Here is a 57671-nt window from a genome sequence, read left to right as displayed (position 1 = left end):
TTCCAAGCTTGGCGTCAAACGCGGCGAGACGGGTTTCCTGAAGCCGGTGATGAGCCGGGCGTTTCTCGATGCCCACGGCCTTCGTTATGACGAGAGCATGCGCTTCGGCGAGGACTACGACTTCTACGTCCGGGCGCTCGCCAGGGGCGCGCGCTACAAGGTGATCGAACACTGCGGTTACGGCGCCATCGTGCGCCAGGATTCGCTGAGCGGCCGGCATCTTACCGAGGACCTGCGCAAGTTCTACGAGGCGGACAATACGGTCCTGACCGACCCGGCACTCAGCGAAGAGGCAAGGGCGATCATCGTCCGGCATCGCGACTTTATCCGCGACCGCTACGAGCTGCGCGCCTTTCTGGACGTCAAATCGCAGGCGGGGAAGGGGGCTGCCATCCGCCACGTGCTCTCCCGCCCGCAGGTTCTGCCGGCCGTCGCCAAGGGTATCTTCCTCGACAAGCTCGATCTCCTGCGCGCCCGCTCCTCCAAGCCGCAGGCCCAGCCACCCGGTATGCGCTACCTTCTGCCCGGCATTCCCGCCGCTCAAAAATAGTCGCGGCGGATCCCTTCCAGCATCGTCCGGAACTTCTCCTTGCGCTCGTTCAGCGTCTCGTCGGGGCTGAGCCGTGGTTCTGTGCGGCTTGCCTGCCACAGCGCCAGCACGGAGGGAGCGGCGAGAAACTGCTTGGCCATGCCGCGAAGACCGGTCTGCGAGGGTTGCGTGCGGGTCAGGACTTCGTCGCCGTGGGAATCCGGTGCCACGTGATGCGCGGGCTGCGGGTCGCCGAAGCTGATGCCCCAGAAGCGCGAGCGCTTGGCCACCGCTTCGGCTCGCGTCGAGACCGGCACGTAGCGGGGCTCGTAGGTCGTCCCCACCGATGCCGCCCAGTCGTTCCACTTGAAATTGTTGATGGAACGGGAGCTGCTGACTGCGACCCACGGCACCCGGAAGGCGTCCGCAAGGATAGCGCCGTGCATGGATTCGGCGATGATCACTTCCGACTGGGCGATGTGGCGGATGACCGATTTCGCTTCGCCGCGCGGATCGAGATAGGTGAGGCCGACGGGTTCGCAGACGGCCTTCCACATGCCGAACTCGGCCGATTCCCAATGGGGAATGAAGGTCTTCCGGTGGATTTTCGGCAGGTGCTGGAATTCCGGCATGTCGGCGATCATCGCCGCCGGATCGGTGATCGCCTTGTCGGGAGACAGGCCGAGTTTTGCGGCCGTCAGCGGCCCGCGGACCGCCCGTACGTCCCATTCCGAGGGATCGCTGACATCAGGCGGCGTTCCGTAGCCGTAACCGCTGCCGACGACGAGTTTCTTCTGCCCGGCAGGCAGGAGGGTGGGATTGAGGACGGTGCCGACACCGACCAGCATGGTGTCGGGATGGACGTCCCGGAAGCCGGGAAGCAGCGCATCCCAGAGCCAGAGATTGAGATCGTCGCCAAAATTGCCGTGATGAGATTCCCAGTAGTACGCTTTCATGCGGGCCTCCGTGGGATGATGGATTGAAAAGGAAACGCAAGCACTTAGCGTGCGCCGCGGCCGAGTTTTCCGGCCCCGAGTTCGAATGCCGCCCGGAGTAGCGCGGGATCGCGCACCATCCAGCGGGCGAGCAGGCCGAGGTCCGGAGCCTGGCGGCGTTTCACCCGTCCGGCCTGGCTCCAGAGTGCCTGCCTGCGGGCGGTGTTCTTGTAGGACGCGATCGAAGCGACGTCGTTCGGACGGGAACGAAAGCGTTCCTCCAGCGTGTCGAGCGCCACCCAGGTGTTGAACTGCTGGCGCAGGAACTGGGGCGATTGGTTGTCGATGCTGTGGAAGATATTGAGGCCCATGCCGCGGGCGGCGCCTTCCTCGTCGCAGAGCAGGGTTCGCTTCGACTTGAGAATGCAGTCCACAAAAAACAGCACGTCTTCGGCTGCCAGCCGCAGCGAGGGGTCGAAACGGACCGTTTCGAAGACCGGCCGGGCGATGACCATGCAGGAGAGATGCAGGAAACTCCAGTTCTTCAGCATCACGCTCGCCAGATCCGGCATCTCGATCAGAAGTGGTTTTTCGGAAAGCCGCGTACCGCCCTCAGCCTGTTCGAGTTCGGCCATGCCGAAGTGATAATAGAACTCGTCGCTCGCCTGCATCGAGGCCCAGTAGCACTCCGCATCGAAGCGCGTCATGCTCTCATAGGCGTTTTTCAGATGGTCTGGCAGCCAGAGGTCATCGGAATCGAGCAGAGCCGCGAAACGGGTCGCGGCGGGAATGTTTTCCAGGCCGGTATTGCGTGCCGCCCCCGGTCCGCCATTCGGCTGACGGATCACGCGGATGCGGGATTTCCAAGTATCTTCAATGCCTTGAAGCTCAATCTCGGCGGGTAGGGGTGACTCGTCATCGACAATGACTATATCGAAGTCCTGATAGCTTTGATCGAAGATCGATTTCAGCGCGCGGCGAAGAATGCCGGCTTCTTTTTGGTAAAATGGGATAACAACCGTGAACGTCGCCATGTTTTCGCCCCTGCTTTTTCAAAGAATTGCAAGCCGCTGACTTTTGTCGGGCTCCGGGTTGACGGCAGTTCGCTGCCGTATCGAATGACCTCCAGTAACAGGATTTGATCATATGGCTCCAAGCCAAGGCGTGAAGACGATCACGACCAACGTCGGTTGGAGCGTGCTCTCAAAGACCGCTACATTCGGGCTGAAATTTGTCACGGTCCCCATTCTGGCAAGACTGCTGACCCCGGAAGACTTCGGATCTGTGGCCGTGGCACTCACCGTCGTGCAGTTTCTGGCGATGATCGGCGGGGCCGGCCTGACCTCCGCTTTGGTCGTCGATCGGGACGGCGACATGGACACCGTCCACACGGTTTTCTGGGCCAATCTGGCCATGGCGGGCCTGATGGCGGTGGTGCTTTTCTTCGGTGCCGACGATCTGGCGGGCCTGATGGGAGCCCCTCAAAGCGCCGGTCTTTTGAGGATCATGGCGCTGCTCATTCCGCTGCAGCTTGCCGGTGACGTCGCCTATTCGCTGCTCGCCCGGCAGATGAATTTCAGCAAGGACGCGGTGCTCAGCACGATTTCCGAATCGGCCGCGGCGCTTGCGGCGGTCGCGCTCGCCTTCTTCGGTTTTGGTGTCTGGGCCTTGGTCATGCAGCTGTTTTCCGCCGCTTTGATCCGGCTTGTCGGGCTGTATGCGGTCGTCGGCTACATGCCGCGGTTCTCGATGAAACCCCGCAAGATCGTGCCGCTTTTGGCCTTCAGTTCGGGGCTGATGGGGTCGGAGATTGCCAATTTCGTAACCTTCCAGTCGCCGATGGTGGTGATCGCGCGGATGCTCGGATTGGCCGATGCCGGCGCCTATTCGGCCGCCAACCGCTTTGCCAGCATCCCGAACCAGGTCGTCCTTTCCGCCGTCATGGGCGTTCTTTTCCCCGCCTTCAGCCTGATGGGCGACGACCGCAAGCGCCGCTCGGACGCGTTGATGCTGAGTACGCAGGTGACGACGGTTATCCTCGCTCCGGCCATGTTCGGGCTCTGGGCGATCGCGGAGCCGGCGATGCTGGTGCTGTTCGGGCCGCAATGGGCCTATGCCTGGCCGGTGCTCGGGCTGCTTGCCCTGTCGAAGGCGATCGTCACCCCCTGCAGCACCTTCATCCCCTATCTCAAGGGAACCGGGCATGGCCGGGTGCTGTTCTGGTCGGCGGTGCTGCGGGCGATCGCCACGACGGCTGCCATCGCCATCGCCGCTTCTTACGGCGACCTCGTCGATGCGATGGTTGCGCTCTGCGTCGTCAACGCCGTTACCCTCATCGGTTATTCCTGGGCGGTATTCCGCGTCGACGACATTCCGTTCCTGCGTGGCCTGCTGACCAGCAGTCGGTCGATGATCACCGCCTTCGTGATGGCGATCGCCGTCCGGGGCTTCCTGCATATCTTCGCGGAGCGGCTGACGAACCCCTATCTGGAGGTGCTGGCAGGCGGCGCGGTCGGCGCGATCCTCTATTCCGTGCTGTTCCTGCTGACCGAACGCGCGCTTTTAAGGAAAATTCTCGAGCTCGTGCGCCGCCGCAAGATGGGCAATGCACCGACGGTCCCCACTGCCTGAATGTGTCGCAGATTTGCCCATATTCCGCCACATTTGAATCCCGCCCCAGGAGGGGGAGGTATGGAGATACGAAAGCGATAGCCATTTCGGTCTATTGCAAAAAGATTTTTTTGTGCTGCTGCGGCGCAGCAGTCCGCCGGGTCAAAATATGCCTTGAGCCCCTGCAAACCATAAGCAGGAGCCGCCGGGCCCGGCGATCGGATGACGGCAGCTCCGAACCGCGAAGAACGTGTCACGGGCTCGTTTTTGCTGCGCCGCCACATTTTGCGCCAATCTCGGCATGATCCTTTTTGCCTGACTGCGGGCTCAAGTCTGCTCTGATTGAAACGGCGGTGACGGGAGGCACTGCCCAAAAAGGGTGACTCGTTTGACTGTCGATCAAAACGTATCCTCCCGTATCAATTTGATGCGTATCCTGCTGATCTCCGGCATCGTCTTCGTTCACGTGCCGCATGATCCGGCGACCAGTCCGTTCCTAGGGCTGAACGGTTTCTTCGATTGGCTCAGGGTTTTCCTCGGGGACAGCCTGTTCCGTATCGGCGTGCCGTGCCTCAGCGCCATTTCCGGTTACCTGCTGTTCCAGCGGGGTTGGGAGGCGTTCGACTACGCCAAGACGCTTCGCTCCAAGGCGAGGACCGTCCTCGTGCCGTTCCTGATCTGGAACCTCGGCCTGTTCGCGACCGTGCTGGTCATCCAGCGCGCCGAGATCGGCATCGGGTATTTTCCGGATCTCTGGAACGCCTCGCCGCGCGAAGCCGTCAGCCAGGCCTTCGCCACGGAAGGGCTGCCGATCGACATTCCGCTCTATTTCCTGCGTGATCTGATCGTTTGCATCATCCTGTCGCCGGTTCTCGCCCTTCTCGTGCGCCGTTTTCCAGGTCCGACGCTCGCGGTGCTGTTCGTGGTTGCGATCATTCCAGACCTGACGATCGGCATCGTGCTGAAGAAATCGATCCTGTTCAGCTTCACCCTCGGCATCTTCCTGGCGCTCAACGGCGTCAACCTCAAGGGCGTCGACCGTTTCGCGGCATTGGGGACCGTGGTGCTGCTCGCTGCCGCCGTGCTGCTCTCCGTCGGCCTCTACCAAACCGGCCCGGATTTCCCCTGGGCGCTCGATCTGGCGCGCAATGCCCTGTCGATCCTCGGCGCCGGCGGCTTCTGGCTGATGTCGGCAATCGCCATCCGTTCCCGGATCGGCCAGCGGCTGGCGGCCACCGGAAGCCTGAGCTTCTGGATGTTCTGCAGCCATTTTCCGCTGCTCGTCCTGATGTGGATGGTGTGGAACCGCGTGGCGGGCGATGATCTTTATCCGCTCTTCTACGGATCGGCGGTCGTCGCAAGCTTCATCATCCTTTTCGTCAGCAACCAGCTCGTCTCGCGCACAATGCCGGGTCTCTACGAGGTGCTGACGGGCAGCCGCGGCCGCAAGGCGAAGCTTTCGGCCGCCCTCAAATCCCATCCACCCGCCGGGGCTACCCGTTCCGGCGAACCCGCAATAACGCAACAGCACAGGTGAAACATGACGGCTAAAGCCAGACAGATTCAACGAACCTGCCAGGTTATCATCGCTGCGGCGGTGTCGGGGCTTCTCTCGCCCGCAGCATATGCCCAGCAGGGCGCCACGGGTCAGTCCTTCGTGGAGAATTTCGACAGTCTCGACCGCTCCGTCTGGTACGTGTCGGACGGCTGGAACAACGGCAAGCATCAGAACTGCACCTGGTCCAAGAACCAGGTGAAGACCGACGGCGGCCAGTTGCAGCTGACCTTCAGCCAAGGCAAGACCGGCGACCGGGACTTTGCCTGCGGCGAGATCCAGACCAAGGCGCGTTTCGGTTACGGCACCTATGAGGTCCGGATGAAATCCGCGACGGGCGCCGGTCTCAATTCGGCGTTTTTCACCTTTATCGGCCCGACCGACAAGAAGCCTCACGACGAGATCGATTTCGAAGTGCTCGGCAAGAATACCGGCCAGGTTCAGCTCAATCAGTATGTTTCGGCCAAGGGAAACAACGAGAAGCTGGTGCCGGTCGCCGGCGGCGCGGATCAGGGTTTCAACGACTATGCCTTCATCTGGGAGGAGAACCGCCTCCGTTACTTCGTGAACGGCAAGCTCGTTCACGAAGTAACGGACAAGGCCAAGATACCGCAGAACCCCCAGAAGATTTTCCTCAGCCTATGGGGCACCGATACGCTCAAACAATGGATGGGCGCGTTCTCCTACAGCCAGCCGACCTCGATGACCGTCGATCGGGTGGCGTTTACCGCCCTCGGCGAGGAGTGCCGTTTCCCGCAATCCGTGCTCTGCACGCTCGACTGAACCGCTATCGGCGGTTTGCTGGCCTGCGATTTTCGAGGGCTGCATCGCTCGACACAAGGAGTTGGACCATTTGACTTTGAACGTTCTCTATCTGGCGCATGACATGGCCGATGCGGCTATCCGGCGCCGTGTGCTGACCCTCAAGGCCGGCGGCGCGACCGTGACCGTCGCCGGCTTCGAGCGCGGCTCGAACGTTCTCGCCGACGAGCCGGATGTGACGACCATCTCGCTCGGCAAGACTGCCGACGGCCGTTTTGCGCAGCGCATAGGTGCTGTCGCCGCCGCCCGCACCGCGCTGAAGCGCACGCTTTCGGGCGTTGCGCCGCCCGACGTCATCATCGCCCGCAATCTGGAAACTTTAGCGCTGGCGGGACGCGCCGCATCGCTGTTCGATAGCAGGATCCCGATCGTCTACGAATGCCTCGATATCCACCGGCTGCTGCTCGACGCGGGGATGAAAGGCCGGGCGATGCGGGCGGCGCAGCGGGCGTTCGGCCGCCGCGCCAGCCTTCTGATCACCAGTTCGCCGGCTTTCGTGGACAATTTCTTCAGGCCGCTTTCGGGTCTCGACCTGCCGGTCCTGCTTCTGGAAAACAAGGTGCTTGCCATCGCGCCGGAACCGGTCTCGGAACCGCCCGTGCCGCGTCCACCGGAGCCGGGAAGACCCTGGCGGATCGGCTGGTTCGGTGCGATCCGGTGCCGCAGGTCGCTCGACATGCTGATCGATTTTTCCAACCGCATGGACGGCAAGGTGGAGATCGTGTTGCGCGGCCGCCCCGCCTATGGCGAATTCGACGATTTCGATGCGAAGGTCGCGGCCGCCCCGCATGTGGAATTCCACGGTGCCTACCGCAATCCGGAGGATCTCGCCGCGATCTACGGCGACGTACAGTTCACCTGGGCGATCGATTTTTTCGAGGAAGGGCTGAATTCCAGCTGGCTCCTGCCGAACCGCCTCTATGAAGGCGGGCTTTACGGCGCGGTGCCGATCGCGCTCGCGGGTACCGAGACCGGCCGGTTCATCGGCAAGCGGGGCATCGGCCTGGTGCGCAATGAGGTGACGCCGGACAGCCTCCAGGCGCTCTTCGATGAGATGACCGAAGCGCGTTATGCCGAACTCTTTTCCCGGCTTGCCGCCGTCGAGCGCAGCCAGTGGGTCACGGGGCCGGCGGAATGCCGTGCCCTTGTCTCCCGGCTTGCCGCCCTACATCCCAACGTCCCGTCGCCGGCAGACCTGCCGGCCGTTTCAACCGTGCGATCGTGAGGTGGAGTATGGTTTCGCGTTCTCACTCCAATACCGGGATTTCCGACACCCGGACGCTCCTGGTGATCCCCTGCCTGAACGAGGCAGCAACGATCGCGCCGCTCTTGCGCAAGCTGAATGAGCAGCGCGGCGACATGGACATGCTGATCGTGGTCGCCGACGGCGGCAGCCAGGACGATACGCCGGAGATCGTTCAGAAGCTGATCCCCGAGATCCGGGACCTGCTGTTGCTCGGCAATCGCAAGCGCATCCAGAGCGCCGCCATCAACCTCGCGGTCGATCGTTTCGGCGACGACCGGGACTTTCTCATCCGCATCGACGCGCATGGAGACTATCCCGACGACTACTGCCGCACGCTGCTGCAGGAGGCGATCGACATGGACGCCGATTCCGTCGTGGTCGGCATGGAGACGGTCGGCTTCGGCACTTTCCAGAAGGCGACCGCGGTGGCGCAGAATTCCAAGCTCGGCAATGGCGGTTCGAAACATCGCGCCGGCGGCGGCGGCGAATGGGTCGATCACGGCCACCATGCGCTGATGCGGATTTCGGCTTTCCGGGCCGTCGGGGGGTATGACGAAAGCTTCAGCCATAACGAGGATGCCGAGCTGGATTTCCGGCTTCGCGCCGGCGCTTTCCGCATCTGGATGACTGCTAAGACCTACATGACCTATTATCCGCGTTCGAGCGCCCCGGCACTCTTCCGGCAATATCTTGCCTATGGCCGCGGCCGGGCGAAGAACCTGATCAAGCACCGCTCGATCCCGAAGCTCCGGCAGGCGGTCCCGCTTGCGGTGGCTCCTGTCGTCGTCGGGGCGCTGCTTGCGCTTCTCTATTGGTGGGCGGCCTTGCCGATGGCGATCTGGGCTGTCGCCTGCATCGGCTACGGGTTCTGGCTCGCGGTCGGGCAGAAGAACCCCTATGGCCCGCTTGCCTCGCTTTCGGCGATGATCATGCATTTCGCCTGGTCGGCAGGCTTCTGGCTGGAACTGATCGGCATCCGCCCACGGAGGGCCGCTTGATGACGGCAGAGGAAAAGCCGATCCGCATCGATATCGGCATCTGCACCTATCGGCGGCCGGAACTGGCCGAGACGCTGGCCTCGCTCTTCGAAATCGCCGTTCCGGCGGGCGCGCAACTGCGCCTGATCGTCGCCGACAACGACGCGGGTCCGAGCGCAAGCGGGCTGGTGGACGACTTGCGGGAACGCTCGCCGTTCCCGATCCGCTACGTGCATTGCCCGAAATCGAACATCTCGATCGCCCGCAATGCCTGCCTCGCCGAAAGCGATGCGGATTACCTCGCCTTCATCGACGACGACGAGACGGCGGAGCCACAATGGCTGGTCGGGCTGGTATCCGTGGCGAAACGGACCGGAGCGGATGCGGTTCTGGGCCCGGTGAGAGCGGTCTACGGAACGCAGAGCGCCGATTGGATGCGCAAGGGCGATTTCCACTCGACCATGCCGGTCTGGGTCGGCGGGCAGATCAGGACCGGTTATACCTGCAATACCCTCCTTGACCTGCGCTCACCGGCCGTTGCGGGCCGCAGGTTCGCGCTGTCGCTCGGCCAGAGCGGCGGCGAGGACACGCATTTCTTCACCGCGCTGACCGATGCCGGCGGGCGGATCGAATTCGCGTCGGATGCGATGGTAGAGGAACTGGTTCCCGAAAAGCGCGCGAGTTTTTCCTGGCTCGCCAAGCGCAGGTTCCGGTCCGGCCAGACGCACGGGCGCATTCTCGCGGCCAAGAATTCCGGTCTCGGCCGCCTCAAGCAGACGGGCCTTGCCTGCCTGAAGCTCGTTTATTGCCTGGCGCTGACGGCGGTTACCATGCCCTCTCCGGTGACCCGCATCCGCTATGCCCTTCGCGCCGCACTCCATGCCGGTGCGGTCTCGGGCACGCTCGGCATTCGCGAGATCCGCCAATACGGAGCCGCCGAAGCCCTATGACCCTGAATGATCTGCAGTCCCCGGATTTTCAGCCGGACGTGAGCTTCGTGATCGCCGCCTATAACGCGGAGGAAACGCTTGCGCGCGCCATCGACAGCGCGCTTGCGCAGATCGGCGTGACGCTCGAAGTCATCGTCGTCGACGATTGTTCGACGGACGGAACCCGGGCCATCGCCGAAGGCTATTCGGATCAGCGGGTCAGGCTCATCGCCCAGGCGGTCAATGGCGGGCCGGCCGCCGCCCGCAATGCCGGGCTTGCCGCAGCTCGTGGCCGTTGGATCGCCATTCTCGATTCCGACGACACGATCTATCCCGCCAGGCTTCTGGCCATGCTGGAACGGGCGGAAGCGGCCGCGGCGCAGATCGTGGTCGACAATCTCGACGTCATCCCGTTCGATCGCGGCGAACCGCACGCCATGTTCTCCAGGCAGGAGCTCAAGCGGCGCGGGGTGATGACGCTCGCCGATTTCATCGGCTCGAACGTGATTTTCCAGTCGACCTTCAACTTCGGCTACATGAAGCCGATCTTCGAGCGCGCGTTTCTGGAGAGCCACGGCTTGCGCTTCGACGAGACGCTGCGGGTCGGCGAAGACTATCTGCTGCTCGCGTCGGCGCTGGCGAGTGGCGCCCGCTGCGCGATCGTGCCTGACATCGGCTATGTCTATCATCTGCGCCAGGGCTCGATCTCGCGGGTGCTCGAACAGAGCCATCTCGATGCGATGCTGGCCACCGACAGTGCCTTCCTTGCCCGCTACAAACTGGATGCGAAGGCCATGGCCGCCCAGCGAAAACGCACCCGCAGCATTCTCGAAGCGGGATCATTTCTCACGCTTGTCGACGAAATCAAGAAAGGTTCCGTCGGCGGCTTCCTGAAAACGGCGATCGAAAACCCGCGTGCGCTCCGACTTCTGCGCATGCCGATCGCCGTCCGCATGCGTCGGCTGGTGAGAACGGCCGACGTCAACTGAAAATCCGATCAACAGGGCGGGGCGCCCTCAGAAAGGACGAAGGAATGGACATGAAAAGACCAGTTCGAAAGGCGGTGATTCCCGTCGCAGGCAACGGCACTCGGTTCCTGCCGGCCACCAAGGCCATGCCGAAGGAGATGTTGACGATCGTCGATCGGCCTGTCGTGCAGTATGCGGTCGACGAAGCCATGCAGGCGGGAATCGAGAATATCATCTTCGTGACCAGCCGCAACAAGACCGCAATCGAGGACTATTTCGACAGCGCGCCGGAACTCGTGGCGACGCTGACCCGTTCCGGCAAGACCGTGCAGGTCACCCAGCTCGAAAAGATGCTGCCGGTCGCCGGCACCGTCAGTTATACGCGCCAGCAGGTACCGCTCGGGCTTGGCCACGCGGTCTGGTGCGCCCGCGAACTGGTGGGCAACGAACCCTTCGCCCTGCTTCTGCCCGACATGGTCTCCTACGGATCGCAGGGTTGCATGGCGGGCCTGATGGATCTCTACGAAGAGGTCGGCGGCAATGTGTTTGCGGTCGAGGAATGCGCGCCCGAAGAGACGTCGAGCTACGGCATCGTCGGTGTCGGCCGAAACGTGCCGCATGGTTTCGAGGTGACGGGAATGGTGGAAAAGCCGAAACCTGCGGAGGCGCCGTCCAACTATTACCTGAATGGGCGCTATATCCTGCAGCCGGAAATCTTCGAATTGCTGGCCCGCCAGGAACGCGGCGCCGGCAACGAAATCCAGCTGACGGACAGCATGCACAAGCTGGCGCAGGTCCAGCCGTTCCATGCGCATCCCTATCAGGGACGCACGTTCGATTGCGGCAGCAAGCGCGGCTTCATCGAAGCCAATGTCGCCTTCGCCATGCTTCGCCAGGACATGGGGGCCGAGATCTACGCCTCCATCAAGCAATTGATGATGTCGCACGAGACCCGGGTCAAAGCTGCGTAACGAGCGTTAAAATCATCCAAGGCGGATGGCGGCCAATTCTGCCATCCGCCGCCTCAAGCTCCAGAAAGTGAGCCCTATGGATCAGGTAAACTTCAGGCCGAGAACGATATTTCCGAGCGAAACGCGGGATAACGACACGTTCATCGATCTCGACAAGCTCTGGGCGGCTGCGATCCGTCGTTCGGGCGTCATCGTCGTCTGCCTCATCGCGACCATTGCCCTCGCCGGGCTTTATCTCGTGATGGCCCAGCCGATCTACACCGCCATGACGCAGATCCTGGTCGACGAAAACCTTTCGCGTTATGCCGACGACCCGCCGGACAGCCAGACGGCGCAGCAGATCGACAACCGCATGTCGAGCGCGGTCGAAATCTTGAAATCCAAGGCGCTGGCCCTGAGGGTGGTGGACAAGGCGCAGCTCGATCAGAACGAGGCCGTGGTCAATCCCCCGCAATCGCCGATCGATCTTGCCAAGAGCGCCATCAGCAGCGTCGTCGCGCTCTTGACGCCCGGTAGTCCGCCGCCTTCGGAAGAGAGCGTGCGGATGGGTCGGCGTGAAAAGGCCGCGGCCGTCCTGCAGCAATCGCTGACCGTGGAGCGCACCGGCCGCAGTTCGGTGATCGCATTGTCTTTCCGTTCGCCGGACCGGCAGCTTGCCGCGACGATCGCCAAGACCTATGCCGATTCCTATCTGACGGAACAGCTCAACGCCAATTTCGATGCGACGGAGCGGGCTTCGCTCTGGCTGCAGGAGCGACTGAACGACCTCAACAGCCGTTCGCAGCAGGCGGCACTTGCCGTCGAGCAGTACAAGACCGAGCACAACCTCGTATCCCCCCGCGGCGAACTCCTGTCGACCCAGCAGCTTTCGGATCTCAACAGCCAGCTGATCGTTGCGCAGGCTGATGCGGCGACGGCCTCGGCACGCTACAACCAATATCAGGCGATCATCGACAAGGGGCCGGACGCGGCGGTTCAGAACGCCGTCATTTCGGCCCGCGATACCGACAACACGGTCATTCAGGACCTGCGCAAGCGGTATATCAACATCTCCGACCGCGAGCAGGGGATTATCCAGCAGTTCGGTGCGAACCATCCGCAGGCGGTCGCGCTCAAGGCGGAAAAGAGCGATCTCTCGCAGCAGATCTTCCGGGAACTGCAGCAGTTGACCGGCAGTTTCCGCAACGAATTCGAAGTGGCGAGTTCGCGCGAAAAGTCGCTGCGCGACAGTATCGAGCGGGTTGCAGGCCGCAATTCGCTGGCGAATGTCTCGATGGTCCAGCTGCGCGAGCTGGAGCAGAAGGCGGCGGCGCTGAAGACGCTCTATGAAAGCTATCTCGGCCGTTTCGAAGAAGCGACCCAGCGGCAATCCTTCCCGATCGCCAAGGCGCGCGTGATCTCCGACGCCGGCCTGCCGACCGCTCCATCCAGCCCGCGCAAGACGCTGACCATGGCGCTCTCCATCGTGCTCGGTCTGCTGATCGGCGGGGCGGCGGCGACGCTGCTCGAATTCCGCGAGCGGTTCTTCCGCACCGGCGATGACGTGCAGGAGAAGCTGGGCCTGCGCTTCCTCGGCTACCTGCCGAAGGTGAGCGGCGCCAGTGCCGAGGAAACGCCGCCGCCGGCACCGACCGAGGCCGAGGCGGCCGCCGCTCCTCCCGGCAATCCGATCTCGTTCCGGCGGTTGATGCGGGTTGCGGTGGAAGCGCCGCGGTCCCAGTTCGCCGAGACGCTGCGCAACGCCAAGCTCGCCTGCGATATCATGCTGCAGGAGCGGAAATGCCGGGTCATCGGCGTGGTCTCCTGCCTGCCGGGCGAGGGTAAATCCATGGTCGCGGCCAATTTCGCCGGACTGATCGCCTCGACGGGCGTGCGGACGCTGGTGATCGACGCCGACCTGCGCAATCCCGGCCTCAGCCGCATGCTGGCCTCCGAACCGGAGGTCGGGCTGATCGAGGTGGTGCTGCAGAAGACGCCATGGACCAGTGCCGCGCGCGTCGATCGCCGCTCGCGCCTGACGATCCTGCCGATGACGACGCGCAGCAAGCAGCTCGCCCATACGAGCGAACTTCTCGCTTCCTCCGGCATGAGCCATTTCCTGGAGAGCATCAAGGACACGTTCGACGTCATCGTCGTCGATCTGGCGCCGCTCATCCCGGTGATCGACGCCAAGGCCTTCGAACCCTATGTCGACGGCTTCGTCTTCGTCACCGAATGGGGCGTGACGCCCGCCAAGGCGGTGCAGTCGGTCATCCGGTCCGAACCGCAGATCGCGTCGAAAACGGTCGGGGTGATCCTCAACAAGACGGAGATGTCGGAGCTGCATCGTTATGCGGATCCGGGCGCGCCGGAGCGGCTGCACAGCAGCTACGTCTCCTATTACAAGGAAGGTTCGGCGTCCGCGCCGCGGTGAACTTTCACGGAAAGGGGCGGTTTCATCCGCCCCTTTTTTCAGGCGCTCGCCGCGATCTGGTCGTTCCGGTCAGCGCAGCCGGCGATATCGGCCCTGCGGAATACGTGGCCGATGCCGATCAGCACCGGTTCGTCGACGCCGATCTTTGCCATGGCCGCAGCCATTTGGTTCAGCGGTCCGGCCCAGCGCTGTTCGTTCGGCCGGGTCACCGCGCTGACGATCACGACCGGCATGTCGTGCGTCATCCCGGCATCCGTGAGCTTGCCGACGATCTCGCCCGCGGTGCGTCCCGCCATGTAATAGATGGTCGTGGTCCGGGGATCGGCGAGGTTTTTCCAGTCGAGATTGTCGGGCAGCGCGCCCTTTCGCGAATGACCGGTGACGAAACGGACGCCCTGCGCATGGTCGCGATGGGTGAGGGACACACCGAGCCGCGAAGCCATGGCGCTGGCCGAGGTGATGCCCGGCACCACATCGACCGGGATGCCCGACCGCTCCAGGCACTCGATCTCCTCGCCGGCGCGGCCGAAGACCATCGGATCGCCGGATTTCAGGCGGACCACGCGTTTGCCGGCGCGGGCGAACTTCACCATCATGTCGTTGATGTCTTCCTGGCGGCAGCTCACCCGGCCGCCGCGCTTGCCGACCAGCATGCGTTTGGCCTCGCGGCGCGCGAGTTCCAGTACTTCGTCGGAGACGAGGTCGTCGAACAGGATGACGTCGGCCGCCTGCAGCGCGCGCACCGCCTTCAGCGTCAGGAGCTCCGCATCGCCCGGGCCTGCCCCGACGAGGGTGACGCGGCCTTTTTCAGCCGAAGATGCTGCCACGCGGCCAGCATCGGCGAGGATCGCGGTTTCGCTCTCCGATCCCGGTTCGCTGCCGAAGGCGCGGTCGACGAAACGTTCCCAGAAGGCGCGTCTCTGGGGGCCAGGCGCCAGGCGGTCATTGATTTTTTCCCGCAGTGACTGGGCGAGTTCCGCCCAGCTTTTCAATGAGGCCGGCAGCAGGGTTTCGATACGGCGGCGGATCGCCTGAGCGAGGATCGGGGCTGCGCCATCGGTCGAGATCGACACAACGACCGGCGAGCGGTTGACGATCGAGCCGAACTGGAACTGGCAGAAAGCCGGCTTGTCTATGACGTTGACCGGCACACCGGCTGCGCGGGCGGCCCGGAAGAAGCTTTCCGCCTCGTTCTCATCCTCGCAGTCGCCGATCGCAATCGCAGCGCCTTCGAAAATCGAAGCGTTCCACGCCTGCGGGTGATGGATGAATTCGCCCTGCGGATGTTCCGCGCCGCGCCCGATCAGCCTCTCGAAAGTCTCGGAGAGTTCTTCCGCATGGACATGCACCTGCGCACCGCAGGCGGCGAGCAATTCGGCTTTCCAGGCTGCGGCATCCGATCCGCCGGCAACGATGACGCGCCGGCCTTCGAGCGCCCAGAAGACCGGGAGCTTTGCCAGCGGCGCCATGCGGGCGGGCACTTCATTCCGCGGCTGCTGCAAGACATCCATCGATGATCCCCCTGATTTCGGCGCGGCAGGAGCCGCAATTGGTACCGGCATTGGTTTCTTTCCCGACCGCCTCGACGCTGTGACAGCCGCCTCGCACGGCGCCGATGATCCGGTTGACGCCGACCGAGAAACAGGAACAGACGGTGGCGCCGGGGTCCGGCTGATCGGCGCCGGGACGGCCGGCAACGATCGCGAAGCGCTTGCGCAGGTCGGCGTGTTCGATGACGAGTTGGCCGATCGCCCAGTTGCGTGCGACGGCGACCGGCTCGTTCGCCAGGAAAAGCGCGGCGAGCAGCTTTCCGCCCTCGAAGAAGGCGAGGCGCAGGTCGCCGGATTGATGGTCGGCATAACCGAGCGGCTCGATCCCGGCCGGAATGCTGAAGGCGGTCCGGCACCACGCCACCCAGTCCTCGGCCAAGTCCGCGAAGGCCAGTTCGATCCGCCAGCCACCATCGGCCTTGGCGAGCGCCCAATAATCCGCCTGCGGGTTTTCGGGCTTCGAGGCGCAGACCGCAAAGCCGTAGAAGGACGCGGTGAAGGGTTTGGCGGCAATCGCAACGTTCTTCGAGGCCGGCTGGCCGGAAAACGGGTCGGTGACGGGCGCGACCAGTGCATCGATACGGGCCTTGGCGGCAAACTGGTCGTTCCAGTGCATCGGAACGAAGATATTTCCGCGCGCCTGGCGTTCGGTGAGGAGGGCGCGGACGATCGCGCTGCCATGCGGGCTTTCGAGTTCGACCAGGCCGGCGCCGCGAATGCCGAGCTGCATCGCATCCTGGGGGTGAATTTCCGCGAAGGGCTCGGCGATATGGCCGGAAAGCCGGGCGCTTTTGGCCGTGCGGGTCATCGTATGCCAGTGGTCGCGGATGCGGCCCGTGTTCAAGGTCAGCGGGTATTTTTCATTGGTGCGGTCGGTGGCTGGCGCCTGGACCGGGACGAAACGTGCCTTGCGATCCGGGTGATAGAAGTCCCCATTCGCGAAGAAGCGCTTGTCGCCACCCCCCTCTGCCCTGCCGGCGTTCGGCGCTGCGATGGATTCGCTGGATCGATCGCAGCGCCGAACGCCGGGAGGCCAGAGGGGGGTATTCTCCAGCAGTGCCGGCCATTGGAAGGGCGTCAACGCATCGTACCCTTCTTCGCCGATTCCGACGCAGGCACCGATATCGAAATCCCGGCTGCCGTCATTCTCGAAGGCGGAAAGAGCCGCATGCTCGGCAAAAATATCGGCGGGCGTTTGATAGTCGAAACCGGCAAAGCCCATCCGGCGGCCGACTTCCGCCATCTGCCACCAGTCGGCCCTGGCCTCGCCGGGCGCGGACAGAAACCAGCGCTGGCGGGAGATGCGGCGCTCCGAATTGGTGACGGTGCCGTCCTTTTCGCCCCAGCCGAGCGACGGCAGGAGAACATGCGCGTGGCGGGCGGTGTCGGTGTCGCGAAGGATGTCCGAGACAACCACGAAGGGACAGGCCTTGATGGCGGCCTCGACCGCATCGGCGTCCGGCATCGAAACCACCGGGTTGGTGGCCATGATCCACAGCGCCTTGATCCGCCCGTCGGCGACGGCGCGGAACATGTCGACGGCCTTCAGGCCCGGCTTGTCGGCGACCCGCGGCGAGGCCCAGAAACGCTGCACCCGGTCGCGATCCTCGGCGTTTTCGATCGCCATATGCGCGGCAAGCATGTTGGCGAGACCGCCGACCTCGCGGCCGCCCATGGCGTTCGGCTGGCCGGTCAGGGAGAACGGGCCCATGCCCGGACGCCCGATACGGCCGGTCGCCAGATGGCAGTTGATGATGGCGTTGACCTTGTCCGTGCCCGACGCCGACTGGTTGACGCCCTGGCTGTAACAGGTGACGACCTTTTCGGTCGTCTCGAACAGGTGGAAGAATTCGCGGATCTGCATGGCGGGAAGGCCGGTGCGTCCCATGAGTTCGGTGAACGGGAGCGCGGCGGCGGCGGCGAAGGCTTCGCCAAACCCTTGCGTATGCGCGCCGATATAGTTCTGGTCGATCGCCGGGCCTTGCGCCAGATGGGCAAGCAGGCCCATGAACAGGGCCACGTCGCCATCCGGCCTGATTCCTAAATGCAGGTCGGCGATATCGCAGGTCATCGTCCGGCGCGGATCGATGACGACGATCTTCATGCCCGGCCGCGCGGCCTTGGCGGCGGCCAGCCGCTGGTAGATCACCGGATGGCACCAGGCGAGATTGGAGCCGGTCAGGATCACCAGATCGGCAAGTTCGATGTCCTCGTACGTGCCGGGCACGGTGTCGGATCCGAAGGCGCGGCGGTGGCCGGCGACGGAGGACGACATGCAAAGCCTTGAATTGGTGTCGATATTTCCCGAACCGATGAAGCCCTTCATCAGCTTGTTGGCGACGTAATAGTCTTCGGTCAGCAACTGGCCGGAGACGTAGAAGGCGACGGAATCGGGCCCGTGCTCGGCTATGGTTTCGGAAAATTTCGCTGCGACGAGATCGAGCGCCTCGCTCCAGTCCGTTTGCCGACCATGGATTTCGGGCAAGAGGATGCGTCCGTCGAGATCGATGGTTTCGGCGAGTGCTGAACCTTTCGAGCAGAGCCGGCCGAAATTGGCCGGATGCTCGGGGTCGCCCTTCACCGTTACGGCGCCGTCACCCGCCACTGTCGCGATGACGCCGCAGCCGACGCCGCAATAGGGGCAGGTCGTCCTGGTGGTGGTGGTTCCACCCGCCTGCATTTCCGTTTCCAGAACACCGGCCCCCATGAGCTTACTCCGCCGGAACGACGGCAGGAGCGCCGATGCGGCCAGCCGGCGCGCTCTGCTTGCCGCTCTTGCGGCCATGGGTCGAGTAGAGCGTCAGGCCGACGAAGGTGAGGCCGCCGACGAGATTGCCGATGACGGTCGGGATCTCGTTCCAGATCAGGTAATCCATGATCGAGAACTTGCCGCCGAGCAGCAGGCCCGACGGGAAAAGGAACATGTTCACGATGGAATGTTCGAAGCCCATATAGAAGAAGAGCATGATCGGCATCCACATGCCGATGACCTTGCCGGACACCGAGGTCGACATCATCGCGGCGACGACGCCGGTCGAAACCATCCAGTTGCAGAGAACGCCGCGGATGAAGAGCGTCAGCATGCCCGCCGCGCCATGGGCGGCATATCCGAGCGTGCGGCCCTCGCCGATATGGCCGATCCTCTGACCAACCTCGTTCGGCGCCTCGCTGAAGCCGAAGGTGAAGATGATCGCCATCATCACGGCAACCAGGAAGGCACCGGCGAAGTTGCCGATGAAGACCAGTGTCCAGTTGCGCAGCACGCCCCCGGCGGTCGCTCCCGGCCGTCTGTCGATCAGCGCGAGGGGAGACAGCGTGAAGACGCCCGTCAGGAGATCGAAGCCCATCAGATAGAGGAGGCAGAAGCCGACCGGAAAGAGGATTGCGCCGGCAAGCGCATTGCCGGTCTGCACCGTGATGGTCACGGCGAAGGCGGCGGAAAGCGCAAGGATCGCGCCCGCCATGAAGGCCCTGATCAGCGTATCGCGCGTGGACATGAAGATCTTCGCCTCGCCGGCGTCGATCATCTTCGTCACGAATTCCGTCGGTGTGACATAGGACATTTTTTTCTCGTCTCCCTAGAGCTTAGTCGTCTGAAATGGCCGCGCCGGTTATTCGGCGGCGGCCAGCTGTTCTTCGAGGGCCATGAAGATGTCTTCGCCGCGCAGTTCGAGCCGGATGGTGCGGACCGAACCTTCGTCGGCGCCGAGCGCCTTGCCGGTTTCGAGCGAAATCACCCAGTTGTGCAGCGGGCAGGTGACCGAGGTGCCGTGGACGATGCCCTGGCTGAGCGGCCCGCCCTTGTGAGGGCAGTGATCCTCGATGGCGAAGACCTCGTTGGCGGCCGTGCGAAACACGGCGATCTTGCCTTGCGGGGTCTTCACGCAGCGTGCGCCCCGCAGCGGAATGTCGGTGAGCTTGCCGATTGCGATCCAGTTCATGTTTCTCTCCTCACTCGGCTGCGTGCGAATAACCGACCGTCGCCATCGGTTTGAACTCGTGTTTGTCCTTGCCGGAGACGCGCTCCGACCAGGGATCGACCTGGGCGAATTTCTGGGAGAAGACGAAGCGCTCGTAATAGGCCTGGCGCTTCTCCGTATCGGTCATGATCTGCCGGCGGATCTCGTCGAGGCCGACGCGCTTTGCCCATTTGTAGATGCGCTCCAGGTAACGGCCCTGTTCGCGGTACATCTGCGTGAGCGCGACGATGTATTCGAGCGCCTCGTCCTCGGTCTTCACCAGCCCGAGCACTTCCGTGCCCTTGATGTCGAGGCCTGCGGCGCCTGCGAAATGGATCTCGAACCCTGAGTCCACGCAGATGACGCCGATGTCCTTGCAGGTTGCCTCGGCGCAGTTGCGCGGACACCCGGAGACGGCCAGCTTCAGCTTGGCCGGCGTCCAGGAACCCCACATGAATTTCTCGATGCGGATGCCGAGACCCGTCGAATCCTGGGTGCCGAAGCGGCACCAGTCGGAACCGACGCAGGTTTTTACCGTGCGCAGCCCCTTGGCATAGGCCTGGCCGGAGACGAAGCCCGCCTTGCCGAGATCGGCCCAGACCGCCGGCAGGTCTTCCTTTTCGATGCCGAGAAGGTCGATGCGCTGGCCGCCGGTGACCTTCACCATCGGGATCTCGAACTTGTCGACCACGTCGGCGATCGCCCGCAGTTCCTGCGAATTGGTGACGCCGCCCCACATGCGCGGCACGACCGAATAGGTGCCATCCTTCTGGATGTTGGCGTGGACGCGTTCGTTGATGAAGCGCGACTGGTAGTCGTCGGCATATTCGTCCGGCCAGTCGCAGACGAGGTAGTAGTTGAGCGCCGGGCGGCATTTGGCGCAGCCGCAGGAGGTCTTCCACTCTAGTTCCTGCATGACGGCGGGGATGGTTTTCAGGCCCTTCGCCTTGATCAGGCGGCGGACGTCGTCATGGCCGAGCTCGGTGCAGGTGCACATCGGCTGCACGGCCTTCGGGTTGTAGGCGTCACCTAATGTCAGGGCCATCAGCTGTTCGACGAGGCCGGTGCAGGTGCCGCAGGAGGCGGACGCCTTGGTGTGGGCGCGCACGTCGTCCAGCGATGTCAGGCCCTTGGCGGTGATGGTCGAGGTGATCTTGCCCTTGCAGACGCCGTTGCAGCCGCAGATTTCCGCATCATCCGGCAAGGCTGCAACGGCCGCCATAGGGTCCAGCGGAGACCCTCCCTGATAGGCCTGGCCGAAGATCAGCGTGTCGCGCATGTCGGAAATGTCGGTCGCCTTCTTCTTCAGGTCGTTGAACCAGGCACCGTCGGAGGTCTCGCCGTAAAGGACGGTGCCGATGATGCGGTTGTCCTTCAGAACGAGGCGCTTGTAGATACCGGCGGTGGCATCGCGGAGCACGATTTCCTGCCGGTCGTCGCCATCGGCGAAGTCGCCGAGCGAATAGAGATCGATGCCGGTGACCTTGAGCTTGGTCGGTGTATCGGAGTGCACGAAGGCGGGCTTGGTATCGCCGGCCAGATGCGCCGCGGCGACGCGGGCCATCTCGTAGAGCGGTGCGACGAGGCCATAGACCATGCCGCCCACTTCGGCGCATTCGCCGATCGAATAGATGTCGCCGTCCGAGGTCTGCATGCCGGCATCGACGACGATGCCGCGATTGACCGCGAGCCCGGCATCCTTGGCGAGACCGGCGCTCGGGCGGATGCCGACGGCCATGACCACCAGGGTCGCCGGAATGATCGTGCCGTTGTCGAGTTCGACGCCCTCGACCTTGCCATTGCCGATGATCTGTTTGGTATTGGCCTTGCAGATCACCTTGATGCCGCGTTCCTCGACGGCTTTCTGCAGCAGGTAACCGGCGGCCGGATCGAGCTGGCGCTCCATCAGCGTCGGCATCACGTGCAGGACGGTCACGTCCATGCCGCGCTGGGCAAGGCCGGCGGCTGCTTCGAGACCGAGCAGGCCGCCGCCGATGACGATCGCCTTTTCGCGCGACTGGGCGGCAAGCAGCATGGCCTGCACGTCGTCGAGGTCACGATAGGTGATGACGCCCGGCAGGTCCTTGCCGGGTACCGGAATGATGAAGGGCACGGAGCCGGTGGCGATCACCAGCTTGTCGTAGCTCTCGGTGACGCCATGATCGGAGGTGACGGTCTTGGCGGCACGGTCGATCGCGACGATCTTGTGGCCCTTGTAGAGGGTGATGCCGTGGTCGATGTACCAGCCGTCGCCGTGGATAACGATCTGCTCGAAGCTCTTTTCGCCGGAAAGAACCGGCGAGAGCATGATGCGGTCGTAGTTGACGCGCGGTTCGGCGTTGAAGATCGTGACTTCGTAGCGGCCGGGCGCCTGTTCGAAGAGGTGTTCGAGCATGCGTCCCGGCGCCATGCCATTGCCGATGATGATGAGTTTTTCTGTCATGGTTGTTACTCCGCGGCTTCGACGAAGCGGTGGCGTTCGTAGAGGAATTTCAGGACTGCCTCGCGGCACTTGAGATATGTCCGGTCGGAGGCGAGCTCGATGCGGTTGCGCGGCCGGGGGATGGTGACGTCCAGCACTTCGCCGATCTTGGCGGCGGGGCCGTTGGTCATCATCACGATGCGGTCGGACAGAAGCACGGCCTCGTCGACATCGTGGGTGATCATCACCATCGTGTTGCCGAGGCGCGAATGGATCTCCATGACCGCGTCCTGGAGATGGGCGCGGGTCAGCGCGTCGAGCGCGCCGAAGGGCTCGTCGAGCAGCAGGATCTTCGGCTCCATGGCGAGCGCCCGGGCAATGCCGACGCGCTGCTTCATGCCGCCCGAGATCTCGGCCGGACGCTTGTCCTTGGCATGGGCCATCTGGACGAGGTCGAGATTGGCCATGACCCATTCATGCCGTTCGGTCCGGCTCTTGGTGCGGCCGAAGACTTTTGAGACGGCCAGATTGACGTTTTCATAGACCGTCAGCCAGGGCAGCAGCGAATGGTTCTGGAAAACGACGGCGCGTTCCGGACCCGGCGCGTTGACCTCGCGGTTTTCGAGCAGGACAGCCCCTGCCGAAACGGGCGTCAGGCCGGCGATGAGGTTGAGCAGCGTGGACTTGCCGCAGCCGGAATGGCCGATGATCGAGACGAACTCGCCCTTGCCGATCGTCAGGTTGATGCCTTTCAGCACCTCGGCACGGCTGCCGCCGCGGTCGAAATATTTGTCGATATGGTCGAGCTTGAGATAGGCGTTCATAAGTCGGCTCCTTAGCTGGCCATTGCGCCGCGGGTGACGAGCTTGCCGAGTGCGGCAACCAGCTTGTCGAGGGCGAAGCCGACGACGCCGATATAGGCGAGGGCGACGATGATGTCGGGCAGGCGCGAGGAGTTCCACGCGTCCCAGATGAAGAAGCCGATGCCGACGCCGCCGGTCAGCATTTCGGCCGCGACGATCGCCAGCCAGGAGAGGCCGATCCCGATCCGAAGGCCGGTGAAGATGTACGGCGCGGCGGAGGGCAGCATGATCTTGAAGAAGAACTCGATCTGATTGAGCCTCAGCACCTGCGCGACGTTGCGGTAATCCTGCGGGATGTTGCGCACGCCGACGGCAGTGTTGATGATGACGGGCCAGATCGAGGTGATGAAGATCACGAAGATCGCCGAGGGGTTGGAGTCCTGGAAGGCGGCGAGCGACAGCGGCAGCCAGGCGAGCGGCGGCACGGTGCGCAGCACCTGGAAGATCGGGTCGAGGCCGCGCATCGCCCAGACGGACTGACCGATGATCGCGCCGACGATGACGCCGGTCACGGCGGCGAGGCCGAAACCGTAGGCGACACGCTGCAGCGAGACGAATACGCGCAACCCCAGGCCGATATCCTGCGAACCGTTGTAGAAGAACGGCGAAACGATCAGGTCGTAGCTTTCCTGCCAGACCACGTGGGGCGAGGGGAGCGAGGCACCCGGCGACGAACAGAGGACCTGCCAGACGAGCAGGATCAGCGCCAGCACGACAAGCGGTGGCACCACGTTGCGCAGCGTCGTTTTGCCGATCTGCCTGAAATCGATCCTGGAAACGGGCTTGCCGGAAAAGGGAACGATATTTGCCGCCGGCTTTGCGGCAGCGACTGCGGAAACTTTTTCTTTTTTTGCCAGGGCGGTCATCGGCGCGCTCCTTAGAAAGGGAAAAGGCCGGCGCGTGCGTCCACGCGCCGGAGGTGGGGAAATCAGGACGTCGCCTTGATGGAAAGGCTGTCGAGATAGGCCGAGGGGTTTTCCGGATCGAAGACCTTGCCGTCGAAGAAGGTTTCCTTGCCGCGCGACGAAGACGCCGGGATGTCGGCTGCGGCGACGCCGAGATCCTTGGCGGCGTCGCGCCAGATGTCCTCGCGGTTCACCTGGTTGACCAGCGCCTTGATGTCGGTGCTGGCCGGCAGGTTGCCCCAGCGGATGTTCTCGGCCATGAACCAGGCGTCGTGGCTCTTGAACGGATAGGAGGCGCCGTCCTTCCAGAACTTCATGTAGAGATCGGTGCCATGGGCCATGCGGCCGTTGCCGTAGTTGATGTCGCCCTTCAGGCGGCCGAGCACGTCCTTGGGAGGCACGTTGAACCATTGGCGGCGACCGAGGATGTCGGCCATCTCTTCCTTGTTGGCCATGCTGTCAGCCCATTGCTGGGCTTCCATGACGGCCATCAGCAATGCCTTGGCGGCATTCGGGTTCTTCTCGACCCAGTCGGCGCGCAGGCCGAGCGCCTTTTCCGGATGGCCCTTCCAGAGTTCGCCGGTCGTGGCCGCGGTGAAGCCGATGCCCTGGTTGACGAGCTGTTCGTTCCAGGGCTCGCCGACACAGAAGACGTCCATGTTGCCGACCTTCATGTTCGCCACCATCTGCGGCGGCGGCACGACGATGGTCGAGACGTCCTTGTTCGGGTCGATGCCGCCGGCGGCGAGCCAGTAGCGGATCCAGAGGTCGTGGGTGCCGCCCGGGAAGGTCATGGCGGCCTTCACTTCCTTGCCTTCGGCCTTCTTCTTCTCGAATGCCGCCTTCAGCTTGGAAGCGTCGAGCTGCACGCCGGTCTCGGCATATTCCTTGGCAACCGAGATGCCCTGGCTGTCGAGGTTGAGGCGGGCGAGGATCGCCATCGGCACCGGCTTGTTGTTCTGGGTCACCTTGCCGGTATGCATCAGATAGGGGAGCGGGGAGAGGATATGGGCGCCGTCGATGCCGTTCGCGGCACCGCCGAGCACGAGGTTGTCGCGGGTCGCGCCCCAGGAAGCCTGCTTGGCGACGTCGACTTCCGGCAGGCCGTGCTTTTCGAAAATGCCCTTCTCCTTGGCGACGATCAGCGGAGCTGCATCGGTCAGCGCGATGTAGCCGAGCTTGATGCCCTTGACTTCCGGGCCGGCCCCGGCTGCGAAGGCGCCGGACGGGAATGCGGTCTTGACGGCGCCGACAAGAGCGGCGGTGGCAGTGGTCTTGATCAGATGGCGGCGGGTGATGCCGCTCGTCAAAAGCTTGGTCATGCGCAGGTTCCCTCTGCTGGTTCTTAGGAATTCAGGCACAAAAAAACGCCGCTTGGAGATTGAGCCTGCGGAAACTGGGAGGAGTTTCCGGGCAGCAAAAACCTTGCGACGTCGATGTCTTTGGAAGCGCTTATGGCGCGCTCATCTGCCCCAATCGCCGTTGACCGGGGCGATTTCTAATAAGCAAGCGCCGTGCCAGTTTTGGCAAAAACCTTTATCTTTTTGAAATGAAATGGAATTTTTGCTGTGAAACTTTTGGCTTAAATTGTCAGCAGTCTGTGCGATTGCAATATTTTTGTGCGGGTGCTAAATTGCGTGCGCGCAATTGCTGTGCAGCTCAAGCCGCCTTTTCAGATTTCGTCACGATCTGCATGGGCTGCGGGCGCGCTGCCGACGGCGAAATTTCCGACATAGGTCGCCATCTCGGAAGGATCGAAAACATGACCGTCCATGAAGCGGTCGCCGTCGCGGTCGCCTTCGATGCCGATGTCCGGTTGCGCCGGTCCGGTGCCGAGCGCGCTTCGATAGAGATCGGGGCGATAAGCAGCGGCGGCGGCGCGCAAGCCGTCCTCGCTGAACTCCACCTGGCCCCAGCGGATCATCTGGCTGTAGAGCCACAAGGCGTGGCTTGGCCGCGGATAGTTGGCAAAGCCGCGATGGAAGGTGAAGTAGTCGTTGATGACGCGCCGGTTGCCCTTGGCGTCGAGGCTGAATTCGCCCGATAGCACATGGCGGATGATATTGACCGGGGCGCCGATGAAGCGCGGGCCAGCCAGGACCTCCGCCAGCTCATCGTGGTTCTCGGCCCTGTCGCACCAGCGCGCCGCGGCATCGAGCGCGACGATAAGGCGGGATACGGTCTCGGGGTGGCTTTCGGCCCATTGCGGCCGCATGGCGATCACCTTTTCCGGCGCCGACGGCCAGATGTCCTGCTTGGCGGCGACGATGCGGCCGACGCCGCGCTCGGAGGCGACCATGTTCCACGGCGCGCCGACGCAGAAACCGTCGATGGCGCCGGCTGCCAGCGCATCCGAGGTCAGCGGCGGCGGCACGACGACCAGCTTGACGTCGCGGTCCGGGTCGATGCCGCCGGCGGCGAGCCAGTAGCGGAATTCGTAGTTGTGCGAAGAGAACGGATAGGTCATGCCGAGCGTCGGCAAGGTCTCGGCATTCTCCTTCATGCTGTGTATCACGGCCGCAAGCGCCTGCGCATTTTCCAGCGCGCCCGCGGTCTCGGAAAGGCCGGCCGTCTCGCGCATCCGGTCGAAGAGGCGGGTCGAGAGCGTGATCGCATTGCCGCCGCGACCGAGCGAAAACGGCGTGATGGTCGGCGATGGATTGGAGCCGAGGCCGAGCATCGAGGCAACCGGCATCGGCGACAGCATGTGGGCGATGTCGAACTGGCGGAAGGCGAGACGGTCGCGGACATTGGCCCAGGAAACGTCCTTGACCAGATCGAGCGTCAGTCCCTCCTTCGCGGCAAAACCGAATTCTGCGGCGGCGATCAGCACGGAAGCGTCGACCAGCGGAATGAAACCGGCCCGCAGGACTTTCGGCCCTTCGCCGTTGGCGCGAACGGGGGCGGCGAGATTGGTTCCGGATCGGTCGATCTTGGTCATCATGTTCACTCCGGCTCTCTCCCGGACATTTCGGTACTCGACATCGTCACATCAACAGGCCGGCGGCCGTCACCACGCTTTGCGCGATTTCCGATATCTTCTTCTTCTCGTTCATGGCGGTCTGGCGCAGCAGCGCGAAGGCATCCTCTTCCGAAAGCCCCCGCATCTTCATCAGTATCCCCTTGGCACGCTCGATCACCTTGCGTTCCTCGAGCGCCGACTTTGCCTCGGCCAGTTCCCGCTGCAGCCGGCTGAAGGCGTTGAAGCGGCTCACGGCCATGTCGAGGATCGCCTTGACGCGTTCCTTCTTCAGCCCGTCGACCACATAGGCCGAGACACCCGCCTCCATCGCCGCCTCGATCAGGGCCGTATCGGACCGGTCGACGAACATGGCAATCGGCCGGCTGACGGTGCGGGTCAGCTGGAACAGATGCTCCATCATGTCGCGGTTGGGGTTTTCGATATCGATGACGATGACGTCCGGCTTCGACGTCTCGATGATTCGGGCAACCCCGTGGACCTCGTGGATGACCGTGACATTGCTATGCCCAGCCTCCCGCAGCCCTTCCTCGATGATGGAAGCGCGGATGGCATTTTCATCGATAACCAGAATGGTGAGATCGGGTGCCGGCATCCTTATAGGAATGACGCAGTGCAGCAATCTTGGCAAGCGCTACTCGCAGCCAATCAATTCATGTCATCATCCCGCCCGTGGAAAGAACCGGTTAACCTTTATTTTCTACTTCCTGTGAGAATGTGCCGTTCCCGTATCTCGTCTGGTAGCCATGCAGTTCTCACGCAATAATCATCCCCAGAGTTCTGACCTTCCCAACGCCGAAGACGACACCGTCGACGCGGCGCAGCAGGCTCGTTCCCCGCAGAGCCTCGCCGATTTCAATCAGCCGGTTCTGGAACAGGCGCCCTGGCAGGCGGCGTTCCGGCTGGCGCCGAACGTGCGGTTCACCCGCACGCCCGAAAGCGTGCTTTCCCGCAAGCCCGCTCCCGTCGAGGCCGTCGCGGAGCCGGCACCGGTTTCGGCTCCGATCGAGGTGATCCCGTCCGAGGTGTTTCTGACGGCCGCCACGCATGATTCGCCGGTGGCCGATGCGCCGCCCGCCGCTCCGCTCGAACAGATCGCAGGCCTTCAGCAGCTTGCGGCAACGATGCGCTACCATGTGCCGGAAATCCGCACGGCCGTGGTCTCGCAGCCCGAGCCGGTTCAGGAGATCACGACCATCGCAGCACCGCGCCACGACATCGCCATCTCCGACTTCGCCTTCTGGGACGCCATGCCGTTCGAGCTTGAGAGACCCGGTGTCATCGAGGTCGAGGCAGCACAGGTCGAAGCGGAAGCACTGCCGGTCGTCGTGGCGCAGCCGGGCGCTCCCGTCACGGATCTCTATCGCGAAGTGCCGCGCCGGACCGCAGCCAGAACCGTGATCGTCGCGCCGTCTCCGAGACCGGAACCGGCCGCACCCGTCCAGCCTGCTCCGCAGCGTGCGGTGCGGGCCAAGGCGGCGCCGGCCGTCGTGGCATCCGTACCTGCTCCCGTCGAGCAGGTGGTCGTACCCGCGCCTGTCATGATCACAGAACCTGTCATCATTCCACCGGCTCCCGTCCAGCCCGAAATCACGCGTCCGCGAACCGTGCGTCCGCCGGAAGCGGAATATGAATTCCCGCCGATCTCGCTCCTGCAGGAGCCGCAGGGCGAACGCGGCCAGGCGATGCAGCCGGATGCCCTGCAGCAGAGCGCCGGCCTGCTCGAAAGCATTCTGGAAGATTTCGGCATTCGCGGCGAGATCATCGACGTCCGGCCGGGTCCGGTCGTGACGCTCTACGAATTCGAGCCGGCTCCGGGTGTCAAATCCTCGCGTGTCATCGGCCTTGCGGACGATATCGCCCGTTCGATGTCGGCGCTGTCTGCCCGCGTCGCCGTGGTGCCCGGCCGCAACGTCATCGGCATCGAACTGCCGAACGCCACCCGCGAGACCGTCTATTTCCGCGAGCTGATCGAGTGCGAGGATTATTGGGAGACCAAGCATCGGCTGGCGCTCTGCCTCGGCAAGACGATCGGCGGCGAACCGGTGATCGCCGAACTCGCCAAGATGCCGCATCTGCTCGTTGCCGGTACCACCGGTTCGGGCAAGTCGGTCGCCATCAACACGATGATCCTGTCGCTCCTCTACCGGCTGCGGCCGGAAGAATGCCGGCTGATCATGATCGATCCGAAGATGCTGGAGCTTTCCGTCTATGACGGTATCCCACACCTTCTGACACCTGTCGTGACCGATCCCAAGAAGGCCGTCCTGGCGCTGAAATGGGCGGTTCGCGAGATGGAGGATCGCTACAAGAAGATGTCGCGGCTGGCCGTGCGCAATATCGACGGCTACAACCAGCGCGCCGCGGCCGCCCGCGACAAGGGCGAAGTCATCACCGTCAGCGTCCAGGCGGGCTTCGACCGGCAGAACGGGGAGATCCTCTACGAAGAGCAGGAGATGGACCTCTCGCCGATGCCCTACATCGTGGTCATCGTCGACGAGATGGCCGACCTGATGATGGTCGCCGGCAAGGATATCGAAGGTGCGATCCAGCGGCTGGCGCAGATGGCGCGCGCCGCCGGCATCCACCTGATCATGGCGACCCAGCGTCCCTCGGTCGACGTCATCACCGGCACGATCAAGGCCAACTTCCCGACTCGTATCTCCTTCCAGGTCACCTCGAAGATCGACAGCCGCACGATCCTCGGCGAGCAGGGTGCGGAACATCTGCTCGGCCAGGGCGACATGCTGCACATGGCCGGCGGCGGGCGGATTTCGCGCGTCCACGGCCCGTTCGTGTCCGATGCCGAAGTCGAACTGGTGGTCCGTCATCTGAAGACGCAGGGGCGGCCGGACTATCTCGGCACGGTCACCGAGGACGAAGACGACGAGGATGACGAGGACGTTTCGAGCCAGGAAGCCGTGTTCGACAAGAGCGCGATGGGCGGAGACGACAGCGACGAGCTTTACGACAAGGCTGTCAAGGTCGTCATGAAGGACCGCAAGTGCTCGACCTCCTATATCCAGCGTCGCCTTTCGGTCGGCTACAACCGCGCCGCATCGCTGGTCGAACGCATGGAGCAGGAAGGCCTGGTCGGGCCTGCCAACCATGTAGGCAAGCGCGAGATCATTGCCGGCGGCCGTTCGGCGGCAGCCGAAGATTTCGGCGACTGACCGCCGCCGGGCGCTCTACCGCTGGCGGCAGATGAAGGGCAGGAAGCTGCTCGCGGTGCCGAAATTCATCGCCGCCACGGTCAGCGTATTGGCGAGCTTGATCTCTTGGGGCGAGTGCGGGCAGACGTCCGCACCGCTCGAACAGCCGTCGGCGATGAACTTTTCATTCCCCTTGATGAAGTCGTCGCTGACACCCTCGAGCCCGATAAAATCCTTGGCCCGGTTCCAGGCGCGTTCGTAGCGCACGCATTTCTCCTTGGCCCAGGCTTCGACTTCGGCATCCTCGGCGCGGGCCGGACCGAAGCCGGCCAAAGCGATGACAAGGATCAACAGAATTCTGGTCATGTGGCGTCGGGATCGGGCTCCGGAGGATTACCGGCTGCGGATGTAATCGCTCAGCCGGTTCGCCGCGTCCTCGACCTGTAGCGGATCGCGCAGGAAACAGGCGCGCATGAAGCCCTGTCCGCCCGGGCCGAACGCGGTTCCCGGCGCAAGGCCGACGCCGGTTTTGTCGACGATCCTGAAGGCCTCCTCGCGGCTGTCGGTGACGCCGTCGATCTTCAGGAAGGCGTAGAGGGCGCCGGAAGGTTTCAGCGTTTCCACCCGGTTGGTGGCGATCAGCGCATCGCAGAGGATGTCGCGGGACTTTCGCGCCCGTTCGATATTGGTGCGGACGAAGTCGTCGCCCTGTTCGAGGGCGGCGATCGCGCCCTTCTGCATGAACTGGGCGACGCCAGAGGTGGAATACTGGATGAGGTTGGTCAGCGTCTGGCCGATTTCGGCCGGTGCCACCATCCAGCCGACCCGCCAGCCGGTCATGCACCAGTTCTTTGAGAAGGAATTGGCGAAGATGATCCGGTCTTCCGGCTCCATGACGTCCATGAAAGAGGGCGCGCGGGCGCCGTCGAAACAATAGAGGCCGTAGATCTCGTCTGCGATGATCCAGAGGCCATGCTTGCGGGCGAGGTCGAGGATTGCCTTGAGATCGTCGTGCGTGGCGGTCCAGCCGGTCGGGTTGGACGGCGAGTTGATGAAAAGCGCGCTGGTCTTCGGGGTGATCGCCGCCTTCAGGCGGTCGATGTCGAGCACCCAGCGGCCGTCGGCAAAACCGAGTTCGACGGTGACGGGCTTGGCTTCCGACACGGTCACGGCGTTGACGACATTCGGCCAGGCGGGCGAAAGATAGACGATCTCGTCGCCGGCGGAGGCGACGGTCTGGACGGCGAGCACGATCGACTGCATGCCGGAGCCGGTGACATAGATGTTGTCGACCGACAGGTCACGTCCGTAATGACGCTGGTAATAACGGACGATCTCTTCGCGGAGCGCCGGAATGCCTTGCGTCCAGGTGTAGAAGGTCTCGCCGGCGAGCAATGCCTCGCTGGCCGCGCGGGTGATGAAATCGGGCGTCGGCAGGTCGCCTTCGCCGATCCAGAGCGGCATCAGGTTTTCGCGGCCACGGGCGTAGGTGACGATTTCGCCAATGCCGCTGCGGGGCGCTGCCGCGGCGCGGGCGCTGATCTCCGGTCTGATGATTGTCATGGAGGGCCTGTCGATGCTGGAATGATGGTTTCCTGCGTAGGCCCGACCCATGTCCGGGTCAATATTTTTCGGTGTCAGTGGCCCTGAAAACGACCGAACGTGCCGCGCGAGAAACACAGCGGATCTCCCTCGCGATGGGCGGCACGCAGGACGCGGCCGAGGATCAGCGTATGATCGCCGGCATCGTGCATGGAAGACAGCTCGCATTCGAAGCGGGCAAGCGTGCCGGGGATGACCGGCACGCCTTCACGGTTTTCGTTCCAGCACAGTTCCTCGAAACCGAGGCCGCCGCGTGTGAAGCGGGCGCTGAGGGGATCCTGATCGGCACCAAGCACATGGATCGCAAAATGGTTCGCCGCCGTGAAAGCCGCATGGCGCGACGAACTCTTGGCCGGCGACCAGAGCACCAGCGGCGGATCCAGCGACACCGAGGTGAAGCTGTTGACTGTCATGCCGATCGGGCCATCCGCGGTCGTTGCCGTCACCACAGTCACGCCGGTCGTGAAGGCCCCGAGCGCGTTGCGGTAATGCCGCGCGGTCGATGCGTCCGGAATGAAGATCTGTTCGCTGAGCATGCTTGCGGTGTCGGCAGTCATCATCATGGCACCTGCTTTCCGATTGCGGCTGAATAGAGTTCGAACCAGGTCTGGCGATCGATCGTCACCTTCGCGGCGTCGGCGATCGTGGCGATACGGCCGAGGTTGTTGGTGCCGAGCACCGGCAGAATGTTGGCGGGGTGGGCCAGCAGCCAGGCGACCGCGACGGCCGTGGCGTCGGCACCCTGTTCCGCTCCGATCCGCTCAAGGATCGACATCAGGCCTTCGTTGGCGAAGAGCGAGCCGCCGCCGAGCGGCGACCAGGCCATCGGCGCGATCGCGCGTTCCTGCAGGTAGGCGAGGTCGCCGTTGGTGAAGGCGGCGGGAGCGACGAGGCTGACCTCGATCTGATTGGTGACGAGCTCCGCCTCCATGGAGGATTGCAGCAGGGAGAAATCCCAGGGGCGGAAATTCGAGACGCCGACGGCGCGCACCTTGCCGGAAACGACGAGCGCGTCGAGTGCCGGGCCGGTCTCGTCCGGATCCATGAACGGGTCGGGCCGGTGGATCAGCAGGAGATCGATATGGTCGGTGCCCATGTCGCGCAGCGAGGCCTCGACCGAGGCATTGATATGGGCGGCGCCGGTATCATAATGTTTGCCGCGGACGGCGGAATGCCGGCCGGCCGGCGCGACGATGCCGCATTTGGTGACGATCTCGATTTTGTCGCGCAGCGAAGGCGAGGCCTTCAGCGCCCCGCCGAAAATCGCTTCGGCCGTGTAGCCGCCATAGATGTCGGCCTGGTCCATGGTGGTGATGCCCTGCGCCAGGCAGGCCTCGATCTTCGCCTGGACATGTTTCGGCGAGGTATCGGTGTCGTCGCCGATCCGCCACATGCCGTAAACCAGGCGGCTCAAATGGAGGTCGGGCGAAAGTTGAACGCGGTCCAGGTGGTGAGGGGTCATCAGTGTCGTCTCCCGTTGCCGAGCGGCGTTGCGGGTGTCTCGGCCGGCACGCGACCATAGGCATGCGGCAGCGAGCAGGTCTTGAGCTCGGGCAGCACCTTCTGGCCGAAATGTTCCGCTTCGTCGAGATGCGGGTAGCCCGAAAAGATGAAAGCCCGGATGCCCATCTTCTTGTAGGCCTCGATTTCCGAAAGCACCTGGTCGGCGGAGCCGACAAGTGCCGCGCCGCAGCCGGAGCGAGCCCGGCCGATGCCGGTCCAGAGGTGAGGTTCGACGTAACCGAACTTGTCGGCCAGTTCGCGGGCCTTGGCCTGGTGCGAAACGCCGAGCGAGGTGCTGTCGTGGGCGCGGCTGCGGATCAGCTGGCCGTATTCGTCGTCGAGCTTCGAGACGAGATGCTCCGCATATTCGCGGGCTTCCTGCTCGGTATCGCGGACGATCATGTGGATGCGCAGGCCGTAGTCGAGCGTGCGGCCATGGGCGGCGGCGCGGGCGTGGACGGCCTTCATGCGCTCGGCCAACTGGTCCCTGGTTTCCGGCCACATCAGGTAGACGTCGCACTGGGCGCCGCAGAGTTCCAGCGCATCCGGCGAATAGCCGCCGAAATAAAGGAGCGGGCCGCCGTTCTGCTGGTAGGGCCTCGCCGGCTCGGTGGAGACGCCCTTGAAATTGTAGACTTCGCCCTCGTGGTCGATCGTGTCGCGGGTCCAGGCCTGCCGGAGGATCTGCACCACCTCGTGGCTGCGGCGGTAACGGAAGGCGCTGTCGGCGACTTCGCCGGGAAAATCCGAGCTGATGACGTTCAGCGTCAGCCGGCCTTTCAGCATGTGATCGAGCGTGGCGACGGTGCGGGCGAGCATGACCGGCTGCATCTCGCCGCAGCGGATCGCGGCCAGCATGTTGATCCTGCTCGTGACCTGCGAGGCGGCGGCGACGAAGCTCATCGTGTCCTGGCCGACCTGGTAGGACGACGGGCAGAGGATGTTGCGGAAACCGAGCGTTTCGGCCCGCTTGACGATGTCGGAGCAATGGTCCCAGCTCGACTTCAGCGCGTCGTCGGGGACGCCGAGATAGGCGTAGTCGTCCGAGCACAGGGCTGCGAACCAGGATATTTCGGCCGCATCGAGATCCGGCGACGTTATGGGCACGATAGTCATAGGCACTCCTCTCCCTTCCGACTTGCATATCACCCGCTTTCGTGTAAATCAATGGTGTATCAATTTGGAGGCATTGTTTCCCAGGGGAGGGGGAAGTGCTGATGGAGAGCCATCCGGGCAGCCTGCCGATCTATATGCAAATCGCCGAACTTCTGGTGCGCGACATCGCCGCCGGCCGGCTTGTCGATGGCGAGAAGCTGGCGCCCGAGCGCGACATGGCGGTGCAGCTCGGCATTGCGGTCGGCACGCTGCGCAAGGCGCTGGCGGAGCTGCAGAACCGCGGGCTGCTGGAGCGCGTGCAGGGATCCGGCAACTACATAAGGGCGATCAGCGATCCGAAGAGCGTCTATGCGATGTTCCGGCTGGAACTGGTCCAGGGCGGCGGCCTTCCGACCGCAGAACTGATCGACGTGATGCGGCTCGACAAACCCAGGGACCTGCCGAAGTTCGGCTTTTCGCCGGAAGGGCACCGCATCCGCCGCATCCGTCGGCTGTCGGGCAAAATCGCGGCGCTCGAGGAGATCTGGCTCGACGGCTCCTACGTGACGGCGATCGCCCCGGAGGAACTGTCGGAATCCCTCTATCTCTACTACCGCACCCGGCTCGGCCTGTGGATCGTTCGGGCGGAAGACAAGATCGACCTCGACACAGTACCGGACTGGGCGCCGCCGGGCTTCGGCCAGAAGCCTGGCGCGCCGATCCCGCATGTGCTGCGGACGAGCCAGGCGCAGGACGGGGCGCTGGCCGAGGTTTCCCGCACATGGTTCGACCATTCCGTGGCGCGTTACGTATCGCGGCTGCGCTAAAAGACAATCGAGTACCGACAAGATGAAATTCGAGACGACACAAGACGGGTTTTCCATTTCGCTGAACGGCCGCATCATCCTGCGGCATAGCGCTGACTCGCCCTGCCTCTTTATCGGCCACGGGCAGGAGCGGATGGACATGTATCGCGGCAATTTCGAGGTCGAGGACTATATCGTCGAGCGCAGCCCGCTGCGCCACGCGGAGATCGAGGGCAACACGATCAGCCTCTGCGAGGCGGAGGGCCGCGCGCCGCGGCTGGAACTGACCATATCCGAAACGGCCGTGCATTTCCGGTCGCTGGACGAGACGATCAACCGCTTCTGGATACGCATCCATGCGGAGAACGACGAACATGTCTGGGGCGGCGGCGAGCAAATGTCCTATTTCGACATGCGCGGACGCCGTTTTCCGCTGTGGACATCGGAGCCGGGCGTCGGTCGCGACAAGACCAGCGAGATCACCTTCAAGTCGGACCTGAAGGACAAGGCGGGCGGCGACTATTACAACACCAACTACCCGCAGCCGACCTACATTTCCTCGTCGCGTTATGCGCTGCATGTGGAGACGAGCGCCTATTCCGTCTTCGATTTCCGCCGCAAGGCGTTTCACGAGATCGAAGTCTGGGCGGTGCCGGAGCGGATCGAACTGTTTGCCGCAGCGAATTTCGTCGAGCTGGTCGAGGCGCTGTCGCTGCGGTTCGGCCGGCAGCCGGAATTGCCGGACTGGATCTACAAGGGCGCGATCATCGGCCTCAAGGACGGCGTCAATTCCTTCGAGCGGCTGGAAAGGATGCGGGGCGCCGGCGTGCAGGTTTCCGGTCTCTGGTGCGAGGATTGGGTCGGGCTTCGCCAGACCTCGTTCGGCTCGCGCCTGTTCTGGGACTGGCAGGCGAACGAGGCGCGCTACCCGGGCCTGCGAGAGAAGATCGCCGGGCTGAACGGCGAAGGCATCCGCTTTCTCGGTTACGTCAATCCCTATCTCTGCGTCGATGGTTCGCTGTTTCCCGAAGCGGAAGCCGCAGGTTATTTCGCCAAAGATCAGCTCGGTCGGACCGCGATCGTCGATTTCGGCGAGTTCGATTGCGGCGTCGTCGATTTCACCAACCCGCAAGCGGCCGAATGGTTTGCCGAAGAGGTGATCGGCCGCCGGATGCTCGATTTCGGGCTGACCGGATGGATGGCCGATTTCGGCGAATACCTGCCGATCGACGTGGAGCTTGCCAACGGCATCGACGCCAAGCTGATGCACAATGCCTGGCCGACGCTCTGGGCGGAGGTCAACGCGAAGGCGATCGCCAGCCGCGGCAAGACGGGCGAGGCGCTGTTCTTCATGCGCGCCGGCTTTACCGGCGTCCAGAAACATTGTCCGCTTCTGTGGGGCGGCGACCAGTCGGTGGATTTTTCCCGTCACGACGGGCTGGTGACCGTGATGTGCGCCGCGCTTTCGTCGGGCCTGCTCGGGAACGCCTATCATCACTCCGATATCGGCGGTTATACCAGCCTGTTCGGCAATGTCCGCACGCCGGAACTTTTGATGCGCTGGGCCGAAATGGCCGCCTTCACGCCCGTCATGCGCAGCCACGAGGGCAACCGGCCGCGCGACAATATCCAGATCGACCAGGATCCCGAAGTGCTCGAGCATTTCGCGCGGATGACGCGGATCTACGTGCATCTGGCACCTTATCTGAAGACGTTGTCGAAGGAGGCTGCGGCGACCGGGCTTCCGGTGCAGCGTCCGCTCTTCCTGCATTACGAGCATGACCGGAAGACCTACGCCATTCAGGATGCCTATCTCTATGGTTCCGAGCTACTGGTCGCCCCGGTCTGGCATGCGGCGCAAGAGACGCGTGCGGTATATCTGCCGGCGGGGGCGGGCTGGGTGCATGTGTGGAGTGGTGTGGAATATGCAGGCGGGGAAGAGGTGACGGTCACGTCGCCGATCGGGGAGCCGCCGGTGTTTTATCGGGCGGATGCGGTTTTTAGGGAAACTTTTGCGGCGTTGAGGGGGATGTAGGGTACGGGCCTACGCGGCGTGCTCCTGATGATCTCCCCCCTTGAGGGGGAGATGTCACCGAAGGTGACAGAGGGGGTATCAACAGTGCGGCAAACTCAATAGTCGATAGATATCTGGAGGCGCCCCCCTCTGCCCTGCCGGGCATCTCTCCCTCAAGGGGGGAGATCGGCCAGAGGCGAAGCCGCAGTTCCGTCTTACCGCGCCGCCCAGTTCGCCCCGCGCCTAAAGATCGTCTTCATCTGGGGCACGGCGAATTCCTTCGCCTGGTGGCCGAGCGACGAATAGAAGACGCGGCCCTTGCCGTATTTGCGCTTCCAGACCACCGGCATGACGACGCCGTCGATCCAGTAGGCGTGGTCGCCGGTAAACGTGGTGGTGGCCAGCACCTCGTTCGACGGGTCGACATGCATGTAATACTGCTCGGACGTGTAGGGGAAATCGGTGATCCCCTCCATCAGCGGATCGTCCGGGCGGGTGATATTGACCGTGTAGTCTATGATGTTGCCGGGATGGGCGACCCACTGGCCGCCGATGATGAACTGGTAGTCGACCGATTCACGGAACGCATCGCCCGCGCCGCCGTGATAACCGGCGATGCCGACGCCGTTCTCGACGGCTGCGGCAAGGTTCTTCACTTCCTCCTTCTCGATCTTCGACATGGTCATGATCGGCACGATGAGGCTGAGATCATGGATGGACGGATCGGCGAAAGCCTCGGTGGAGTGTTCGAGATAGACCTTGAAACCGTCCTCCTCGAGCATGGTCTTGATGATTTCGGCGCATTCCTGCGGTTCGTGGCCGCTCCAGCCGCCCCATACGATGAGTGCTTCACGCATTTTATTCGTCCTCCAGAATTATTTCGCCAGCCGGCCGTCGACGAGCGATTCAGACAGCGGAGCGGGCCGCTCCGTGGCCGTGGTGATCCTGATCGTGCGCCCTTCGGCAGAAGCCGTGTGGAAGGCTTCCATGACCTCCAGCACATGCAGCGCCAGATCGCCGTTTGCCCGGTGGGGGCGGCCGGAACGGATCGCATAAGCCAGATCGGCGATGCCGATCGACCGGTAATTGCCGTCCGCATAAGGCTGGGTGGTGGGCTGGTCCTCGAACTGGCCGCCCTTCTTCAGATAGCCGACAGGTCCCTCGAAGCGGTTCGGGTCCGGCACGATCAGCGTGCCTTCCGTGCCATAGACCTCGAGCGGCACATGCTTGTGGCCGGCGACGTCGAAACTCATGCCGATCTGCACGACGGCGCCGTTGGCAAAGGCCATGACGCCCGCCACATGGGTCGGAACATGCACGGGAATCCGTTCGCCGTTGCGCGGCTCGCTGGTGATGATGCGCTCCTGGCGCGGCGTGACCGCAAAGCCTGCGACCTGGGAGACCGGGCCGAGCAGGTTGACCAGGTCGGTGATGTAATACGGGCCCATGTCGAGCATCGGGCCACCGCCGACCTCGTAATAGAAGGCCGGGTTCGGGTGCCAGCGCTCGTGGCCCGGGCACATGAAGGTCGCCGTGCCGCCGACGGGCAGGCCGATGACGCCCCGGTCGATCAGCTCGCGGGCGCTCTGGTGGCCGCCGCCGAGGAAGGTGTCGGGTGCGGCGCCGATGCGCAGGCCCTTGGCCTTGGCGGTGTCCGCCAGTTTTTTCCCTTCCGCGAAATTAATCCCGAGCGGCTTTTCCGAATAGGTGTGCTTGCCGGCGTCGAGCGCCTGTAAGGCGACGGCGACATGGGCCTTGGGGATCGTCAGGTTGACGATGATCTCGACCTTGGGGTCTGCCAGCAGCTCCTCGACGGTGCGGGCCTCGAGATTGAATTCGGAAGCCTTGGCCTCGGCCAGGTCGCGGTTGAGATCCGCCAGTCCGCGGATATCGAGGATCGGAAAGGTGCTCGTCATCGCCTTCAGGTAGGCGCCCGAAATATTGCCGCATCCGATGATGCCGATACCGACTTTATCCATGATTTCCTCCCGAAGAATGCTGAAGTTTGCGCATCAGAGCGCCGGCCCGGTGGTGCTCCAGGGCGATTCGTAGAGTTCGTACAGCGCGACGGCGGCGGCGCCCTGCGCCCAGAAGTCGTCGGCGGAATCGTCGAAGACGAGTTCGCTGACGCCTTTCAGCGACGGGGGGATGGCGAGCGCATAGGCATCGCGCAGGCTGTTGAGGAACGGTTCGCCCAGCGCCAGCGAGGAGCCGACGAGGATGACCCGCGGCGGCGCGAACAGCGTGACGATATTGGCGATGGTCAGCCCGACGGCCTCGCCGGCGCGAACGGCGGCGCCGATCAGGCGGTCGTCGTCGGCCTGGATCAGCGCTTGCACATGGCTCATGCCGCGGCCGAGCCGCACCGCCTCGGCGAACCGTCCGTCCGTCTGCTGGTCTCCGAGGATGGCGCTTTCGCCCGCCTGGCTGGAAAGCCGCACGATGCCCTGGGGTCCCGTGCCGAGCACGAGGTCGCCGAGATTGTGGCTGAGGCCGCCCGCCCCCCGGAAAAGCCGGTTGCCGTGCAGCACGCCGAGGCCGAGCGTCTGTTCGAGCGAGATCAGCACCATGTCCTGCAGGTCGCGGGCCTTGCCGAACCAGTGGTGGCCGAGCGTGATGGCGTGCGCATCGCTCTCGACGATCGTCGGGGTGGACAGGCGCGCCGACATTTCGGCAGCAAAATCGATATTGATGTCGCGGAAGATCGGGCTCGAACGGATATGTCCGGTGCGGTGTTCGATGACGCCGGGAAGCCCCAGGCAGACGGTATCGACATCCTCCAGCGACAGGCCTGCGTCGACGACGCAGCGGCGCACGCCATCCTCGACGAGGTCGGCGATGACAGCGATCGGCTGGCGGTCGATCCGGATCGGCAGGGTGAGCTGCGAGAGGACGTCGCCGCGGAAATTGGTGACGACGAAGACCATGCGGCTGGCGGCGATCTTGGCGCCGACGACGCGGGCGGCATCCGGATTGACTTCCAGCATCACCCGCGGCCGGCCGCGCACCGCCTCGTTTCGGATATCGCCCTCGTGGCGCGTGAGGATCAACCCGTCATCGAGCAGCGAACCGGTAATCGCGGAAACTGTGGTCGTGGAAAGTTCGGTGCGCTCGGAAATTTCGATGCGGGAGATGGGGCCGCGCCGCCGGATCGTATCCAGCACGCTGAGGCGGTTCATCGCACGCATGAGTTCTGGATCGGCGGTCTTCATCTCTTCTGCGCACTCGTCGGCTTTTGCACCAGATGGCGATTTAATTCGAGGTGCAAATTAAATTCGCCTTGTTCTAGAGCCGATTTTGGGCGGCTTGCAATAGATAAAAGCAGCAAACGGCGCAAATTTCACCAGAAACAGCCAATGTGGCCGGAGGCTATTGACAGATGCGGCAGGCTTGCTGATTATTTAATTCGGATACAGGAATAAAGCTTTGGGAGGAGCGCCTTCAATGTCCAAGAGATACCACAGGATGCGTTTGATTTCAGCGACGGCCCTTGCTCTGGCCGGCGGGCTCTTTACGGCCGGCGTCGCTGCGGCCGACAGCGTCATTCGCTGGATGCATGTCGAACAGGTGCCGGGCAACCTCGCGGCCTGGAACCAGATCGCCAAGGATTTCGAAGCCAAGCATCCCGGCGTCAAGGTCGAGCTGCAGTTTCTGGAAAACCAGGCGTTCAAGGCAAAACTTCCAACGCTTCTGCAGTCGAACGATGCGCCGAGCATCTTCTACACCTGGGGTGGCGGCGTGCTGAAGGCACAGTCCGAAACCGGGACGCTGCGGCCGATCAATGCGGCGCTCGACGCCAACGGAGGGGAGTGGCGCAAGTCGGTCAACGCTTCCGCGGTCGAGGGCCTGACCTTCGACGGCAAGGTCTGGGCCTCGCCCTCCAAGAGCGGCCTCGTTTCCTTCTATTACAACAAGGAACTGTTCAAGAAGGCAGGCGTCGATGCCTCGAAGATCGCCACCTGGGACGATTTCCTCGGCGCGGTGAAAGCGCTGAAGCAGGCAGGCGTCACGCCGATCGCCGGCGGCGGGCGGGACAAGTGGCCGCTGCATTTCTACTGGAGCTACCTGTCGATGCGCGAGGCCGGGCAAAAGGGCTTCGCCGACGCGAAGGCCGGAAAGAATGACGGCTTTGCCGGCAAGCCTTTCGTCAAGGCGGGCGAGCGCCTGGCCGAACTCGGCAAGCTCGAGCCCTTCCAGAATGGTTATCTGGGTGCGACCTGGAACGATGCGCTTGCCGCCTTCGGCGACGGCCGTGCCGCGATCATCCTGAGCTTCGAGAACACGCCGGCGACCCAGGCGTCGAATTCGACGAGCCGCAAGGGCCTTGCCGACGACAATATCGGCCGCTTCCCGTTCCCCGTCGTCAGCGGGGGCGCAGGCGTCATCACCGACAGTTTCGGTGGGCTCAACGGCTGGGCGGTCACCAAGAACGCGCCGCCCGAAACGGAAGAATTCCTCCGCTACATGGCAAGCCTCGACGTGCAGAAGGTACTCGCCAGGGACACGCAGGTCATGCCGGTCGCCAAGGGGGCCAGCGAGGCGATCTCCAAGCCGCTGCTGAAGGAAGTCGCCGAAGCACTTGCCAAGGAAACCTGGCACCAGAACTTCCTCGACCAGGATCTCGGTCCCAATGTCGGCGCGATCGTCAACGACGTCAGCGTCGAAGTGGTCTCCGCCGGCATGAAGCCGGCCGCAGCCGCGCAGCAGATCGAGGACGCCTACTCGCTCGAACGCAAGTAGGTGCTGTGCCGGCGCTCCCGTTGCCCCTTTCGGGAGCGCCGGTTCCTTTTTCATCTGGCGCGGATTTTGCGCAGGCTGAAAGGCTCGAAAAATCGATGAGCGATATGTTGATGTCTGCCAATGCAGCGCCGTCCGGTAACACAATTGCGATTTCGCGCCGCCGCAAACGGTCGCTGACCAGTAGCAAGTGGCCGGTGCTAATCCTGTTCCTGCCGCCGGCGCTTCTTCTGTTCACGGTGCTGGTGATCCTGCCCATGGGCGAGGCGGCCTGGTATTCCTTCTACAACTGGAACGGCTATGGCAGTCCGACGCAATGGGTCGGCTGGCGCAACTACCAGCTCATTTTCCGCAACAGCGCCTTCACCCAGGCGCTGATCAACAACGGACTGATCGTGCTTGCCTCGCTCTGTGTGCAGGTTCCGCTGGCGCTCTGGCTGGCGACGATGATTTCCAGCCGGATCAAGGGCGCGCTGTTCTTCCGGCTGATCTTCTTCCTGCCCTATGTGCTCGCGGATGTGGCGGCCGGCATGATCTGGCGCTTCGTCTATGACGGGGATTTCGGTCTCGTCGCCGGCATTTCGCATTTCATCGGCGTCGAACCGCCATTCTGGCTGGCAGACCGGAACCTGGCGATGTACGCGATCCTCGGGGTCGTCGTCTGGAAATATTTCGGCTTTCACATGATGCTCTTCATCGCCGGCCTGCAGGCGATCGACAAAAGCGTGCTGGAAGCGGGCGATATCGACGGCGCGACCGGTTTCCAGAAGTTCCGGCTGGTGACCTTGCCGCTGCTCGGCTCCACCGTGCGGCTCTCGGTCTTCTTTGCGGTTGTCGGCTCGCTGCAGCTCTTCGACATGATCATGCCGCTGACTGGCGGCGGCCCGTCGAACTCGACGCAGACGATGGTGACGTTCCTCTACAATTTCGGGGTGACCCGCATGCAGGTCGGTTTCGGCAGCGCCGTCGGCGTGGTGCTGTTCGTGATCTGCGTGACGCTCGCCTTCAGCTACAAGCGGGTGTTCATGCGCAATGACTGAGATCTCGACAGCACAGCCCATCGATGCCGCCAGCGCCCCGACCTCCGGCCGGCGCCTGCGTGCCGGCACCCAGGTCTACATGTACGTGTCGCTGATCATCGTCGCCGCGATCGTGGTGGTGCCGCTCATCAGCACCGCGCTCGGCGGCTTCAAGACGCTCGGCGAACTGCGCGGCAATCCGTTCGGCCTGCCGACGGAATGGCAGTGGTCGAACTACACGGACATCATCGTCAGCAAGCGCTACTGGCTGCAGATGAGCAATTCGCTGATCATCGCCCTGCTGACGGTGTTCCTGACATTGACCTTCGGCGCCATGGCTGCCTTCTGCTTCGCGCATATCCGCTTCTTCGGCACCGATTACTTGGTCAACTATTTCCTGATCGGGCTGATGTTCCCGGCGGCGACCGCCATCCTGCCGCTCTATATCCGCATCCGCGATCTGGGGCTGATCGACACATATTGGGGCGTGGTGCTGCCGCAGGTCGCGTTCGGCATGGGCATGAGCATCATGCTGTTCCGCAACTATTTCCGCAATCTGCCGTCCGAACTCTTCGACGCGGCCTTCGTGGACGGCTGCGGCTACATGCGCTTCTTCTGGCATATCACGCTGCCGCTGTCGCGGCCGATCATCGCCACCGTCGGCATCATCTCCTTCGTCGGCAGCTGGAACAGCTATATCGTGCCGTTGATCATGCTGAATTCGGAAAGCCGCTATCCCTGGCCGCTCGGCATCATGATCTACCGGGGCGAGTTCAGCACCGAATGGCAGCTGGTGCTGGCCTTCATCACCCTCACCATCCTGCCGACCATCATCGCCTTCTTCCTGGCCCAGAAGCATATCATCGCCGGTCTGACCGCCGGTGCGGTGAAGTCCTGAGCCCCGACCCGGAGTAACTCGCATGGCATCCGTCGAACTGAGACAAGTCCGCAAGGCCTATGGCCTACTCGACGTCATCCACGGTATTTCGCTGTCGATCGAGGACGGGCAGTTCATCGCCCTGGTCGGGCCTTCCGGCTGCGGCAAGTCCACCCTGCTCAGAATGATCGCGGGGCTCGAGGAAATCACCGGCGGCGACGTCATCATCGACAATGCCGTGGTCAACGAGCTGACGCCGCGCGAGCGCAACATCGCCATGGTGTTCCAGTCCTATGCGCTTTATCCGCACATGACGGTCGCCGAAAACATGGGTTTCAACCTGCGGCTTTCGGGTACTCCGAAGCCGGTGATTGCCGAACGCGTCGCCGAGGCCGCGCGCATGCTCGATCTGGTGCCGCTTCTCGACCGCAAGCCGGCGCAGCTTTCCGGCGGCCAGCGCCAGCGTGTCGCCATGGGCAGGGCGATCGTCCGCAACCCCGCCGTCTTCCTGTTCGACGAGCCGCTTTCCAACCTCGACGCCAAGCTGCGCGTGCAGATGCGCTCCGAGATCAAGCAGCTGCACCAGAAGGTCGGCACCACGTCGATCTACGTCACCCACGACCAGATCGAGGCGATGACGCTCGCCGACCGCATCGTCGTGCTCAACCACGGGAAGGTGGAGCAGGAGGGTACGCCGATGGAACTCTACCGGAAGCCCGCCAACCTTTTCGTTGCCGCCTTCATCGGTTCGCCGGCAATGAACATTCTCGACGGTACCGTGGATGGCGACGGTGGCGAGGCGGCCGCACGGCTGAGTGACGGCACCGCGATCCGCATCGCGCCGGACCGCAAAGTGAGGCGTGGACAGTCGGTCAAGGTCGGCTTGCGTCCGGAACACCTGAGCCCCGGCGCGGGCGGAACCATGCTTGCTGGCCAGACGCTGCTGGTCGAACCGACCGGCGCGCAGACGCACATCGTCTTCGACCTTGCCGGCAACCCCGTTGTCGCGATCGTCGACGGCGAATATCCCGCCCGCTACGGCGCGCGGTTCGAGGCCAATATCCCCGCCGAACAGGTGCATGTCTTCGACCGGGAAACGGGGGTCGCTCTCTAGGCGGCTTCGACGCGCCGCGGCCTCCCATGCTTTTCCGGCATCGTTTGCGGCGGCTTCGTTGCGCGATAATTCAGGCGGTGTCACGCTGTTGAAATGTCGGCGACCTAGAACCCGGCGACGCGAACGATTTCCGATTCCCGCACCTGCAGAAAAGGTCAATGACAATGGCTGACATCCGCCCCAGCGCCCTCCACGTCATCGTCGTGGGCATCGATGGCCTGCGTCCCGACATGATCAACGAGCTCACCATGCCCAATCTCGCCGCGATGAAGGCGCGGGGCGTATCGAGCAAGGACCATCGCACGGTATTTCCGAGCGAGACCCGCGGCGCCCTGACGGCGCTTGCCAGCGGTGCGCGGCCGGCGAGCACGGGCGTGCTCGGCAATGAGTTTCATGCCCGCGACGGATCGGGACGGCTGACCGGCACGGACACGATCCATGACTGGCGGGCCGGAGACAAGCGGCTGATCGGCGGCATGGTGACGGCCACCAATCTCTCGGAAACGCTTGCCAAGAACGGCAGGTCGTTCGCCGTCGTGACGTCGAGCGGGCAGGGTTCGTTCACGGCGCTCAACTGGAAGGGTGCCGACTGGGGGCAGAGCGGCTACAATGTCCGCCATCCGGCGATCGGCTTTCCGCCGGAACTGGCCGTCGATATCGCCGAACAGCACCGGGTGCCTGCGAACGGTTTCGATCGTGGCGCGGAAAAGCAGGCGGTCGCGGTATTCTCCGATACGGTCTGGCCGGCGAGGAAGCCGGACGCGGCGATCATCTGGCTGACGGAAGTCGACAGCGCCTCGCACCGCTACGGCCTTGGCGCCGAGGGCATGCTCGCCTCGATGCGTGATTGCGACGCGGCGATCGGCAACCTGCTGGAATGGCGCGACAAGCAGCCCGAAAAGGACGAAATCGTCATTTTCGTCACCTCCGACCACGGCCATTCGACCATCGTGGAATTCATCTCGGTCGGCGATGCGCTGAAGGAGGCCGGTATCTCGGCGGCTCTGCGATCCGGCGACGGCATCGACGTGCTCTACCGTCGCGGCCGCGCACCGGGCTTCTGGCTCAGGAAGTTCGACAAGGGCCTGTTGCAGGGTGTTTTCGATGCGCTTGCCGTCCAGCCCTGGTACGGCGCGACCTTTACCCGGGCGATCGAGCCGGGTTCGCATGAAGGCATCCTTCCGGGCACGCTGGCGCTGGAACTGACCGGCGCCGCCCATCCCCGTGCACCGGATCTTTATCTCAACCTTAAGGGCGACGAGGCGGACAACGACTTCGGCGTGCCGGGCACGTCGATCTGCGATGCCGGAAGCTATAGCGGCATTCCTCTCGGTGGCGGCTCGCATGGCGGTCTGCACCGGAGCGAACTTGCGGCCGTGCTGATCGGCGAAGGGCCGGGGCTGAAAAGCGGCGGGCAGGTGATCGCCTCGCGCACGGCGATCTACGACATCGCGCCGACGGTTCTCGAACTCCTCGGCGTCGGACGGGCCGCGACAATGACCGGCCGGCCGATGACCGAACTCTTCGAGAACGGTGGGGCCATCGAGGCGCCGGTCGTGACGGAACTCACGGCCTCGGTCGATGGCAAGACCTCGCGCATCGTCATCGGTCATGTCGGGGGCAGCGCCTATGTCGACGAGGCCGATCTGCTGACCGAACACGCGCAGGCGGATGCCGGCCGGCCGAAGGTCACGGAATTGCAGGCCTGACCCTTTCCAGATGCGGCGGGCCAGAAACTAACCGGGCGTTTCACGCGCTGAGGCCTGGGACATAGGAGACGTTCGCAAAGCCGATACGGGCACTGAAGGTGACGCCTGCCGTCTCAGAAGCTTTCGAGCCTGATATCGGCCGTCCGCGAATGGCCGAGGATATAGCGGCCGTTCGGCAGGTCGTTGCCGTCGAGCTTCCAGGCGATCTGCGCCTCGTCCAGTCCGTAGTGCATCCAACGCGCCCTCAGCCGCTCGCGGAGCACCTCTTCGGAGGGGCCGACGAAGATCGTGAAGTCGAACATCTCAGCGAGCCGCGACCAGGGCGCTTCGTCGATCAGCAGATAATTGCCTTCCGCCAGAACGATATGGGTCTCGGGCGAAATCGGGCGGGCCGAGGCGATGGCGATTTCCCTGGAGCGGTCGAAGACCGGCACCAGAACCTCCTCGTCTCCCTGCCGCACCGCCTTGAGGACATCCGCGAACCCGCGCACATCGAAGGTCTGCGGCGCGCCCTTGCGGGGCAGCAGGCCGCGGGCTTCGAGAATGCCGTTGTCCATGTGGAAACCGTCCATCGGCAGGACTTCGGCGGTTTCGCCGCGTGCCAGCAGTGCCTCGTGCAGGGCGTCGGCGAGGGTGGATTTTCCCCCGCCCGGCGGGCCGGCGACCGCGACGATGAAGCGCCGCTTGTCCCGTGCGCGGCCGATGACGGTGTCGGTGATGTCGTCCAGTGTCATTGCGCCGGCCTCGCGTTCGATCTTGTCGAAAGTATCTCTAGCCTCCCGTACGGTGCTCAGGCAATCCATCCGGATGGACGCAAGATGCGTCAAGATCGGGCCCTTATCGAAGGTCCTCTCTCGCTGCCCGGATGGCTTCCCAAATCCTGTAAGGCGTGGCCGGCATGTCGAAATCCCTGACGCCCGCCTGTCGCAGCGCATCCAGGACGGCGTTCATCAGGGTCGGCAGCGCGCCGGTCGTGCCAGCCTCGCCGCCGCCCTTGACGCCGAGAACATTGGTCGGCGACGGCGTCGGCAGGTCGAAGAAACGCGGCGTGGGCATGAAATCGGCCCGCGGCATGAAATAATCCATGAAGGTGGCCGTCAACATCTGGCCGCTGTCCGGGTCGTAGACGATATGCTCGCCGAACACCTGGCCGGCACCCTGGGCGAGGCCGCCATGCATCTGGCCTTCGAGCAGCGTGTGGTCGATGACATGGCCGGCGTCGTCGACGCCGATATAGGAAGTGACCTCGGTCTCGCCGGTATTCGGATCGATCTCCACTTCGGCCACGTGCACGCCGCCCGGGAAGTTGCGTTCCGGCTGGATCGAGCCCAGCGTGTCGAGCGCGTTGCCGTCCGGCCCCGCGTGGCGTGCCGCCAGTTCCAGAAGCGAGATCGACATGTTGGTGCCGGCCACCTTGTAGTGGCCATGGTCGAATTCGATGTCGGCTTCCGAGGCCTCCAGCGCTTCGGCAGCGAGCTTCATGCCCTTTTTCACCACCTCGCGGGAGGTGATCGTCAGGGACGCGCCATGGGAGGCCATGGTGCGCGAGCCCATGGTGCCGGCGCCCTTGAGCTTGTGGGGCGCATGCACGCTGTTGGCGCGCAGGTTGATGAGGTTCTCGTCGATGCCGAGTTCCCTGGCGACCAGCCGCGGCAGCACCGTTTCGTGACCCTGGCCGGCCGAGCCGGAAAGCGTGTAGAGCGTCAGCGTGCCGTCCGGTTCGAAGCGGATCTCGGTCTCCTCCGGCATGTGGCCGCCGCCGGATGGCTCGATGAAGATGCCCATGCCGATGCCGCGCAGGTTGCCGCGCCGTTCGGATTCCTTGCGGCGGGCTTCGAAACCGTTCCAGTCGGAGATCGAGACGGCCTCTTCCAGCATCGCCACATAGCTGCCGCTGTCGTAAACCGCGGTCGGCGTCTTGTAGGGGTAGGCGTCGTCGGGGATCAGGTTCTTCCGGCGAATCTCGATCCGGTCCATGCCGAGATCGGTGGCGGCCTGATCGACCAGCCGCTCGACGAAATAGTTGATGTCCGGACGACCGGCGCCGCGATAGGCGGCGATCGGCGAGGTATTGGTGAAGGCGAGGCGGTTGAGGCCGAAGACAGCCGGGATGCGGTAACAACCCGTGCCCGTCAGCATCGGGTTGAGCACGTTGATCAGCGCGCCGGGCGGCGAATGATAGGCGCCGAGATCGCAGACGACATTCATCCGGATGCCGAGGAATTCGCCGGTCTCGCTCAAGGCCAGTTCGCCGGAGAACCTGACGGCGCGGCCGTGATAATCGGCGAGGAAGCTTTCGGTGCGGCTGGCGGTCCAGCGTACCGGCCGACAGAGCTTCCGGGCGGCGAGCATGATCGCCGCATATTCCGGGTAGGCCGCGCCCCGGATGCCGAAACTGCCGCCGACATCGCCCATGTGATGCCGCACCTTTTCCGGCGGGTGGCCGGTGAACCGGGCGAGACCATCGGCAAGGCCGGTGCCCTGGCTGGCGGAGTAGACGTCGAAGACCTCCGTCGCGGCATCATAGGCCGCCATGAAGGATTTGAGCTCGAGCGGGTTGGCGGCGACGCGCTGCGATTCGACCTTCAGCGCCGCGACATGCGCGGCCTTGGCGAAGGCTTCATCGGTCATTGCCTTGTCGCCGAAACCGTGGAGGAAAACCAGATTGCCGGGCACGTCGTCGAAAAGCTGCGGCGCGCTGTCTTGCAGGGCGGCCTCGGGGTCGATGATCGCCGGCAGGTCCTCGTATTCGACCGCGATCAGCTCGACCGCGTCGGCGGCCGCCTCCGCGCTGTCGGCCACAACCACCGCGACCGGTTCGCCGACGAAACGGACACGGTCGGTCGAAAGCGCGTAACGGTCCGGCGCCCTGATCTTCATGCCGTCGACACCGGGGAAGGAGACGAGCGGGCCGGGGGCGATCAGGTTGGCTTCGAGCGCATCCTTGCCGGTCAGGACGATATGGACGCCCGGTGCAGCGAGTGCCGCCTCGACATCGATCGAAACGATGCGGGCATGCGGCTGGTCTGCCCTCAGAAATGCCGCATGGAGCTGGTTGTCCAGCACCTTGTCGGCGGTATAGGCGCCCTGGCCGGTAACAAGCCTCATGTCTTCCCGGCGGCCGGTGAAGACCTCATGATCATTGCTCAAAATCATACTCCTGCGGCCGATATCGATGGGAGTTGTCAGCCTCTCTTATATCCACGATGCGACGCTATGCCAGCAGTGCCGATCTCACAAATACGATTGCAGCAGTGTGAATAAGTATTTGGGCAAAGCTCCACCGATGAGGCAGCGCCGCGCCGGGCCGCGGCATGGCCGTGCGCGCGCCGAAGTGCTCGGCATTCCCGCGTCATGATCGCACCGGCGCAAAGCGTCCTCTGCGCCGACGTCTGCCGGTCGCCGATCTCATGGCCGAGTTCAGCTGCACGTTGCCGAAAGGCCAGGTCAACAGGTTGAGCCGAAATTCGGAAACGGCAGCCTACCGCGTTACGTCAACCACCACCCGGCCCCGAATCCTGCCGGCAACGATATCTTCCGCCAACTGCGGCAGGTTCGACATCGGCTCCGTCGTCGTGATTTCCGCAAGCTTGGCAGGATCGAGATCGCGGGCGAGCCGCGACCAGGCGGAAAGGCGCTGTTCGCGCGTGGCGATCACCGAGTCGACGCCGATCAGGGTGACGGCGCGCAGGATATGCGGCAGCACGGTGCCGGGAAGATCCGCCCCGCCGGCGAGGCCGCAGGCGGCGATGGCGCAGCCGCGCATGGTCTGGGAAAGCGCGTTGACGAGCGTCGTCGAGCCGACGCTGTCGATGCCGCCGGTCCAGCGTTCCTTCTGCAGCGGGCCGCCCTTTTCCTGGAGCACGGCGCGGTCGATGAAGCCCGAGGCGCCGAGCGAGGTAAGGTAGTCGTGGGTTTCCGGCCGGCCGGTGGAGGCGGTGACATTGTAGCCGCGGGCCGCAAGCAGGGCGATCGCCACCGAGCCGACGCCGCCGGCAGCACCCGTCACCAGTACCTCGCCTTCGCCCGGCTTGATCGACCCCCATTTTTCCAGCGCATCGACGCAAAGGGCGGCGGTATAACCGGCGGTGCCGATCGCCATCGCCTGTTCCATCGAGAAGGCGTCGGGCAGGCGGATCAGCCATTCCGGCTTGACGCGCTGGTAGCGGCCGAAGGCGCCCCATTCGGTCTCCGAAAGTCCCCACCCGTTCAGCACCACCTTGTCGCCGGCCTTCCATTCCGGCGAGCGGGATTCGATGACCGTGCCGGAAAGATCGATGCCGCCGATCATCGGCATGCGCCGGGCGATGCGGCCCTTGCCGGTGATGGCGAGCCCGTCCTTGTAGTTCAGCGTCGAATAGGCGATCTCGACCAGCACGTCATTGTCGGGAAGATCGGCGACCGAGATCTCCCGGAAAGCGCCCTTCGGTTTGCCGTCGACGGCGTCGATGACCATGGCGGTGAAGGTCTCGGTCATGTCTCTCTCCCGATTTTGTGGTGATGTTGGTCTTTAAGCGGAGGCCTGTGCCGCGGTATCGCGCCTGGCGCGCGCATCGAGCACGGCTGAATAGCTTTCGCGCACGTAGGCGAGCAGCCGCGCGAGCGCATCGGCTGCCCTGGCGTCCTCGCGGCTGCGCACCGCATCGACGATCTCCTGATGCAGCGAGGCGACGTGGCGGCGTTCACGGACCCGGAAGACGATCATGTTGGTGATCGGTATGAAGGCCTCGATGACCGTGTACATCATCAGCTTCAGCGGGCCATTGCCGGTCGATTCCACCAGCGCGCGGTGAAAGCGCACGTCGGAAGCGCAAAAATCCTCGTCGCTGATCGCCTCATCGAGCTGCACGGCGATCTCGGCTTCCATGGCCGCAAGATCGGCTTCGTTGCGATTGCCGGCGGCCAGCCGGCAGCAGACGGTTTCGGTTTCGAGCCTTGCGGTGATGATCTCTTCGATGTCGAAAGCACCGATGCCGACGAGCAGGGTGGCAGCGCCGGTGATCGCCTTGGAAAGGCCTTCCGGATCCGGCCGCTTGACGAAATTGCCGCCGCTCGGCCCGCGCTTGGAATGGATGAGGTTCTGGGCGGCGAGGCGTTTCAGCGCTTCGCGGACGGTCGGGCGGGAAATGCCGAAGCTCCTGGCCAGCTCCTCTTCGGTCGGCAGGCGTTCGTCCACCTTGAGCCGGCCATCCATGATCGCCGAGCGGATATTGTCCGACACTTGCCTCGCAATGCCCGTGCGGACCACCTCGTCGTATTTGAGGATCATGTCACCCTTCCCATGGTTCCTGGCATAGTGATGCCACGGGCAGGGTAAAAAGGCTACTGCTTTTTAAATATAGGTTTGACAAATAGGGGAATGGGAATAACCTCGCCCCCAAGAAACAAGGGGACAAGAGGATGGGCGCAATCGCATTCGGCGGAGCCGGAGGCAGGGCCGGGCGGCGGAATCTGCGCGGGGAGGATCGTCTTGCCCTCTGATCGCGTCAGCCTTCTCCTCTCCCGCCTTGAAAGCCGGCTGGATGCTGCTGCAATCCTTGTCGGCGATGCGATTTCGGACGGTTACGCCGCCGATGCCACCGCCCGTGGCGCCCGGCCCGCCGCCGTTCTGCGCCCGCGCAATACCGAAGACGTTTCCGCCATTCTCTCCATTGCCAACGAGCTCGGCCAGCCGGTCGTGGTGCAGGGCGGGCGTACCGGACTTTCGGGCTCCTCCCGGCCGGTCGAGGGAGAGGTCGCGATCTCGCTCGAACGGATGAATGGCATCGAGTCGATCGATGTTGCCGCCCAGACGATGATCGTCAGGGCCGGCACGCCGCTGCAGGTCGTGCAGCAGGCGGCGAGCGATGCGGGCCTGTTCTTCGGCGTCGATATCGGCGCGCGCGGCACGGCAACCGTCGGCGGCAATATCGCCACCAATGCCGGCGGTATCCGGGTTCTGCGTTACGGCATGTACCGGGCGCAGGTCATGGGTCTGGAAGCCGTGCTGCCCGATGGTACGATCCTATCCTCGCTCAAGGGCCTGCCGAAGGATAATTCCGGCTACGACCTCAATCCGCTGTTCATCGGCACGGAAGGCACGATCGGGGTCGTGACCCGCGCCTGCCTGAAGCTGCACCCAAAGCCGCAGTTCGAGCGCAATGCCTTCCTGGCGCTGCCGTCGCTGAAGGCGGCGCAGGACCTGCTGGCGCGGCTCAGGGTCGAACTGTCCGGTCTGCTCTCCGCCTTCGAGGCGATCTTCCCGAATGTCTATGAAGGCACGGTGGACTATATGGGCATCCGTCCGCCGGTCGAAAAAGGCGCCGGCATGTATGCCATGGTCGAGATCCAGGGCCAGGCGCCGGACCAGGACAACGAACGTTTCGAGGCGGCCCTTGCCGCCGCACTGGAGGACGGGCTTGCGACCGACGTCGTGCTCTCCAATTCGTTGCGCGAGTTCAACGGGCTCTGGGGCATTCGCGACGGCATCAACGACTATCTGTTCGGCACCGGCGTGATGATCGGCTTCGATATTTCGGTGCCGCTGTCGCGCATGCAGGAATTCCTCGACAAGGCGGCGCTCGCCGTCGACGAGATCGATCCCACGGCGCGGACCTATATCTTCGGCCATCTGGGCGATGGCAACCTGCATTACTGCATGTTCAGCAACCACGAGAAAAAGGTCGCCGAGGCGATCTTCTCCGGCATCCAGGCGGTTGGCGGCGGCGTTTCGGCCGAACACGGGATCGGCACCGACAAGGTGAAGTATCTCAAATTCGCCCGCAGCGAAGCCGAGATCGCCGCGATGCGCCGGCTGAAAACCGCATTCGATCCGAATTATATTCTCAATCGCGGCCGGGTCTTCGAGGCGCCGGTGTCCGTGCTGCAGGCGGAGCGGGCCTAGATGTCGATCCATACCGCACCGGATACGAACCTCCCGGACAGCAAGGTCAGCCTTGACGACCGCTATATACTGGAAAAGGGCCGGATCCTGGTGTCGGGAACGCAGGCGCTGGTGCGCCTGCCGATGATCCAGCGGCAACGGGATCTGGCGCGCGGGCTCAATACCGCGGGTTACGTTTCCGGTTACCGCGGCTCGCCGCTCGCGGGCTTCGACAGGGAGATGGCGCGGGCGAAAAAATTCCTCGACGCCGCGCATGTGAAATTCCATCCGGGCCTCAACGAGGACATGGCGGCGACCGCGGTCTGGGGCACGCAGCAGACCAGCATGTTCGAAGGCGTGCGTTACGACGGCGTGTTCGGCATGTGGTATGGCAAGGGGCCGGGCGTCGATCGCAGCATGGACGTGATCCGCCACGCTAACGCGATCGGCACCGATCCGAACGGCGGCGTGCTGCTTTTGGTCGGCGACGACCACGGTGCGGTCTCCTCCACCCTGCCGCACCAGAGCGAGCACAACCTGATCTCCGCCATGGTGCCGCTGCTGTCGCCGGCAGGTGTCGGAGAATATATCGAATACGGCCTCATCGGCATCGCCATGAGCCGGTATTCCGGCGCCTGGGTCGGCTTCAAGTGCCAGACCGAGATCGTCGAGTGTTCGGCGACCGTCGATCTCGATCCGAACAAGCCGGAGATCGTCATTCCCGACGAGACCTTCGCGCCGGACGGCCTGTCGTTGCGCTGGCCGGACGGGCCGCATGCGATGGAGCTCAGGCTGGAGCGCAAGATGCTCGCGGTGCAGGCTTTCGCGCGCGCCAACCGGCTGGACCGTGCGATCTGGGGAACCACGGGGCGCGCCCGGCTTGGCATCGTTTCGACCGGAAAATCCTGGCTCGATCTCCAGGGCGCCCTGGCGCTGCTTGGCATCGACGAAGCTCGTGCCGCCGAACTCGGCATTACGCTCTACAAGGTCGGTTTGGTCTGGCCGCTGGAGCCGCAGGGGATTGCGGAATTCGCGTCCCGCGTCGATGAACTGCTGGTGGTCGAAGAAAAACGCTCGATCCTTGAAGACCAGATCAAGGCGCAGCTCTTTAACCTTCCGGCCGACCGGCGCCCGCGCGTGTTCGGCAAGGCCGGTGAAACCGGTGCGGTGCTGCTGCAGGCAATCGGCGAGATCAACACGCTCTCGGTTGCCAGGGCCATCCTCTCGCGGCTCGGCCCGCTTGACGAGGCGCTGCAGGCGAGGGCGCGGTTTGTCGAAGAGATGGCGGCTGCGCTCGGCGTCGAGGCGACGGCGCTTAGGCGCGAGGCCTATTTCTGTTCCGGCTGTCCGCACAGCGTCTCGACGCGGCTGCCCACTGGAAGTCGCGCCTCGACCGGCATCGGCTGCCACATGATGATCATCGGTAACGAGGACCGCAACACCTCGACCTTCACCCAGATGGGCGGCGAGGGCGGCTCGTGGATCGGCCTGTCGCCCTTCACCGACGAGAAGCACATCTTCGTCAACATGGGCGACGGCACCTATTTCCATTCCGGCCTGCTCGCCATCCGTGCCGGGATCGCGGCCAAGGTCAACGCCACCTACAAGATCCTCTATAACGACGCGGTTGCCATGACCGGCGGCCAGAAACATGACGGCGAGGTTACTGTACCGGGTATCGTCGGCCAGATGCTGGCGGAAGGCGCGGCGCGCGTCGTTGTTGTCGCCGAGCGGCCGGAGGTCTGGCAGGGCAATCTTCCGCGCCAAGTCTCCATCCATCACCGCGACGAACTCGATGCCGTGCAGCGGGAGCTGCGCGATATTCCGGGTGTGACGGTCCTCATCTACGACCAGGTCTGCGCTGCTGAAAAGCGCCGCCGGCGCAAGCGCGGCGCCTACCCGGTTTCCGACAAGCGCGCCTTCATCAACGAACTGGTCTGCGAGGGCTGCGGCGACTGTTCCGCCGTCTCGAACTGCATTTCGATCGAGCCGCAGGAAACCGAGTTCGGCCGCAAGCGGCGCATCAACCAGTCGAGCTGCAACACCGATCTTTCCTGCATCAAGGGCTTCTGTCCGAGCTTCATCACGGTCGAGGGCGGCAGTATCCGCAAGCCGGCGGCGAAGTCGAGATCGGCAAAGACGGACGACCTGCCGCTGCCGGTCTTCACCGCGACATTCGAGACGCCATACAGCATGCTGCTTGCCGGCATCGGCGGCACCGGGGTCATCACCGTCAGCGCCATCCTTGCGCAGGCAGCGCTTCTCGACGGGCTGGCTCTGGTGACGCTCGACCAGACCGGGCTTGCGCAGAAGAACGGTTCGGTCGTCTCGCATATCCGGCTGGCGAAGGAGCCTGCTCAGATCAACGCCGCCCGCATCGGGCCTGGCGAAAGCGACCTCGTGCTCGGCTTCGATATCGTCGTCGCCGCCCAGAAGAATTCGCTCGCCTCGTTCGCGAAGAACAAGACGCGGGCCATCATCGACGACCATTTCGCGCCAACCGCCTCCTTCGTGAAGGATACGACCATCGATTTCCGGCAGGAGGCGACATTGAAATCGCTGCGCCGGGCGGCCGGGGACGAGGCGGTCGAGACCGTGCCCGCGACCGATCTGGCGACGGCGCTGCTCGGCGATGCGATCGCCTCCAACATGTTCCTGCTCGGCCATGCCTGGCAGCGGGGGCTGGTGCCGATCAGCCTTGCCGCCATCGACAAGGCGATCGAACTCAACGGCACCGGGATTGCCCTGAACCGCGCCGCCTTCGGCTGGGGCCGCCGTGCCGCGGTCGATCCGGAGGCTGTCGCTCGCGAGGCCGGATTGGCGAAAACGGAACCGAAGGCGGAGACGCTGGAGGAGATCGTCGCCCGCCGCGTGGCCTTCCTGACCGCCTATCAGAATGCCGCCTATGCGGCGCGTTACGCTGGTCTCGTGGATACCGCGAAATCGGCCGAGGCGCATTTGCGGGGCGTTGGCGGTTTTGCCGAAGCGGTGGCCAAGAACGCCTTCAAGCTGATGGCCTACAAGGACGAATATGAGGTCGCCCGCCTGCATCGCGACCGGAGCTTTGAAAAGAAGCTCGCCGAGCAGTTCGAAGGCGATTTCAGGATCCGGCACCACCTCGCGCCGCCGATGATCGCGAAGATCGACCAGCGCACCGGTCATCCCGCCAAGATCGCGTTCGGCGCCTGGATTCGTCCCGCCTTCGGGGTGCTCGAAAGGCTGAAATTCCTGCGCGGTACCGCCTTCGATCCCTTCGGCCGTACCGCCGAGCGGCGGATGGAACGGCAGTTGATCGAGGATTATTTCGATCTGGTGGGCACGCTTTCTTCCGGGCTCGATGCCGCCCGTCATGCGACTGCCGTGGAGCTGGCGGGTCTGCCGGACATGGTCCGCGGTTTCGGCCATGTGAAGCTTGCCGCCGTCGAGCGTTTCGAAAGGCGCAAGGCCGATCTGATGGCGAAATGGCAGGCGAAGGCGCCGCTTTTCGATGTCGCGTAACCGTTTCCGTATCCGAGAGTGAGCCCAATGGCAGAAAAGATCATCATCGATACCGACCCCGGCCAGGACGACGCGCTGGCCATTCTTCTGGCACTCGCAAGTCCGGAAATCGAGGTTCTGGGGATCGTGGCAGCCGCCGGCAACGTGCCGCTGTCGCTGACGACCAAGAACATCCGCAAGATCTGCGAGCTGGCCGGCCGTCCCGACGTCAAGGTGTTTGCCGGCTGCAGCCAGCCGCTGACCGGGCCGCTCGTCACCGCCGAACACGTGCACGGCGCAACCGGCCTCGACGGCGCAGATCTTCCCGAACCGACCATGCCTCTCCAGGAAAAGCACGGCGTCGACTTCATCATCGAAACACTTGAGAACGAACCGGCGGGTACGGTGACGGTCTGCACGCTCGGACCGCTCACCGATCTCAGCAAGGCCTTGACCCGGGCGCCGGAGATCGCGGGCCGCATCCGGAAGATCGTGCTGATGGGCGGCGGACTGTTCGAGGGCGGCAACATCACTCCGGCCGCGGAATTCAACATCTATGTCGATCCGCAGGCGGCGGCCGTGGTGTTCGGTTCGGGCGTGCCGATCGTGATGATGCCGCTCGACGTCACCCACAAGACGCTGACGACCCGCGCCCGCGTCGCCGCCATCCAGGCGATCGGCACGCCGCTTTCCGAGGCCGTCGTCGGCTGGCTCGATTATTTCGAACGCTTCGACGTGGCGAAATACGGCAGCGAGGGCGGGCCGCTGCACGATCCGAACGTGATCGCCTATCTGCTGAAGCCGGAACTCTATTCCGGCCGGCTGTGCAATGTGGAGATCGAGACGGAGTCGGAACTGACCAAGGGCATGACGGTCGCCGATTGGTGGGGCGTCTCCGGCCGGCCGAAGAACGCCATGTTCATGCGTGACGTGGACGCGGACGGGTTTTATGCGCTGCTGACGGAGAGGCTGTCCCGACTGGCGATGCAGCTGGCGGAAATGCCGAAGTTGCGGCTAGTGTAATAGCTCACCCTCATTCCTGTGACAGGCACAGGAATGAGGGAGTGTGG

Annotated in this window: 45 protein-coding genes (1 of these 45 cut by a window edge); 21 read left to right on the top strand and 24 right to left on the bottom strand. The window is 63.8% G+C overall.

Annotation, left to right across the window (positions count from 1 at the left end):
- Positions 1 to 550, top strand: the 3' portion of a protein-coding gene (locus J2X76_RS12745) for a glycosyltransferase family 2 protein (RefSeq protein ID WP_310216475.1). 455 nt of this gene lie to the left of the window's left edge; 550 of the gene's 1005 nt are visible here — the last part of the coding sequence; its start codon lies beyond the left edge, outside the window; it ends in the stop codon at positions 548 to 550.
- On the opposite strand, the gene J2X76_RS12740 is transcribed toward J2X76_RS12745, so the two are convergent.
- Both J2X76_RS12740 and J2X76_RS12735 read right to left on the bottom strand, forming a co-directional pair.
- Positions 541 to 1485, bottom strand: a complete 945-nt coding sequence (locus tag J2X76_RS12740; RefSeq protein WP_310216473.1) for a polysaccharide pyruvyl transferase family protein — start codon at positions 1483 to 1485, stop codon at positions 541 to 543. The two genes, J2X76_RS12745 and J2X76_RS12740, sit on opposite strands and share 10 nt — an antisense overlap.
- A 44-nt stretch (positions 1486 to 1529) precedes the next feature.
- Complete coding sequence (locus tag J2X76_RS12735) at positions 1530 to 2498, bottom strand: glycosyltransferase family 2 protein (protein ID WP_310216471.1); 969 nt, start codon at positions 2496 to 2498, stop codon at positions 1530 to 1532.
- Between the two features lie 112 nt (positions 2499 to 2610).
- On the opposite strand from J2X76_RS12735, the gene J2X76_RS12730 reads away from it, so the two are divergent.
- The 9 genes from J2X76_RS12730 to J2X76_RS12690 all read left to right on the top strand — a co-directional run bounded on the left by J2X76_RS12730 (position 2611) and on the right by J2X76_RS12690 (position 13955).
- Positions 2611 to 4095: a lipopolysaccharide biosynthesis protein gene (locus tag J2X76_RS12730; protein ID WP_113131548.1), complete on the top strand. Its 1485-nt coding sequence runs from the start codon at positions 2611 to 2613 to the stop codon at positions 4093 to 4095.
- 367 nt (positions 4096 to 4462) lie between these two features.
- On the top strand, positions 4463 to 5611 hold the full coding sequence (locus J2X76_RS12725; protein ID WP_310216468.1) for an acyltransferase: 1149 nt from the start codon (positions 4463 to 4465) through the stop codon (positions 5609 to 5611).
- A gap of 3 nt (positions 5612 to 5614) precedes the next feature.
- A complete protein-coding gene (locus tag J2X76_RS12720) occupies positions 5615 to 6412 on the top strand; it encodes a glycoside hydrolase family 16 protein (protein ID WP_113131550.1) in 798 nt (265 codons plus the stop codon).
- A 103-nt stretch (positions 6413 to 6515) separates the two neighbouring features.
- Positions 6516 to 7676 carry a glycosyltransferase gene (locus J2X76_RS12715; protein ID WP_310216574.1) on the top strand — a complete coding sequence of 387 codons (1161 nt, stop codon included), beginning with the start codon at positions 6516 to 6518 and terminating at the stop codon, positions 7674 to 7676.
- A gap of 8 nt (positions 7677 to 7684) precedes the next feature.
- Entirely contained in the window at positions 7685 to 8695 is a 1011-nt protein-coding gene (locus tag J2X76_RS12710) for a glycosyltransferase family 2 protein (protein WP_310216466.1), read from the top strand.
- A complete protein-coding gene (locus tag J2X76_RS12705; RefSeq protein ID WP_310216463.1) occupies positions 8695 to 9624 on the top strand; it encodes a glycosyltransferase family 2 protein in 930 nt (309 codons plus the stop codon). Before J2X76_RS12710 ends, J2X76_RS12705 begins: the two co-directional genes overlap by 1 nt.
- Positions 9621 to 10592: a glycosyltransferase family 2 protein gene (locus J2X76_RS12700; protein WP_113131553.1), complete on the top strand. Its 972-nt coding sequence runs from the start codon at positions 9621 to 9623 to the stop codon at positions 10590 to 10592. Before J2X76_RS12705 ends, J2X76_RS12700 begins: the two co-directional genes overlap by 4 nt.
- Positions 10593 to 10636: 44 nt before the next feature.
- Positions 10637 to 11542 (top strand): UTP--glucose-1-phosphate uridylyltransferase, encoded by a 906-nt coding sequence (locus tag J2X76_RS12695; RefSeq protein WP_113131554.1) that lies wholly within the window; start codon positions 10637 to 10639, stop codon positions 11540 to 11542.
- Between the two features lie 76 nt (positions 11543 to 11618).
- The gene (locus tag J2X76_RS12690; protein ID WP_113131560.1) at positions 11619 to 13955 is read left to right on the top strand and encodes a polysaccharide biosynthesis tyrosine autokinase; all 2337 of its coding nucleotides are present in this window, start codon (positions 11619 to 11621) and stop codon (positions 13953 to 13955) included.
- A 38-nt stretch (positions 13956 to 13993) separates the two neighbouring features.
- On the opposite strand, the gene cysG is transcribed toward J2X76_RS12690, so the two are convergent.
- The 10 genes from cysG to J2X76_RS12640 form a co-directional block, all read right to left on the bottom strand.
- Positions 13994 to 15466 (bottom strand): siroheme synthase CysG, encoded by a 1473-nt coding sequence (gene cysG / locus J2X76_RS12685; RefSeq protein WP_310216457.1) that lies wholly within the window; start codon positions 15464 to 15466, stop codon positions 13994 to 13996.
- Positions 15438 to 18185 carry a molybdopterin-dependent oxidoreductase gene (locus J2X76_RS12680; RefSeq protein ID WP_310216572.1) on the bottom strand — a complete coding sequence of 916 codons (2748 nt, stop codon included), beginning with the start codon at positions 18183 to 18185 and terminating at the stop codon, positions 15438 to 15440. Before J2X76_RS12680 ends, cysG begins: the two co-directional genes overlap by 29 nt.
- Positions 18186 to 18216: 31 nt before the next feature.
- Positions 18217 to 19068, bottom strand: a complete 852-nt coding sequence (locus J2X76_RS12675) for a formate/nitrite transporter family protein (protein ID WP_310216454.1) — start codon at positions 19066 to 19068, stop codon at positions 18217 to 18219.
- 48 nt (positions 19069 to 19116) lie between these two features.
- A complete protein-coding gene (gene nirD, locus J2X76_RS12670) occupies positions 19117 to 19446 on the bottom strand; it encodes a nitrite reductase small subunit NirD (RefSeq protein WP_113127985.1) in 330 nt (109 codons plus the stop codon).
- 10 nt (positions 19447 to 19456) lie between these two features.
- Positions 19457 to 21907 (bottom strand): nitrite reductase large subunit NirB, encoded by a 2451-nt coding sequence (gene nirB, locus J2X76_RS12665; RefSeq protein ID WP_310216452.1) that lies wholly within the window; start codon positions 21905 to 21907, stop codon positions 19457 to 19459.
- 5 nt (positions 21908 to 21912) lie between these two features.
- Positions 21913 to 22710 carry an ABC transporter ATP-binding protein gene (locus J2X76_RS12660; protein WP_113127983.1) on the bottom strand — a complete coding sequence of 266 codons (798 nt, stop codon included), beginning with the start codon at positions 22708 to 22710 and terminating at the stop codon, positions 21913 to 21915.
- An 11-nt stretch (positions 22711 to 22721) separates the two neighbouring features.
- Complete coding sequence (gene ntrB, locus J2X76_RS12655) at positions 22722 to 23615, bottom strand: nitrate ABC transporter permease (RefSeq protein WP_310216445.1); 894 nt, start codon at positions 23613 to 23615, stop codon at positions 22722 to 22724.
- A 62-nt stretch (positions 23616 to 23677) separates the two neighbouring features.
- Complete coding sequence (locus tag J2X76_RS12650; RefSeq protein ID WP_113283288.1) at positions 23678 to 24976, bottom strand: CmpA/NrtA family ABC transporter substrate-binding protein; 1299 nt, start codon at positions 24974 to 24976, stop codon at positions 23678 to 23680.
- A 350-nt stretch (positions 24977 to 25326) separates the two neighbouring features.
- Positions 25327 to 26604, bottom strand: coding sequence for a CmpA/NrtA family ABC transporter substrate-binding protein (locus tag J2X76_RS12645; RefSeq protein ID WP_310216443.1), 1278 nt, complete (start codon positions 26602 to 26604; stop codon positions 25327 to 25329).
- A 37-nt stretch (positions 26605 to 26641) separates the two neighbouring features.
- Positions 26642 to 27229: an ANTAR domain-containing response regulator gene (locus tag J2X76_RS12640; protein WP_310216569.1), complete on the bottom strand. Its 588-nt coding sequence runs from the start codon at positions 27227 to 27229 to the stop codon at positions 26642 to 26644.
- Between the two features lie 151 nt (positions 27230 to 27380).
- Between J2X76_RS12640 and J2X76_RS12635 the strand changes: the two genes are divergently transcribed.
- Positions 27381 to 29807: a DNA translocase FtsK gene (locus tag J2X76_RS12635; protein WP_310216441.1), complete on the top strand. Its 2427-nt coding sequence runs from the start codon at positions 27381 to 27383 to the stop codon at positions 29805 to 29807.
- A gap of 15 nt (positions 29808 to 29822) precedes the next feature.
- On the opposite strand, the gene J2X76_RS12630 is transcribed toward J2X76_RS12635, so the two are convergent.
- The 5 genes from J2X76_RS12630 to J2X76_RS12610 all read right to left on the bottom strand — a co-directional run bounded on the left by J2X76_RS12630 (position 29823) and on the right by J2X76_RS12610 (position 34007).
- A complete protein-coding gene (locus J2X76_RS12630) occupies positions 29823 to 30152 on the bottom strand; it encodes a hypothetical protein (RefSeq protein ID WP_310216439.1) in 330 nt (109 codons plus the stop codon).
- A 27-nt stretch (positions 30153 to 30179) separates the two neighbouring features.
- A complete protein-coding gene (locus J2X76_RS12625; RefSeq protein WP_310216437.1) occupies positions 30180 to 31349 on the bottom strand; it encodes a pyridoxal phosphate-dependent aminotransferase in 1170 nt (389 codons plus the stop codon).
- A gap of 74 nt (positions 31350 to 31423) precedes the next feature.
- Positions 31424 to 31924, bottom strand: coding sequence for a flavin reductase family protein (locus tag J2X76_RS12620; protein WP_405030027.1), 501 nt, complete (start codon positions 31922 to 31924; stop codon positions 31424 to 31426).
- Between the two features lie 23 nt (positions 31925 to 31947).
- Positions 31948 to 32835 carry an aldo/keto reductase gene (locus J2X76_RS12615; RefSeq protein ID WP_310216564.1) on the bottom strand — a complete coding sequence of 296 codons (888 nt, stop codon included), beginning with the start codon at positions 32833 to 32835 and terminating at the stop codon, positions 31948 to 31950.
- Positions 32836 to 32849: 14 nt separating this feature from the next.
- Positions 32850 to 34007 carry an LLM class flavin-dependent oxidoreductase gene (locus tag J2X76_RS12610; protein WP_310216434.1) on the bottom strand — a complete coding sequence of 386 codons (1158 nt, stop codon included), beginning with the start codon at positions 34005 to 34007 and terminating at the stop codon, positions 32850 to 32852.
- A gap of 101 nt (positions 34008 to 34108) precedes the next feature.
- On the opposite strand from J2X76_RS12610, the gene J2X76_RS12605 reads away from it, so the two are divergent.
- Together J2X76_RS12605 and J2X76_RS12600 are read left to right on the top strand one after the other, a co-directional pair.
- Positions 34109 to 34813, top strand: coding sequence for a GntR family transcriptional regulator (locus tag J2X76_RS12605; RefSeq protein WP_113127974.1), 705 nt, complete (start codon positions 34109 to 34111; stop codon positions 34811 to 34813).
- A 22-nt stretch (positions 34814 to 34835) separates the two neighbouring features.
- On the top strand, positions 34836 to 36827 hold the full coding sequence (locus tag J2X76_RS12600) for an alpha-glucosidase (RefSeq protein ID WP_405030020.1): 1992 nt from the start codon (positions 34836 to 34838) through the stop codon (positions 36825 to 36827).
- A 194-nt stretch (positions 36828 to 37021) separates the two neighbouring features.
- On the opposite strand, the gene J2X76_RS12595 is transcribed toward J2X76_RS12600, so the two are convergent.
- From J2X76_RS12595 to J2X76_RS12585, 3 genes are read right to left on the bottom strand one after another with little or no spacing between them, the layout of a single operon-like run.
- The gene (locus tag J2X76_RS12595; RefSeq protein WP_113127972.1) at positions 37022 to 37663 is read right to left on the bottom strand and encodes a ThuA domain-containing protein; all 642 of its coding nucleotides are present in this window, start codon (positions 37661 to 37663) and stop codon (positions 37022 to 37024) included.
- A gap of 18 nt (positions 37664 to 37681) precedes the next feature.
- Positions 37682 to 38785 (bottom strand): Gfo/Idh/MocA family oxidoreductase, encoded by a 1104-nt coding sequence (locus tag J2X76_RS12590; protein WP_310216428.1) that lies wholly within the window; start codon positions 38783 to 38785, stop codon positions 37682 to 37684.
- A 33-nt stretch (positions 38786 to 38818) separates the two neighbouring features.
- Complete coding sequence (locus J2X76_RS12585; RefSeq protein ID WP_113127970.1) at positions 38819 to 40018, bottom strand: ROK family transcriptional regulator; 1200 nt, start codon at positions 40016 to 40018, stop codon at positions 38819 to 38821.
- Between the two features lie 253 nt (positions 40019 to 40271).
- Between J2X76_RS12585 and J2X76_RS12580 the strand changes: the two genes are divergently transcribed.
- From J2X76_RS12580 to J2X76_RS12560, 5 genes are all read left to right on the top strand, one after another.
- A complete protein-coding gene (locus J2X76_RS12580) occupies positions 40272 to 41546 on the top strand; it encodes an extracellular solute-binding protein (RefSeq protein WP_310216425.1) in 1275 nt (424 codons plus the stop codon).
- Between the two features lie 95 nt (positions 41547 to 41641).
- Positions 41642 to 42583 (top strand): sugar ABC transporter permease, encoded by a 942-nt coding sequence (locus tag J2X76_RS12575; protein ID WP_310216423.1) that lies wholly within the window; start codon positions 41642 to 41644, stop codon positions 42581 to 42583.
- Positions 42584 to 42662: 79 nt separating this feature from the next.
- Positions 42663 to 43460, top strand: a complete 798-nt coding sequence (locus J2X76_RS12570) for a carbohydrate ABC transporter permease (protein WP_113127998.1) — start codon at positions 42663 to 42665, stop codon at positions 43458 to 43460.
- 22 nt (positions 43461 to 43482) lie between these two features.
- Positions 43483 to 44553, top strand: a complete 1071-nt coding sequence (locus J2X76_RS12565; RefSeq protein WP_113127968.1) for an ABC transporter ATP-binding protein — start codon at positions 43483 to 43485, stop codon at positions 44551 to 44553.
- Between the two features lie 164 nt (positions 44554 to 44717).
- Positions 44718 to 46262 carry an alkaline phosphatase family protein gene (locus tag J2X76_RS12560; RefSeq protein ID WP_310216419.1) on the top strand — a complete coding sequence of 515 codons (1545 nt, stop codon included), beginning with the start codon at positions 44718 to 44720 and terminating at the stop codon, positions 46260 to 46262.
- Between the two features lie 113 nt (positions 46263 to 46375).
- Here the strand turns inward: J2X76_RS12560 and J2X76_RS12555 are convergent, their stop codons facing one another.
- The 4 genes from J2X76_RS12555 to J2X76_RS12540 all read right to left on the bottom strand — a co-directional run bounded on the left by J2X76_RS12555 (position 46376) and on the right by J2X76_RS12540 (position 51531).
- Entirely contained in the window at positions 46376 to 46996 is a 621-nt protein-coding gene (locus J2X76_RS12555; protein WP_310216417.1) for a nucleoside triphosphate hydrolase, read from the bottom strand.
- A 103-nt stretch (positions 46997 to 47099) separates the two neighbouring features.
- Positions 47100 to 49412 carry a xanthine dehydrogenase family protein molybdopterin-binding subunit gene (locus J2X76_RS12550; protein WP_310216415.1) on the bottom strand — a complete coding sequence of 771 codons (2313 nt, stop codon included), beginning with the start codon at positions 49410 to 49412 and terminating at the stop codon, positions 47100 to 47102.
- Positions 49413 to 49743: 331 nt separating this feature from the next.
- Complete coding sequence (locus J2X76_RS12545) at positions 49744 to 50739, bottom strand: MDR family oxidoreductase (protein ID WP_310216412.1); 996 nt, start codon at positions 50737 to 50739, stop codon at positions 49744 to 49746.
- 33 nt (positions 50740 to 50772) lie between these two features.
- Positions 50773 to 51531 (bottom strand): FadR/GntR family transcriptional regulator, encoded by a 759-nt coding sequence (locus J2X76_RS12540; protein ID WP_113283301.1) that lies wholly within the window; start codon positions 51529 to 51531, stop codon positions 50773 to 50775.
- A gap of 201 nt (positions 51532 to 51732) precedes the next feature.
- Between J2X76_RS12540 and J2X76_RS12535 the strand changes: the two genes are divergently transcribed.
- The 3 genes from J2X76_RS12535 to J2X76_RS12525 are packed head-to-tail and all read left to right on the top strand — an operon-like array spanning position 51733 to position 57624.
- Positions 51733 to 53145, top strand: coding sequence for an FAD-binding oxidoreductase (locus J2X76_RS12535; RefSeq protein ID WP_310216409.1), 1413 nt, complete (start codon positions 51733 to 51735; stop codon positions 53143 to 53145).
- Positions 53146 to 56622, top strand: a complete 3477-nt coding sequence (locus J2X76_RS12530; protein ID WP_310216406.1) for an indolepyruvate ferredoxin oxidoreductase family protein — start codon at positions 53146 to 53148, stop codon at positions 56620 to 56622. It begins immediately after the preceding gene.
- 27 nt (positions 56623 to 56649) lie between these two features.
- Positions 56650 to 57624 (top strand): nucleoside hydrolase, encoded by a 975-nt coding sequence (locus tag J2X76_RS12525; protein WP_310216404.1) that lies wholly within the window; start codon positions 56650 to 56652, stop codon positions 57622 to 57624.
- The last annotated feature ends 47 nt before the right edge of the window (positions 57625 to 57671 follow it).

It is taken from the genome of Neorhizobium sp. 2083 (assembly GCF_031455615.1).
Classification (GTDB): Bacteria; Pseudomonadota; Alphaproteobacteria; order Rhizobiales; family Rhizobiaceae; genus Neorhizobium.
Note: the sequence above shows the minus strand (reverse complement) of the source record. Positions and strands in the feature narration are given on the sequence as shown.

Coding starts and splice junctions, on each gene's coding strand:
- J2X76_RS12740 (WP_310216473.1), bottom strand. CDS start 1,485: ATGAAAGCGTACTACTGGGAATCTCATCACGGCAATTTTGGCGACGAT.
- J2X76_RS12735 (WP_310216471.1), bottom strand. CDS start 2,498: ATGGCGACGTTCACGGTTGTTATCCCATTTTACCAAAAAGAAGCCGGC.
- J2X76_RS12730 (WP_113131548.1), top strand. CDS start 2,611: ATGGCTCCAAGCCAAGGCGTGAAGACGATCACGACCAACGTCGGTTGG.
- J2X76_RS12720 (WP_113131550.1), top strand. CDS start 5,615: ATGACGGCTAAAGCCAGACAGATTCAACGAACCTGCCAGGTTATCATC.
- J2X76_RS12715 (WP_310216574.1), top strand. CDS start 6,516: ATGGCCGATGCGGCTATCCGGCGCCGTGTGCTGACCCTCAAGGCCGGC.
- J2X76_RS12710 (WP_310216466.1), top strand. CDS start 7,685: ATGGTTTCGCGTTCTCACTCCAATACCGGGATTTCCGACACCCGGACG.
- J2X76_RS12705 (WP_310216463.1), top strand. CDS start 8,695: ATGACGGCAGAGGAAAAGCCGATCCGCATCGATATCGGCATCTGCACC.
- J2X76_RS12700 (WP_113131553.1), top strand. CDS start 9,621: ATGACCCTGAATGATCTGCAGTCCCCGGATTTTCAGCCGGACGTGAGC.
- J2X76_RS12695 (WP_113131554.1), top strand. CDS start 10,637: ATGGACATGAAAAGACCAGTTCGAAAGGCGGTGATTCCCGTCGCAGGC.
- J2X76_RS12690 (WP_113131560.1), top strand. CDS start 11,619: ATGGATCAGGTAAACTTCAGGCCGAGAACGATATTTCCGAGCGAAACG.
- cysG (WP_310216457.1), bottom strand. CDS start 15,466: ATGGATGTCTTGCAGCAGCCGCGGAATGAAGTGCCCGCCCGCATGGCG.
- J2X76_RS12680 (WP_310216572.1), bottom strand. CDS start 18,185: ATGCAGGCGGGTGGAACCACCACCACCAGGACGACCTGCCCCTATTGC.
- J2X76_RS12675 (WP_310216454.1), bottom strand. CDS start 19,068: ATGTCCTATGTCACACCGACGGAATTCGTGACGAAGATGATCGACGCC.
- nirD (WP_113127985.1), bottom strand. CDS start 19,446: ATGAACTGGATCGCAATCGGCAAGCTCACCGACATTCCGCTGCGGGGC.
- nirB (WP_310216452.1), bottom strand. CDS start 21,907: ATGACAGAAAAACTCATCATCATCGGCAATGGCATGGCGCCGGGACGC.
- J2X76_RS12660 (WP_113127983.1), bottom strand. CDS start 22,710: ATGAACGCCTATCTCAAGCTCGACCATATCGACAAATATTTCGACCGC.
- ntrB (WP_310216445.1), bottom strand. CDS start 23,615: ATGACCGCCCTGGCAAAAAAAGAAAAAGTTTCCGCAGTCGCTGCCGCA.
- J2X76_RS12650 (WP_113283288.1), bottom strand. CDS start 24,976: ATGACCAAGCTTTTGACGAGCGGCATCACCCGCCGCCATCTGATCAAG.
- J2X76_RS12640 (WP_310216569.1), bottom strand. CDS start 27,229: ATGCCGGCACCCGATCTCACCATTCTGGTTATCGATGAAAATGCCATC.
- J2X76_RS12635 (WP_310216441.1), top strand. CDS start 27,381: ATGCAGTTCTCACGCAATAATCATCCCCAGAGTTCTGACCTTCCCAAC.
- J2X76_RS12630 (WP_310216439.1), bottom strand. CDS start 30,152: ATGACCAGAATTCTGTTGATCCTTGTCATCGCTTTGGCCGGCTTCGGT.
- J2X76_RS12625 (WP_310216437.1), bottom strand. CDS start 31,349: ATGACAATCATCAGACCGGAGATCAGCGCCCGCGCCGCGGCAGCGCCC.
- J2X76_RS12620 (WP_405030027.1), bottom strand. CDS start 31,924: ATGCTCAGCGAACAGATCTTCATTCCGGACGCATCGACCGCGCGGCAT.
- J2X76_RS12610 (WP_310216434.1), bottom strand. CDS start 34,007: ATGACTATCGTGCCCATAACGTCGCCGGATCTCGATGCGGCCGAAATA.
- J2X76_RS12605 (WP_113127974.1), top strand. CDS start 34,109: ATGGAGAGCCATCCGGGCAGCCTGCCGATCTATATGCAAATCGCCGAA.
- J2X76_RS12600 (WP_405030020.1), top strand. CDS start 34,836: ATGAAATTCGAGACGACACAAGACGGGTTTTCCATTTCGCTGAACGGC.
- J2X76_RS12595 (WP_113127972.1), bottom strand. CDS start 37,663: ATGCGTGAAGCACTCATCGTATGGGGCGGCTGGAGCGGCCACGAACCG.
- J2X76_RS12590 (WP_310216428.1), bottom strand. CDS start 38,785: ATGGATAAAGTCGGTATCGGCATCATCGGATGCGGCAATATTTCGGGC.
- J2X76_RS12585 (WP_113127970.1), bottom strand. CDS start 40,018: ATGAAGACCGCCGATCCAGAACTCATGCGTGCGATGAACCGCCTCAGC.
- J2X76_RS12580 (WP_310216425.1), top strand. CDS start 40,272: ATGCGTTTGATTTCAGCGACGGCCCTTGCTCTGGCCGGCGGGCTCTTT.
- J2X76_RS12575 (WP_310216423.1), top strand. CDS start 41,642: ATGAGCGATATGTTGATGTCTGCCAATGCAGCGCCGTCCGGTAACACA.
- J2X76_RS12570 (WP_113127998.1), top strand. CDS start 42,663: ATGTACGTGTCGCTGATCATCGTCGCCGCGATCGTGGTGGTGCCGCTC.
- J2X76_RS12565 (WP_113127968.1), top strand. CDS start 43,483: ATGGCATCCGTCGAACTGAGACAAGTCCGCAAGGCCTATGGCCTACTC.
- J2X76_RS12560 (WP_310216419.1), top strand. CDS start 44,718: ATGGCTGACATCCGCCCCAGCGCCCTCCACGTCATCGTCGTGGGCATC.
- J2X76_RS12555 (WP_310216417.1), bottom strand. CDS start 46,996: ATGACACTGGACGACATCACCGACACCGTCATCGGCCGCGCACGGGAC.
- J2X76_RS12545 (WP_310216412.1), bottom strand. CDS start 50,739: ATGACCGAGACCTTCACCGCCATGGTCATCGACGCCGTCGACGGCAAA.
- J2X76_RS12540 (WP_113283301.1), bottom strand. CDS start 51,531: ATGATCCTCAAATACGACGAGGTGGTCCGCACGGGCATTGCGAGGCAA.
- J2X76_RS12530 (WP_310216406.1), top strand. CDS start 53,146: ATGTCGATCCATACCGCACCGGATACGAACCTCCCGGACAGCAAGGTC.
- J2X76_RS12525 (WP_310216404.1), top strand. CDS start 56,650: ATGGCAGAAAAGATCATCATCGATACCGACCCCGGCCAGGACGACGCG.